47 protein-coding genes and 3 pseudogenes (1 of these 50 running past the window's edge) are annotated in these 57671 nt (G+C 62.4%); 19 read left to right on the top strand and 31 right to left on the bottom strand.

Annotated elements, in window-relative coordinates; genetic code table 11:
* From M1B35_RS20950 to M1B35_RS20940, 3 genes are all read right to left on the bottom strand, one after another.
* On the bottom strand, positions 1–775 hold the 5' portion of the coding sequence (locus M1B35_RS20950) for a phasin family protein (protein ID WP_268262942.1). It extends 92 nt beyond the left edge of the window; the window shows 775 of its 867 coding nt (coding positions 1–775); it begins with the start codon at positions 773–775; its stop codon lies beyond the left edge, outside the window.
* Positions 776–785: 10 nt separating this feature from the next.
* A complete protein-coding gene (locus tag M1B35_RS20945) occupies positions 786–1208 on the bottom strand; it encodes a phasin family protein (RefSeq protein WP_123329319.1) in 423 nt (140 codons plus the stop codon).
* Positions 1209–1375: 167 nt separating this feature from the next.
* A complete protein-coding gene (locus M1B35_RS20940) occupies positions 1376–1651 on the bottom strand; it encodes a polyhydroxyalkanoic acid system family protein (protein WP_123329318.1) in 276 nt (91 codons plus the stop codon).
* 155 nt (positions 1652–1806) lie between these two features.
* Between M1B35_RS20940 and ubiE the strand changes: the two genes are divergently transcribed.
* The 11 genes and pseudogenes from ubiE to M1B35_RS32325 all read left to right on the top strand — a co-directional run bounded on the left by ubiE (position 1807) and on the right by M1B35_RS32325 (position 9915).
* A complete protein-coding gene (gene ubiE / locus M1B35_RS20935; protein ID WP_123329316.1) occupies positions 1807–2577 on the top strand; it encodes a bifunctional demethylmenaquinone methyltransferase/2-methoxy-6-polyprenyl-1,4-benzoquinol methylase UbiE in 771 nt (256 codons plus the stop codon).
* Positions 2577–3200, top strand: coding sequence for a ubiquinone biosynthesis accessory factor UbiJ (locus M1B35_RS20930; protein ID WP_123329314.1), 624 nt, complete (start codon positions 2577–2579; stop codon positions 3198–3200). Before ubiE ends, M1B35_RS20930 begins: the two co-directional genes overlap by 1 nt.
* Complete coding sequence (gene ubiB / locus M1B35_RS20925) at positions 3197–4801, top strand: ubiquinone biosynthesis regulatory protein kinase UbiB (protein WP_268262941.1); 1605 nt, start codon at positions 3197–3199, stop codon at positions 4799–4801. Before M1B35_RS20930 ends, ubiB begins: the two co-directional genes overlap by 4 nt.
* Positions 4802–4887: 86 nt before the next feature.
* The gene (gene hisI, locus M1B35_RS20920) at positions 4888–5280 is read left to right on the top strand and encodes a phosphoribosyl-AMP cyclohydrolase (protein ID WP_123329310.1); all 393 of its coding nucleotides are present in this window, start codon (positions 4888–4890) and stop codon (positions 5278–5280) included.
* Between the two features lie 2 nt (positions 5281–5282).
* Positions 5283–5615: a phosphoribosyl-ATP diphosphatase gene (locus M1B35_RS20915; protein WP_123329308.1), complete on the top strand. Its 333-nt coding sequence runs from the start codon at positions 5283–5285 to the stop codon at positions 5613–5615.
* Positions 5616–5640: 25 nt separating this feature from the next.
* Complete coding sequence (locus M1B35_RS20910) at positions 5641–5922, top strand: twin-arginine translocase TatA/TatE family subunit (RefSeq protein WP_123329306.1); 282 nt, start codon at positions 5641–5643, stop codon at positions 5920–5922.
* A gap of 10 nt (positions 5923–5932) precedes the next feature.
* Entirely contained in the window at positions 5933–6373 is a 441-nt protein-coding gene (tatB, locus tag M1B35_RS20905; protein ID WP_268262940.1) for a Sec-independent protein translocase protein TatB, read from the top strand.
* Positions 6370–7164: a twin-arginine translocase subunit TatC gene (gene tatC, locus M1B35_RS20900; RefSeq protein WP_123329303.1), complete on the top strand. Its 795-nt coding sequence runs from the start codon at positions 6370–6372 to the stop codon at positions 7162–7164. Before tatB ends, tatC begins: the two co-directional genes overlap by 4 nt.
* Positions 7161–7868, top strand: coding sequence for a 16S rRNA (uracil(1498)-N(3))-methyltransferase (locus M1B35_RS20895; RefSeq protein WP_268262939.1), 708 nt, complete (start codon positions 7161–7163; stop codon positions 7866–7868). Before tatC ends, M1B35_RS20895 begins: the two co-directional genes overlap by 4 nt.
* A 130-nt stretch (positions 7869–7998) precedes the next feature.
* Positions 7999–9060, top strand: a pseudogene (locus M1B35_RS32330) (methyl-accepting chemotaxis protein); the annotation flags it as partial.
* A complete protein-coding gene (locus tag M1B35_RS32325) occupies positions 9043–9915 on the top strand; it encodes a methyl-accepting chemotaxis protein (RefSeq protein WP_425273435.1) in 873 nt (290 codons plus the stop codon). The pseudogene M1B35_RS32330 and the gene M1B35_RS32325, both read left to right, overlap by 18 nt.
* A gap of 61 nt (positions 9916–9976) precedes the next feature.
* Here M1B35_RS32325 and M1B35_RS20885 read toward each other — a convergent pair whose 3' ends face one another.
* From M1B35_RS20885 to hutC, 19 genes and pseudogenes are all read right to left on the bottom strand, one after another.
* Positions 9977–10711: an amino acid ABC transporter ATP-binding protein gene (locus tag M1B35_RS20885; protein WP_123329297.1), complete on the bottom strand. Its 735-nt coding sequence runs from the start codon at positions 10709–10711 to the stop codon at positions 9977–9979.
* Positions 10704–11663 (bottom strand): amino acid ABC transporter permease, encoded by a 960-nt coding sequence (locus tag M1B35_RS20880; protein ID WP_268262937.1) that lies wholly within the window; start codon positions 11661–11663, stop codon positions 10704–10706. Before M1B35_RS20880 ends, M1B35_RS20885 begins: the two co-directional genes overlap by 8 nt.
* Positions 11664–11772: 109 nt before the next feature.
* Positions 11773–12570, bottom strand: coding sequence for a transporter substrate-binding domain-containing protein (locus tag M1B35_RS20875; protein WP_123329293.1), 798 nt, complete (start codon positions 12568–12570; stop codon positions 11773–11775).
* A 231-nt stretch (positions 12571–12801) separates the two neighbouring features.
* Entirely contained in the window at positions 12802–15372 is a 2571-nt protein-coding gene (gene mdoH, locus M1B35_RS20870) for a glucans biosynthesis glucosyltransferase MdoH (RefSeq protein ID WP_123329291.1), read from the bottom strand.
* Positions 15365–17179 (bottom strand): glucan biosynthesis protein G, encoded by a 1815-nt coding sequence (locus tag M1B35_RS20865; RefSeq protein WP_123329903.1) that lies wholly within the window; start codon positions 17177–17179, stop codon positions 15365–15367. Before M1B35_RS20865 ends, mdoH begins: the two co-directional genes overlap by 8 nt.
* A gap of 276 nt (positions 17180–17455) precedes the next feature.
* Positions 17456–17893, bottom strand: a complete 438-nt coding sequence (gene dtd, locus M1B35_RS20860; RefSeq protein WP_268262936.1) for a D-aminoacyl-tRNA deacylase — start codon at positions 17891–17893, stop codon at positions 17456–17458.
* A complete protein-coding gene (pip, locus tag M1B35_RS20855; protein ID WP_268262935.1) occupies positions 17890–18861 on the bottom strand; it encodes a prolyl aminopeptidase in 972 nt (323 codons plus the stop codon). The genes dtd and pip overlap by 4 nt, the downstream gene beginning before the upstream one ends.
* 205 nt (positions 18862–19066) lie before the next feature.
* Entirely contained in the window at positions 19067–19867 is an 801-nt protein-coding gene (gene hutG, locus M1B35_RS20850) for an N-formylglutamate deformylase (protein WP_268262934.1), read from the bottom strand.
* A 10-nt stretch (positions 19868–19877) separates the two neighbouring features.
* The gene (hutI, locus tag M1B35_RS20845) at positions 19878–21083 is read right to left on the bottom strand and encodes an imidazolonepropionase (RefSeq protein ID WP_123329283.1); all 1206 of its coding nucleotides are present in this window, start codon (positions 21081–21083) and stop codon (positions 19878–19880) included.
* 15 nt (positions 21084–21098) lie between these two features.
* Complete coding sequence (locus M1B35_RS20840; RefSeq protein WP_268262933.1) at positions 21099–22508, bottom strand: amino acid permease; 1410 nt, start codon at positions 22506–22508, stop codon at positions 21099–21101.
* Positions 22509–22649: 141 nt separating this feature from the next.
* A complete protein-coding gene (gene hutH / locus M1B35_RS20835) occupies positions 22650–24188 on the bottom strand; it encodes a histidine ammonia-lyase (RefSeq protein ID WP_268262932.1) in 1539 nt (512 codons plus the stop codon).
* Between the two features lie 116 nt (positions 24189–24304).
* A pseudogene (locus M1B35_RS20830) lies at positions 24305–25826 on the bottom strand (HAL/PAL/TAL family ammonia-lyase).
* Between the two features lie 69 nt (positions 25827–25895).
* The gene (locus M1B35_RS20825; protein ID WP_268262931.1) at positions 25896–26726 is read right to left on the bottom strand and encodes a quaternary amine ABC transporter ATP-binding protein; all 831 of its coding nucleotides are present in this window, start codon (positions 26724–26726) and stop codon (positions 25896–25898) included.
* Positions 26723–27574, bottom strand: coding sequence for an ABC transporter permease (locus tag M1B35_RS20820; RefSeq protein WP_123329273.1), 852 nt, complete (start codon positions 27572–27574; stop codon positions 26723–26725). Before M1B35_RS20820 ends, M1B35_RS20825 begins: the two co-directional genes overlap by 4 nt.
* Positions 27575–27644: 70 nt before the next feature.
* Complete coding sequence (locus M1B35_RS20815; RefSeq protein ID WP_268262930.1) at positions 27645–28610, bottom strand: ABC transporter substrate-binding protein; 966 nt, start codon at positions 28608–28610, stop codon at positions 27645–27647.
* A 68-nt stretch (positions 28611–28678) separates the two neighbouring features.
* Entirely contained in the window at positions 28679–30151 is a 1473-nt protein-coding gene (locus M1B35_RS20810) for a purine-cytosine permease family protein (RefSeq protein WP_268262929.1), read from the bottom strand.
* 111 nt (positions 30152–30262) lie between these two features.
* Positions 30263–31942 carry a urocanate hydratase gene (hutU, locus tag M1B35_RS20805; protein ID WP_268262928.1) on the bottom strand — a complete coding sequence of 560 codons (1680 nt, stop codon included), beginning with the start codon at positions 31940–31942 and terminating at the stop codon, positions 30263–30265.
* Positions 31943–32439: 497 nt separating this feature from the next.
* Positions 32440–33012: a HutD/Ves family protein gene (locus tag M1B35_RS20800; RefSeq protein WP_123329265.1), complete on the bottom strand. Its 573-nt coding sequence runs from the start codon at positions 33010–33012 to the stop codon at positions 32440–32442.
* Complete coding sequence (hutC, locus tag M1B35_RS20795; protein ID WP_259740352.1) at positions 33009–33677, bottom strand: histidine utilization repressor; 669 nt, start codon at positions 33675–33677, stop codon at positions 33009–33011. The genes M1B35_RS20800 and hutC overlap by 4 nt, the downstream gene beginning before the upstream one ends.
* Positions 33678–33867: 190 nt before the next feature.
* Between hutC and M1B35_RS20790 the strand changes: the two genes are divergently transcribed.
* Positions 33868–35232, top strand: a complete 1365-nt coding sequence (locus tag M1B35_RS20790; RefSeq protein WP_268262927.1) for a formimidoylglutamate deiminase — start codon at positions 33868–33870, stop codon at positions 35230–35232.
* 46 nt (positions 35233–35278) lie between these two features.
* Here the strand turns inward: M1B35_RS20790 and M1B35_RS20785 are convergent, their stop codons facing one another.
* Positions 35279–35848 (bottom strand): lipocalin family protein, encoded by a 570-nt coding sequence (locus tag M1B35_RS20785; RefSeq protein WP_123329259.1) that lies wholly within the window; start codon positions 35846–35848, stop codon positions 35279–35281.
* A gap of 31 nt (positions 35849–35879) precedes the next feature.
* Positions 35880–36134: a hypothetical protein gene (locus M1B35_RS20780; RefSeq protein WP_011058771.1), complete on the bottom strand. Its 255-nt coding sequence runs from the start codon at positions 36132–36134 to the stop codon at positions 35880–35882.
* A 279-nt stretch (positions 36135–36413) separates the two neighbouring features.
* Between M1B35_RS20780 and M1B35_RS32320 the strand changes: the two are divergent.
* Positions 36414–37448, top strand: a pseudogene (locus M1B35_RS32320) (HAMP domain-containing protein); the annotation flags it as partial.
* 93 nt (positions 37449–37541) lie between these two features.
* Positions 37542–38306, top strand: a complete 765-nt coding sequence (locus M1B35_RS32315; RefSeq protein WP_425273434.1) for a methyl-accepting chemotaxis protein — start codon at positions 37542–37544, stop codon at positions 38304–38306.
* Between the two features lie 151 nt (positions 38307–38457).
* Here M1B35_RS32315 and M1B35_RS20770 read toward each other — a convergent pair whose 3' ends face one another.
* The 5 genes from M1B35_RS20770 to M1B35_RS20750 form a co-directional block, all read right to left on the bottom strand.
* Positions 38458–39060: a DUF924 family protein gene (locus M1B35_RS20770; RefSeq protein ID WP_268262926.1), complete on the bottom strand. Its 603-nt coding sequence runs from the start codon at positions 39058–39060 to the stop codon at positions 38458–38460.
* Between the two features lie 3 nt (positions 39061–39063).
* Positions 39064–40074 (bottom strand): class 1 fructose-bisphosphatase, encoded by a 1011-nt coding sequence (locus M1B35_RS20765; protein WP_268262925.1) that lies wholly within the window; start codon positions 40072–40074, stop codon positions 39064–39066.
* A 182-nt stretch (positions 40075–40256) separates the two neighbouring features.
* Positions 40257–41621, bottom strand: coding sequence for a DUF3999 domain-containing protein (locus M1B35_RS20760; protein ID WP_425273433.1), 1365 nt, complete (start codon positions 41619–41621; stop codon positions 40257–40259).
* Between the two features lie 5 nt (positions 41622–41626).
* Complete coding sequence (locus M1B35_RS20755; protein ID WP_268262923.1) at positions 41627–45331, bottom strand: DUF2339 domain-containing protein; 3705 nt, start codon at positions 45329–45331, stop codon at positions 41627–41629.
* Positions 45332–45562: 231 nt separating this feature from the next.
* Entirely contained in the window at positions 45563–48013 is a 2451-nt protein-coding gene (locus M1B35_RS20750) for a glycogen/starch/alpha-glucan phosphorylase (protein WP_268262922.1), read from the bottom strand.
* 267 nt (positions 48014–48280) lie between these two features.
* Here M1B35_RS20750 and M1B35_RS20745 point away from each other — a divergent pair, with 267 nt between their 5' ends.
* Entirely contained in the window at positions 48281–48739 is a 459-nt protein-coding gene (locus tag M1B35_RS20745) for a YkgJ family cysteine cluster protein (protein ID WP_425273432.1), read from the top strand.
* A gap of 92 nt (positions 48740–48831) precedes the next feature.
* Here the strand turns inward: M1B35_RS20745 and typA are convergent, their stop codons facing one another.
* Together typA and thiI are read right to left on the bottom strand one after the other, a co-directional pair.
* Entirely contained in the window at positions 48832–50652 is a 1821-nt protein-coding gene (gene typA / locus M1B35_RS20740) for a translational GTPase TypA (RefSeq protein WP_236485026.1), read from the bottom strand.
* A 139-nt stretch (positions 50653–50791) separates the two neighbouring features.
* On the bottom strand, positions 50792–52246 hold the full coding sequence (gene thiI, locus M1B35_RS20735) for a tRNA uracil 4-sulfurtransferase ThiI (protein ID WP_268262921.1): 1455 nt from the start codon (positions 52244–52246) through the stop codon (positions 50792–50794).
* 331 nt (positions 52247–52577) lie between these two features.
* Here thiI and glnA point away from each other — a divergent pair, with 331 nt between their 5' ends.
* The 4 genes from glnA (at position 52578) to ntrC (ending at position 57350) form a co-directional block, all read left to right on the top strand.
* The gene (glnA, locus tag M1B35_RS20730; protein ID WP_123329238.1) at positions 52578–53984 is read left to right on the top strand and encodes a glutamate--ammonia ligase; all 1407 of its coding nucleotides are present in this window, start codon (positions 52578–52580) and stop codon (positions 53982–53984) included.
* Between the two features lie 182 nt (positions 53985–54166).
* Positions 54167–54535 carry a hypothetical protein gene (locus tag M1B35_RS20725; RefSeq protein ID WP_268262920.1) on the top strand — a complete coding sequence of 123 codons (369 nt, stop codon included), beginning with the start codon at positions 54167–54169 and terminating at the stop codon, positions 54533–54535.
* A gap of 296 nt (positions 54536–54831) precedes the next feature.
* A complete protein-coding gene (gene glnL, locus M1B35_RS20720; RefSeq protein WP_123329234.1) occupies positions 54832–55917 on the top strand; it encodes a nitrogen regulation protein NR(II) in 1086 nt (361 codons plus the stop codon).
* On the top strand, positions 55914–57350 hold the full coding sequence (gene ntrC, locus M1B35_RS20715; protein ID WP_268262919.1) for a nitrogen regulation protein NR(I): 1437 nt from the start codon (positions 55914–55916) through the stop codon (positions 57348–57350). The genes glnL and ntrC overlap by 4 nt, the downstream gene beginning before the upstream one ends.
* Positions 57351–57671: the final 321 nt, after the last annotated feature.

Raw genomic sequence — 57671 nt, 5'->3', positions numbered from 1 at the left:
CTGCGGGTGATGCCGGCTTGGCCACAGCTGCAGGCTTGGCGGCGGCAGGCTTTTTCACTGCGGGCTTTTTAGCCGCTGCCGGTTTGGCGGCGGGTTTGGCTGCAGGTTTTGCCGCTGCGGCTTTCACTGCTGGCTTGGCTGCAGGTTTAGCCGCGGGTTTGGCTGCCACCGGCTTGGCGGCCGGTTTGGCCGCAGGCTTGGCTGCTGCGGTTTTAGCGGCCGGTTTGGCTGCGGCTTTGACAGGTGCCTTGGCGGCAGGTTTCGCAGCCGGCTTGGCCGCGGCTTTAACCAGCGGTTTGGCCGCAGGCTTGGTAGCAGCAGCGGGTTTGGCCGCTGCGGTTTTGGCCGCAACCGGGGCGACCTTGGCGCCGGTGAGTTTTTCGATTTGCTTGGTCAGGGTATCGACCTTGCTGTGCAGCGCCTTGACCTCATTGCGGCTAGGAACGCCCAAACGCGAGATAGCGCTGTTCAGGCGCTTGTCGAAAGCCCCTTCCAGCTCATCCCACTTGCCCAGGGCGCGGTCTTTGACATCGCTGATGCGCGATTTGGCCGTGGAGGCGGAGTCTTTGGCGGCGTCGACTTTTTTGCCAACTGCGCTTTTGGTGAGCTTTTCAGCTTTCTCGCCATCTTTGACCAGGGTCTCGAAGAGCTTGCTGCCGTCAGTGTCGATCTTCGAATACACACCCAAACCGGCGAGCCAAATTTTACGGGAGTATTCTTCGACTTTCCCGATCCACGAGCTGCCTTCTTTTTCAGTATTCTTTTTACCAGCCATCCCGTTCTCCTTAATGTTTGCGTGCGACACGTTCGAGCAATGCCGTCAGCTCATCGAGCTTAGCAGAGAGTGTCTCAACGTCATGTTTAGACGGAATGCCGATGCGATTCAAGGCACTGGCAACACGGCTGTCGAAGGCCTTTTCAACCTTGTCCAACTGCACTTCGACTTTACCCTTGAGACTACTGACGTCGCCCTTGACGCTATCAATCTGACTGTTGGCGGCTTCAAGTTGTTCAGTCACAACTTTTTTGCCTTTCTTTTCAACTGTTTGACCGGTCTTGATCAACTCTTGAAAGTACTCGCTGCCCTCGTGGCCGACCTTGGCGTAGGCACCCAGGCCTGCCAGCCAGATCTTGCGGGCATAGGATTTGACTTCGTTCAGAGCCGTCGATTGAATATCGACTTTTTTCTTCAGAATGACTTTGGCCATGGTGCACCTCACGCTTGGAAGGTTTGAGGAACCGCCCACGGAAGTGGGAGTGAGGCCAAAAGTAGTGAGAAAAATTAGAATCGGCACCCTAACGAATGCAATAAAACCCTGTGCGCTCCATGCAGGAGCGGCGGCAATTGCTGCCACGCCCGCCCCTGCATGCAGATTCAGGCCAGGGCTTTATCCAGGGCTTTTTCGATTTCGGATTTGATCATGCCGCTCATGGCCGACATCAACAGGCCCAGTTCAACATCGACCTTGATCGAGTCATCCCCCACCTGCACCGCGCCTTTGACCCCAGAGCGCTTGAGGTTCAGGGTGTCACCTGCCCACTTGGGCTCCAGGCCGTACTGGTCAGCCAGTTTTTGTGCCAACTGTTCCGCCTTGGCTCGGGCGGCTTCCTTACCCAGGCCATGGGCACGCTCAACACTGATATGGGCCATTAAAGGGCTCCTGTTCGATAGGGACTTGGCGGAAGCATCTTGACCTTGGCTGCGTCAAAACGTCCCGGCGGCTGACTATCTTACATTCAGCCTTGCCAAGACAAAGACCGCCACCGGCATTAGAATGTCCCGCATTCTCTTTTGGTGACAGCGATATGACTGATCAGCGCAAAGGCAGCGATGCCGAACCCACCACTCACTTCGGTTTCAAGAACGTTCCGGAAAGCCAGAAGGCGGAAAAAGTCGCTGAGGTGTTCCACTCTGTCGCCGCCAAGTACGACCTGATGAACGACCTGCTCTCCGGCGGCATGCACCGTTTGTGGAAACGCTTCACCATCGAACTGTCCGGCGTGCGTGCTGGCAACCGAGTGCTGGACATCGCTGGCGGCACCGGCGACCTGACCCGCAAGTTCTCCCACCTGGTTGGCCCGACTGGCCAAGTGGTCCTGGCCGATATCAACGCCTCCATGCTCAAGGTCGGTCGTGACCGCCTGCTGGACAAAGGCGTGGCCGGCAACATCGAGTTCGTCCAGGCCGACGCCGAAAAACTGCCCTTCCCGGACAACCATTTCGACTGCGTGACCATCGCTTTCGGCCTGCGCAACGTGACCCACAAGGAAGACGCCCTGCGCTCCATGCTGCGGGTGCTCAAGCCCGGCGGTCGCCTGTTGGTGCTCGAGTTCTCCAAGCCGACCAACACCCTGATGTCCAAGGCCTATGACGCCTACTCCTTCGCCTTCATGCCGCTGATGGGCAAGCTGATCACCAACGACTCGGAAAGCTACCGCTACCTGGCCGAATCGATCCGCATGCACCCGAACCAGGAAACCCTGAAGTCGATGATGGTCGAGGCCGGTTTCGACCGCGTGACCTACCACAACATGACCGCAGGCATCGTCGCCCTGCACCGCGGCATCAAGCCCTGATGTTGCTCAGCGGCTTGCTCGCCAGCGTCGAGACCGGCATCAACCGGGTGCTGCGTCTCGATAGCACGGCCCTGCCGCGCCTGCAGCACCTGAGCGGTAAAGTCATCGCCGTGGATTGCCGTAACCCAACCCTGCAGCTGTTTATCCTGCCCAGCGATGAAGGCCTGATGCTGGCCTCCCATTGGGCCGCCGACAGCGACTGCACCTTGCGCGCGCCGGCCTCAAGCCTGCTGCGCCTGGCGCTGAGCAAGGACAAGACCGCCATCCTCCACGGCCCCGAGGTGGAACTGGAAGGCGACAGCAGCGTGCTGCTGGAGCTGGCCGCCGTCCTCCAGGACCTGGAGCTGGACTGGGAATACGAACTCTCGCGCTGGCTCGGCCCGGTGGCCACGCAACTGTTCAGCGGCCATGTGCGCAGCCGCGCGCGCTGGTACCAGCAAGGGTTCGCCAGCCTCAACCAGAACCTCGCCGAATACCTGGCGGAAGAATCACGCACCCTGGTGGGCCAGCGCGAAGCCGAAGCCCGCTTTCGCGAACTGGACCAGGCCAAACTCGACCTGGAACGTCTCGAGGCGCGCTTCGAGCGCCTTGCCCGCTCCCTTGACCCAAGCGATAACGCATGAAGCTGCTTGCCGTCCGCCGTCTGTTGCGCATCCAGCGCGTCGTGATCCGCTACCGCCTCGATGACCTGCTGTTCGCCCTGCCCCTGCCCTGGTTCCTACTGGCCGTGCGCTTCGCCCTGCCGTGGCGCTGGTTCCCGCGCAAGACCCTGACGCTGACCCGTGGCGCTCGCTTGCGCCTGGCGTTGCAGGACCTGGGGCCGATCTTTATCAAGTTCGGGCAGATCCTCTCCACCCGCCGCGACCTGCTGCCGGAAGACATCGCCGACGAACTGATGCTGCTGCAAGACCGGGTGCCGCCCTTCGACTCGCAGAAGTCCATGGCCCTGATCGAGGAGCAACTGGGCCAGAAGATCAGCGAGGTTTTCAGCCGCTTCGACGTCGAGCCCCTGGCCTCGGCCTCGGTGGCTCAAGTGCATGCCGCGCAACTGAAAAGCGGCGAAGAAGTGGTGGTCAAAGTCATCCGCCCGGGCCTCAAGCCGATCATTGCCCAGGACCTGGCGTGGCTGTTCATCCTCGCCCGCGCCGCTGAAAAACTCTCGGCCGACGCCCGCCTGCTGCACCCGGTGGACGTGGTCAGCGACTACGAAAAAACCATCTACGACGAACTCGACCTGTTGCGTGAAGCGGCCAACGCCAGCCAGCTCAAGCGCAACTTCGAAGGTTCGCCGCTGCTCTACGTGCCGCAAGTCTATTGGGACTGGTGCCGGCCGAAAGTGCTGGTCATGGAGCGCATCTACGGCATCCAGGTCACCGACCTGGCGACCCTGGCCGACCAACGCACCGACATGAAGATGCTGGCCGAGCGTGGCGTGGAGATTTTCTTCACCCAGGTGTTCCGCGACAGCTTCTTCCACGCCGACATGCACCCGGGCAACATCTTCGTCAGCACCGTCAACCCGTGGAGCCCGCAGTACATCGCCATCGACTGCGGCATCGTCGGTAGCCTGACCCCGCAAGACCAGGACTACCTGGCACGCAACCTGTTCGCCTTCTTCAAACGCGACTACCGCCGTGTGGCGCAGTTGCACATTGATTCGGGCTGGGTCCCGGCGGAAACCAAACTCAACGAATTCGAAGCGGCGATTCGCACCGTGTGCGAACCGATCTTCGAAAAACCGTTAAAGGATATTTCCTTCGGCCAAGTGCTGATGCGCCTGTTCCAGACGGCCCGACGCTTCAATATGGAAGTCCAGCCGCAGTTGGTGCTGTTGCAGAAAACCCTGCTCAACATCGAAGGCCTGGGCCGCCAGCTGTACCCGGACCTGGACCTGTGGAACACCGCCCAACCCTTCCTGGAACGCTGGATGCGCGAGCGCGTCAGCCCGAAAACCCTGCTGGGCAACCTGCACAGCCAGGTCGAGCAACTGCCGCACCTGGCCAACATGACCCGCGACCTGCTGGAGCGCATGTCCCAGCCCCACGCGGCCGATCCGCCGGCGCCGTGGCGCCAGCGCAAGGACGACTGGTTCCTGCGTCTGCTGGGCTGTGCCCACCTGGGCGGCGGCGCGGTGCTGGCCGCCGGCGGGCCGCTGCAGGAGCTGAGCCATTGGCCGGCCGGGATCATGATTGCCGTGGGTTTGTATCTGGTCGTGCGCCGATAGCCACTGGCGCGGGCTGCTGGCAAACTGTTCAAGTTCACATCGCCGAGGCGCAACCAACGGGTTGGGCCTGGTAGTCGGAGTCGAAGATGAAAGATTGGCTGGACGAGATCAAATGGGACGCGGACGGCCTGGTGCCGGCCATTGCCCAGGATCACAAGACCGGGCGCGTACTCATGATGGCCTGGATGAACCGCGAGGCCCTGAGCCTGACCGCCGCCGAGCAGCGCGCCATTTATTGGTCACGCTCGCGTGGCAAGCTGTGGCGCAAGGGCGAAGAGTCCGGCCACGTGCAAAAGCTCCATGAAATGCGCCTGGACTGCGATGCCGATGTGATCATCCTGATGGTCGAACAGATCGGCGACATCGCCTGCCACACCGGCCGCCACAGCTGCTTCTACCGCGTCTTCGAAGAAGGCCAGTGGAAGACCGTCGAACCGGTCCTCAAAGACCCGCACGCGATTTACTCGGCAGGACACTGAACATGAACGACACCCTCAACCGTCTGGCCCAAGTGCTGGAAGAGCGCAAGGGCGCAGCCGCCGACAGCTCCTACGTGGCCAGCCTGTACCACAAGGGTTTGAACAAGATCCTGGAAAAAGTCGGCGAAGAGTCGGTAGAAACCATCCTCGCGGCCAAGGACGCCGCCGTCAGCGGTGACTGCAGCGATGTGATCTACGAAACCGCGGACCTGTGGTTCCACAGCATGGTCATGCTGGCCCAACTGGGGCAACATCCGCAGGCCGTTCTCGACGAACTCGACCGCCGCTTCGGTCTGTCCGGACACGCTGAGAAAGCCTCACGACCGTCCGCCTGAACAACTTTCTAAGAGGAAACGCAGCATGGGCATTTTTGACTGGAAACACTGGGTCGTCATTCTGGTTGTCGTGGTTCTGGTGTTTGGCACCAAGAAGCTGAAGAACCTGGGCACCGACGTCGGCGAATCGATCAAGGGTTTCCGCAAGGCCATGAACGACGACGAAAAACCCGCCGAGCCCGTGGTACCACCGACCGCACAACCTGTGCCACCGGTCCAGCCACACGCCACCGCTCAGGCCAACCCGCCGCACACCATCGACGTGCAGGCGCAGAAAGTCGAAGAGCCGATCCGCAAAGACTCGTGAGCACTGACTAATGTTTGGTATCAGCTTCTCTGAACTGCTGCTGGTGGGCCTGGTGGCCCTGCTGGTGCTCGGCCCCGAGCGCCTGCCCGGCGCTGCGCGTACCGCCGGCCTCTGGGTCGGTCGCCTGAAGCGCAGTTTCAACGCAATAAAACAGGAAGTTGAACGGGAAATCGGTGCCGATGAAATCCGTCGGCAGCTGCACAACGAGCACATTCTGTCGCTGGAGCAGGAAGCGCGAAAAATCCTCTCCCCGACCCAGCAACAGCCGACCCCGGTCGAACCTGTGGTCGAGCCGACGATTCACGCCCCTGGCATCGACACGCCGGCGCAGGCCGCGCCCTTGGCCAACGCTCCCGTTGAAACGACGCCCAGCGTGCCACCAGCGGCCAGCGAACCGGCGTCTGTCACACCGCCACCCCACGACCCTACATTGCCGCCGCGAGCCCCATGAGCGATATCCCAGAGAACGACCAACACATGCCGCTGGTGTCGCACCTCACCGAGTTGCGTACCCGCCTGCTACGCTGCGTCGCGGCGATCTTCATCATCTTCGCCGGGTTGTTTGCCTTCACCCAGCAGATCTACACCTTCGTCTCGACGCCGCTGCGCCAGTACCTGCCGGTAGGCGCGACGATGATCGCCACCGACGTGTCGTCGCCGTTCCTGACGCCGCTGAAGCTGACCATGATGGTCTCGCTGTTCCTGGCGATCCCGGTGATCCTGCATCAAATCTGGGGCTTTATCGCCCCCGGCCTGTACAAGCATGAAAAGCGCATCGCCGTACCGCTGTTGGTGTCGAGCATCCTGCTGTTCTACACCGGCATGGCCTTCGCCTACTTCCTGGTGTTCCCACTGATCTTCAAGTTCTTCGCCGCGGCCACACCCGCCGGCGTGGAGATGATGACCGACATCACCAGCTACCTCGATTTCGTGATGACCCTGTTCTTCGCCTTCGGCGTAGCCTTCGAAATCCCCGTGGCCGTGGTCCTGCTGGTATGGATCGGTGTGGTGAACGTCGTCTACCTGAAAAAAATCCGGCCTTACGTGATCATCGGCTGCTTCGTGGTCGGCATGATCCTGACCCCGCCGGACATTTTCTCGCAAACCCTGCTGGCCGTGCCCATGTGGCTGTTGTTCGAGATCGGCGTGCTGTTCGCCGGGCTGATCAGCAAACGTGGCGAGCACCCGGACGATGCGCCGGCTGACGATCACAACGACCAGCCGCCAGCGACCCAAGCGTGAACCTGCTGCTCCTCGAAGAGGCCGACTTCATTGCGGCCGACCGGGTCATCCTGAGCGATCGCCGGCTGACCCACATGCAGGACGTGCATCGCGTCGCCGTGGGTGACAGCCTGCGGGTCGGACGCATCGGCGGCCTGATGGGTTCGGCCGAGGTGCTGCGCCTGGAAGCCCGTGAAGCCGAGTTGCAGGTCAGCCTCGACCAGCCGCCACCCGGCAAACTGCCGCTGACCCTGGTCCTGGCCCTGCCGCGCCCGAAGATGCTGCGCCGGGTGTTGCAGACCGTCTCCGCCATGGGCGTGCCAAGGCTGGTGCTGGTCAACAGCTACCGGGTCGAGAAAAGCTTCTGGCAGACGCCCTTCCTGGAACCCGAGGCCGTGCGCGAACAGCTGATCCTGGGCCTGGAACAGGCAAGGGACACGGTGCTGCCTGAGGTGCTGATCGAAAAACGCTTCAAGCCGTTTGTCGAAGACCGCCTGCCGGCCCTCGCCGATGGCACCCTGGGCCTGGTGGGGCATCCCGGCCAGTACCCGCCCTGCCCACGGGGCCTGGATGAACCCGTGACCCTGGCCATCGGCCCGGAAGGCGGCTGGATCCCCTACGAGATCGACCTGCTGGGCAAGGCCGGCCTTGCGCCTGTGCAATTGGGCGAGCGCATCCTGCGAGTTGAAACCGCCGTCACCGCCTTGCTCTCCCGCCTGTTCTAAGCCCCTCCCTCGAAATGACTGGTTTGCCCGCGACCCGCCAGCGCGGGCGCCGACAAACCGACGCTACAGGAACGCCCGCGCCCGCCGATAAACCTTGGATAAACCCAATCGGCAAGAAGGGAGTTCACCCATGTACCGCTGGCTCGCCCAAACCCTGGGGAATATAAGCGTCAATCGAAAACTGGGGACCGGCTTCGGCCTGGTGCTGCTGCTCACGGTATTGATCACCGCCACCGGCTGGACGGGCCTGGGCAGCGTGATCGAGCGCGGCGACAAGCTGGGGTACATCTCCAGCCTCAACGAACTGACCAAAGACCTGCGGATCGCCCGCCTGAACTACGAAATGACCCGTGGCGAAAAGGGCCCCGCCGAGGTGTCCGGCTTGCTCAAACAGCTCGACGAGGGCTTGCAGAAAGCCCGCACCCAGCTGGAGCAACCTGAAAGCATCAGCATGATCGACCAGCAACTGGCCGCCGTCGCCGAGTACAAGGCCGCCTTCACCGACATGACCCGCGCCACCGACAGCCGTGAAGCGGCCCGGAGCAAACTGGGCGCCACCGCCGATAACGCCGTAGCACGTGTGGCCGAAGTAGAAAAATCGCTGTTGCAGGGCGACAGCGTGGCCCAGTTCAACAGCGTGATCGACCTCTCCAAACTGATCCAGCAAGCGCGCTTCCAAGTCCGCGGCTACACCTACAGCGGCAAGGTCGAAGCGGAACGCCCTGCCCTGGACGCCATCGACAATGCCCTGAACAACCTGGTTAGCCTGCCGGCCAAGCTGCCAGAGCAACACATCGCCAACCTGCAACAGGCCACCGACTCCCTCAAGGGCTACCGCGCCGCCGTCAGCGAATTCCGTGACTCCCAAGTAGCCAGTGCCGTCGCCCTCAAGCGCATGGCGGACCAGGGCTCGCGCCTGATGGAGCTGAGCACGCAACTCACCAGCGCACAAACCGACAAGCGTGACAGCGACGCGGCACAAGCCAAAAGCACCCTGGCAATTGTCACCCTGCTGGCCCTGGTGTTTGGTGTGATCGCCGCCTGGAGCATCACCCGACAGATAGTCGTGCCCCTGCAGCAAACCCTGAAAGTGGTGGAGCGCGTGGCCTCGGGAGACCTCAGCGAGAACCTCGACGTGCAGCGCCGTGACGAGCTGGGGCAACTGCAAAGTGCCATGCAGCGCATGACCCTGAACCTGCGGGAACTGATCGGTGGCATCAGCGATGGGGTCACCCAGATCGCCAGCGCCGCCGAGGAGCTGTCGGCCGTCACCGAGCAGACCAGCGCCGGGGTCAACAACCAGAAAGTCGAGACCGACCAGGTCGCCACCGCCATGAATGAAATGGCCGCCACCGTGCAAGAAGTGGCGCGCAACGCTGAGGAGGCCTCGGAAGCCGCTGTGGCTGCCGATCAGCAAGCCCGTGAGGGTGATCGAGTAGTGAACGAAGCCATCGCCCAGATCGAGCGCCTGGCCAGCGAGGTGGGCAATTCCACCGACGCCATGAGCCACCTGAAGCAGGAAAGCGACAAGATCGGCAGCGTCCTCGACGTGATCAAGTCAGTGGCACAACAAACCAACCTGTTGGCACTCAACGCCGCCATCGAAGCCGCCCGGGCCGGTGAAGCCGGTCGCGGGTTCGCCGTGGTCGCCGATGAAGTGCGCAGCCTGGCCCAGCGCACCCAGAAGTCCACCGAGGAAATCGAAGAGCTGATCGTCGGCCTGCAAAGCGGCACCCAACAAGTGGCCAGCATCATGGACAACAGCCGTAGCCTGACCGACAGCAGCGTCGAACTGACCCGCCGTGCCGGGAGTTCCCTGGAGAACATCACCCGCACCGTGTCAGCGATCCAGGCCATGAACCAGCAGATCGCCGCAGCGGCCGAACAGCAGAGCGCCGTGGCGGAAGAGATCAACCGCAGCGTGCTGAATGTACGGGACGTGTCCGAGCAGACCTCGGCAGCCAGTGAAGAGACCGCGGCCTCCAGCGTCGAGCTGGCGCGGTTGGGGACTCATCTGCAGACCTTGGTGGGGCGCTTCAGGGTCTGATTTGAAGGGCTTCGCCGGCAAGCCGGCTCCTACAGGGGATGTGGGAGCCGGCTTGGAGCGGTCACAGCACCTGGCGCAAAAAGGCCTGGGCGCGAGGGTCTTTCGGCGCGGCGAAGAACACCTCCGGCGCGGCATCTTCCAGCAGTTTGCCGTGATCGAAAAACAGCACCCGATCCGCCACTTCCCGGGCAAAGCCCATTTCGTGGGTTACACAGACCATGGTCATGCCTTCCACGGCCAGGGTCTTCATCACGTCCAGCACTTCGCCGACCATTTCCGGGTCCAGGGCCGAGGTCGGCTCATCGAACAGCATGACCTTGGGCTCCATGGCCAATGCCCGGGCGATCGCCACCCGTTGCTGCTGGCCACCGGACAGGCGCGACGGAAACTCATTGGCCTTCTGCGCAATGCCGACCTTTTCCAGCAACGCCAGGGCCTTGGCCTCGCGCTCCTTCTTGCCGCGCTTGCGCACCACCTTCTGCGCCAGGCAGAGGTTCTCCAGCACGGTCATGTGGGGGAACAGGTTGAAATGCTGGAACACCATGCCGACTTCCCGGCGATAGGCGTTCACATCGGTCTTGGGGTCAGCCAGTTGCAGGCCGTCGATGCTCACCGAGCCGGAATCGAACTCTTCCAGGCCATTGAGGCAACGCAGGAAGGTGGACTTGCCGGAACCGGACGGACCGATCACCACCAGCACTTCACCCTTGGCCACCTGAGTGGTGACGTTATCCACGGCCCGGACCACTTGGCCACGGGTGTCGAAGACTTTTACCAGATCGCGGACTTCAATCACTTTGCGCGAGCCTCCGCTCAAGCCGGCTGGCCATCTTCGACAGCGGCAGGTTGATCAACAGGTACAGGCCCGCCACGCAGAACAGAATCTCGAACGGCGAGAACGAGGTGGTGATGACTTCCCGGCCGCTCTTGAGCAGCTCAGTGATGGCGATCACCGACACCAGGGAAGTGTCCTTGACTAGGCTGATAAATTGCCCGGCCAGGGGCGGCAGCACGCGCTTGAAGGCCTGCGGCAGCACCACGTGACGCATGGACTGGCCGGCACTGAGCCCCAGGGAGCGCGCAGCCTCATTCTGGCCACGGGCGATAGACTGCACCCCGGCGCGGATGATTTCCGCCACATAGGCACCCGTGAACAGCGACAGCGCGGCAATCCCGGCAAACTCCCGGGACAGGTTGAGCACCGTGCCGATAAAGAAATAGAAGATAAAGATCTGCACCAGCAGCGGCGTGCCGCGCACCAGCTCGACATAAATGGCCGAGAGGTCGCGCAGGGTCGGGTTGCTCGACAGGCGGCACAGCCCAGTGCCCAGGCCAATCAGCAGGCCCAGCACCCCGGACACCAGCGACAACCACACCGTGGTCCACAAGCCCCACAGCAGCGGTCCTGCGGCCCAATGCCGGGTCACACCGATCACATCGCCTTCCGCCACGTCGTCGCCACGGGCCACTTGCAGGCTGTTGTCATCGACGCTCAGGCGCTGCTCTTCACCAGCCTCGTTGCGCAAGGTGACTTCAGCCTTGCCGCCCTGGCGCACCAGTTCGGTGACGGTGGAGATCTCCGCCGCCCGCTGGGACTCCTCGGCCTGATAGGCAAAGTACTGCGGCACACGGTTCCAACGCCATTCGTAGGACATCAGCGAGGTGGCGTAATACAGGGCGCCGGCCAGGCCGATCAACACCAGCACCGTCAGCAGGTGCCAGGGCAATTGGGCTTTGTTCTGTTTCATTGCTGTGCAGGTTCCGGGGTGGGTGTCGCCAATTCAGACGCTTTCGCCGACCCGCCGGCTCCCACACATCACTCTGCAGGAGCCGGCTGGCCGGCGAAGGAATGCCGCGTTATTCCATGTCCTTGAGCCACTCGGTGCTCTTGAACCACTTGTCATGGATGCGATCGTAGGTGCCGTCTTCGTGAATCTGGTGCAGGAAGTTGTTGATGAAGTTCAGGCTGTCGTGGTCGCCTTTCTTCAGGCCGAAGGCCAGGGGCTCATAGGTGAACGGCTTGTCGAGGAACACCAGCTTGCCGTTGCCGACCTTGCTCAGCGCCACCACGTTGTACGGGGCGTCGTAGATGAAGGCGTCAGCCTTGCCGTTGACCACGTCGAGCACGGCTTCCTGCTCGTTGTCATAGCCGTGGTACTTGGCTTTGGCGATCAGCTTCTTGGCCACCATCTCGCCGGTGGTCCCCAGCTTGGAGGTGATGCGGTAGTCGGCGCTGTTCAGGTCTTTGTAGGACTTGATGGTGCCTTCCAGCTCCTTGCGGATCAGCAAGGTCTGGCCAACCACAATGAAGGGGTCGCTGAAGTTCAGGCGCAGGTTACGTTCCTGAGTCAGGGTCATGCCGCTGCCGATCATGTCGAATTTGTCGGTCAGCAGGGCCGGGATGATGCCATCGTAACCGGTGGAGACCATTTCCAGTTTGACCCCCATGGACTTGGCCATGGCCTTGAGCAGGTCGACTTCGAAACCGATGATCTCGCCGCGCTTGTTGGTCATTTCGAACGGCATGTAGGTCGGGTCCATGCCGACTTTCAGCGTGCCGCGCTTAACGGCGTCATCGATGGCGCCTGCCTGGGCCGCATTGACCGCAACCAGCGCCGAGACGCCGAGCAGCAGCATCGAAAGGTACTTTTTCATCGTTATGTCCCCTGAACCCATTTTATTGTGTGCCGGGCGCGCGCCGGGTTTTCCTTGGAAAACCAACAGATACGGACAGTTTGTTGTCCATGCGCTCCAATTCGGGGAGCGATGCTAACGCACTCGCTCATTTGCACAAGGGTTTAGGCAGGATTTGTTTGTGACAAAAACGTCGCAGGGCGACCGCCGGTCCAGGCAAAAAAAAGCCCCGCTCTAAAGCGGGGCTTTGACTCAGGCCGGAACAGCCTGGGCGGTGAGCGGCTGCAACGGTAGCAGCGGCGCATGAGGGTCGGCATCCACCGACTGGCGCCAGGCACTCAGCCAGTCTGCATGACCTTCGCTCCACACCTGCTCGTGCAGGCGCGCCAGGGCTACCGGGTCGCTCAACAGCGCCAGGCGCTCGCTGTTGTTCAAGCCCGCCGGGCCGACTTTCAAGGCGTGGCGCACCCGTTCGGTACGCAGCCATTCGATCGGCTCGGCCAGACCGTGGCGCGAGGTCGCCAAGGCGCAGGCCAGGGCGTTCTGCTGCGGATCGACCACGGCCCGGATAAAGCCGTCGTTGAGCGCGTGCCAGCGGTTTTCATGGGTGTACTGATCAGTCGCCAGCAAGGCCTGTGGCGGCGCGTATTCCTCAGGGATCAGGAACAGGCTTTCGTCACGGGACTTCAGGCCCAGGCCGACACGACTGGAGATCACCGACACCGGGATCGACAGCATCAGCGAACCGACGATGGGCACCAGCCACCAGAGGAAGCTCGGGTTCAGCCAGATCACCAGCAGGGCCCAGCAGAAGCCCAGCAGGGTCTGTGGACCGTGGCGACGCACGGCTTCGCTCCAGGGCGTGGAGTCGTCGTCACGCTGCGGCGAATTCCAGGTCGCGGCCCAACCGAGGAACGCGGCCAGCACGAACCGGGTGTGGAAGATCATCCGCACCGGCGCCAGCAGCATGGAGAACAGCATCTCCAGGAGCATGGACAGGGTGACCTTGAACTTGCCGCCGAACTCTTTCGCGCCCTTGGCCCAGATCAGGATGATGCTCAGCAACTTCGGCAGGAACAGCAGCACGATGGTCGTGGAGAACAGCGCGATGGCCTTGTCTGGGTGCCACTGCGGCCACAGCGGATACAACTGCCGGGGCTCGAGGAAGTACTGCGGCTCCATCAGGGTGTTGACCGCCAGCAAGGCCGTGGACAGCACCAGGAAGAAGAACCACAACGGCGCCGACAGGTAGGACATCACACCGGTAAGGAACACCGCACGGTGCACCGGGTGCATGCCTTTGACCAGGAACAGGCGGAAGTTCATCAGGTTGCCGTGGCACCAGCGACGGTCACGCTTGAGTTCATCCAGCAGGTTCGGCGGCAGCTCTTCGTAGCTGCCCGGCAGGTCGTAGGCAATCCACACACCCCAGCCGGCACGGCGCATCAGCGCCGCTTCGACGAAGTCGTGGGACAGGATCGCACCGGCGAAGGCGCCTTTGCCGGGCAACGGCGCCAGGGCGCAGTGCTCGATAAACGGCTTCATGCGGATGATCGCGTTGTGGCCCCAGTAGTGGGATTCGCCCAACTGCCAGAAGTGCAGGCCGGCGGTGAACAGCGGGCCGTAGACCCGGGTGGCGAACTGCTGCATGCGCGCATACAGGGTGTCCATGCCCGACGCCCGTGGCGCGGTCTGGATGATGCCCGCGTCCGGCGTGGCCTCCATCAGGCGCACCAGGCTGGTCAGGCATTCGCCGCTCATCACGCTGTCGGCGTCGAGCACCACCATATACTTGTAATCGCCACCCCAGCGACGGCAGAAGTCGTCGAGGTTGCCGCTCTTGCGCTTTACCCGACGGCGACGGCGACGGTAGAAAATCTTACCGAAGCCCTTGGCTTCCCGGCAGACGTCCAGCCAGGCCTGCTGTTCGGCCACGCAGATATCGGAATCGTTACTGTCGCTGAGAACAAAGAAGTCGAAGCGATCCAGGTCGCCGGTGGCAGCCACCGACTCGAAGGTCGCACGCAGGCCGGCAAACACCCGGGGCACGTCTTCGTTGCAGATCGGCATCACCAACGCGGTGCGCGCATCCTTGGCGATCGGCTCGTTACCGGCGCTGGCACCCGAGATGCGGTACTTGTCGTGGCCGGTGAGCAGTTCGAGGAAACCCATCAACGCGGTCCAGAAACCCGCCGATACCCAGCAGAAGAGAATCCCGAAGAGAATCAGGATGCTGGTTTGCAGGGCATAGGGCAGCACTTGGGTCGCGGTCTGCATCAACGGCTGGTGCAGGACCTCTTCCAGGTCGACAAAGGACCAGCCCTGGTACGGCATGATGCCTTTCATGTACCAGCCGGCGACGATGGTCTGGCCGAGCATCAACACCAACAAGATGTAGCGACGGATCGAACCCACGGTGCGCCAGCGCGCAGCCGGCAGCACACGTTCATCCTTCGGCGGTGCCGGCGGGTTGGTGCGCCCGGTCAGACGGCGCCAGCCACGCACCAGGATATTGGTGCGCCACGGCTCCGGAACCACCTTGGTCCGACGGATCGGCGGCGTGGCCTTGAGGCAGACCCGACCGCTGGCGTCGACGGCCAGCATCTCGGCCTCTTCCAGTTCCTGGGCGGTGCTCAGGGTCAGGCGGCGACCCACCGAAGCCTGGGCGGCATCGGCAGGAGCGTCGAAGGTCGAGGACGAGAGTCGCTCGTGGAGTTCGCTGAAGGACGTGCAGCCCGCGAGTTCCGCGCGCTGCTCATCGCTCATCGGCAGGTGCGCCAGGTACTCGAGCAGAGACTCTGGCTGGGCTTGAGAGTTACTCATCGGCAGGCAACTGGTAGCTCCAGGTCTCGGTCAAGACTTGTTCAGTTTTAACCGGTTCCGGTGTGGCTGGGGCCGCGTCCGCAGCAGCAGGCTGCTTGGCGTCTTTGCTGTCCTTATCCTTGGCATCTTTCGCCGGCTTGGCATCGGCCTGTTTGGCTTCAGCCTGCTTGGCTTCCTTGTCTTTCTTCTCCTGCTGCTTGGCCGCGACCTTGTCCGCCTTGGCTACAGCCGAGCTGGAGGCCGGCACTGTCGCCTTGACCGGTTCGGACTCGACCACGTCACGCACCAGTGCAGCACGCATCTCGGTGGACTTGCTCGGGTCTTTGATCTTCAAGCGCAGGGTCAAGCGCCAGCCCTGGGTTTCCGGGTTGTAGCGCACGCTGTTTTCCACCAGCTCGGCGTTGTCGCCGACGCTGACTTGGCTGCGAACCTGGGCATCCTGGGCCAGGGCCTTGAGGGATGGGCCCTCGAAGTCCACCAGGTACGCCACGCTGCCGTCCGGCTGACGAATCAGGTTGGACTGCTTCACATCACCCGTAGAACGCAGAGTCTGCTCGACCCAAGCGCTGTCCGGGGAATGCAGGGACGCTTCGTCGATGGTCCAGTGCAGGCGGTAGGCGAAGTCCATCGGCTGGCCTGGCTCAGGCTGCTTTTCCGGATTCCAGAAGGCCACGATGTTGTCGTTGGTTTCGTCGGCGGTCGGAATCTCGACCAGGTCGACGGTGCCTTTGCCCCAATCGCCCTTCGGCTCGATCCAGGCGCTTGGGCGCTTGTCGTAGCGGTCGTCGAGGTCTTCGTAGTGGCTGAAGTCGCGACCGCGTTGCAGCAGGCCAAAACCACGTGGGTTCTCGACCGAGAAGTTGCTCACGGCGAGGTGTTTCGGGTTGTTCAGTGGGCGCCAGATCCACTCGCCATTGCCGGCATGGATCGACAGGCCGCTGGAGTCGTGCAGCTCGCGACGGTAGTTGAGGACTTTCGACGGCTGGTTGGCGCCGAACAGGAACATGCTGGTCAGCGGAGCGATGCCCAGCTTGCCGACTTTGTCCCGCAGGAAGACACGAGCCTTGACGTCAACGATGGTGTCGCTGCCCGGACGCAGGGTCAGGCGATAGGCGCCGGAAGCCCGTGGCGAGTCCAGCAAGGCGAAGATCACCAGGTGCTTGTCGGTCGGCTTGGGCTGCTGAATCCAGAATTCGGTGAAGCGCGGGAACTCTTCCCCGGACGGCAAGGCGGTATCGATCGCCAGGCCACGGGCAGACAAACCGTAGGTATGGCCTTTGCCAACGACGCGGAAGTAGCTCGCGCCGAGCATGGTCATGATCTCGTCTTGCTTGTCAGCCTTGTTGATCGGGTAGAGCACGCGGAAGCCGGCATAGCCGAGCTTTTCGGTGGCCTTGGGATCGAACTTGAGGTCGCCGAAATCGAAGCGATTCGGGTCGTACTTGATCTCTTCAACGGTGTTGGCGGTGATTTCGTTGATTTTCACCGGCGTATCGAAGTGCATGCCCTGGTGATAGAACGACAGCTTGAACGGGGTCTTTTGATTGGCCCATTCGGCTTTTTCAGTGAGGAAACGGATTTTTTGGTAATCCGCGAACTTCATCTCACGAAATTCGTTCGGCAGGTTACTGCGCGGGGCTTCGTACTTCTGCCCGGCCAGCTCTTTAGCCTTGGCCGATACATCATCCAGATTGAAAGCCATCAGTGGGCCGGCGCCCAACAGGCAAAGCAGTGCAGAGCCTGTCAGCAACGCGTTTCGTAACCCTTTGGCCGACAATTTTGGTGCATTACAGGGACTAACAATCACGAGCAACCCTCGCCGAAAACAGATCAAAAAACCAACGGCCAGCTATCTATATGCCAGGTTGGCGAGCATTGTTCCGACTCCGATGGGGCTAAATGATTCCCCAAACGGTCGCGGACAAGTCTCTACCTAAATCAAAATGGACCAACGAACGCTGATCCCCGTAGCGCGCGATTATCTAGTAGGCCGCGTTACAACGCATCAGGGGTAACAAAGTATTTATCGCGAAAAACAGCTGTTTGCGGCCCAAATCGGCGGAAAAAGATGTTTCAGGCGCTTTCAGACCTGTAACAGGAAGGTTACCGGGCCATCATTGACCAGATGCACCTGCATATCGGCGCCAAAACGCCCCGCAGCCACTTTGCCATGCAACTGTTGCGCCTTGCCCAACAGGTAGTCGAAAAGCTCCTCGGCCAAGGCGGGTGCAGCGGCCGTGGAAAAGCTCGGGCGCAACCCGCTTTTGGTGTCCGCGGCCAGGGTGAATTGCGACACCAGCAACAAACCGCCTGCCACATCGGCCAAGGACAGATTCATCTTGCCCTCGGCGTCACTGAACACCCGATAGTTAAGCAGCTTATGCAGCAATTTGTCGGCGCTGGCCCGGGTGTCCCCGGGTTCCACTGCCACCAGCACCATTAAGCCCTGATCGATCGCGCCGACGATTTCGCCGGCGACTTCCACCCGCGCGTTGCCAACGCGCTGCAACAGCCCCCTCATGCTTCTTCGAGAGGCAGGTCGAGCAGGCGCCGGGCCATCTGGTCGGCGGCGCGCACCAAGGCATCGGTGATGCCCGGTTCGGAAGCGGCGTGGCCCGCGTCGCGAATCACCTGCAGTTCGCTGTTGGGCCAGGCCTGGTGCAGTTCCCAGGCATTGTCCAGCGGGCAGATCACGTCGTAGCGGCCGTGCACGATCACCCCGGGCAAATGGGCAATCTTGCCCATGTCGCGAATCAACTGGTTGGGCTCAAGGAAGGCGTTATTGGTGAAGTAGTGGCATTCGATGCGGGCGATGGACAGCGCACGCTGTGGCTCGGTGAAACGATCCACCACCTGCGGGTTGGGGCGCAGGGTGGCGGTGCGACCCTCCCAGGTGGACCAGGCCTTGGCCGCGTGCATCTGGGCGATCTGGTCGGTGCCGGTCAGACGCTTGTGGAAAGCGCTGAGCAGGTCATGCCGCTCATCCTGGGGGATCGGCGCCACATAGTCCTGCCAATAGTCGGGGAACAGGCGGTTGGCGCCGGCCTGGTAGAACCATTCGATTTCCTGGGGGCGGGCAAGAAAGATGCCCCGCACGATCAGACCGTGCACCCGCTCAGGGTGGGTTTGGGCGTAAGCCAGGGCCAGGGTCGACCCCCAAGAGCCGCCGAACAGCACCCATTTGTCGATGCCCAGGTGCAGGCGAATGCGCTCCAGGTCGGCCACCAGGTCCCAGGTGGTGTTGTTTTCCAGGCTGGCGTAGGGCGTGGAACGACCGCAACCGCGCTGGTCGAAGGTGACGATGCGGTACAGGTTCGGATCAAAGTAGCAACGGCTCGCGGCATCGCAGCCGGAGCCCGGGCCACCGTGGATGAACACCACCGGCAAACCTTCCGGAGAACCGCTTTCGTCGACATACAGCACATGAGTCTCGTCGACGGCCAGATCGTGCCGGGCGTAGGGTTTGATCTGCGGGTACAAAGTCTGCATCACGCGCTCCGTAAGGGGTCGGGTTCATCCCTGGGGGGACTTCAATTATTTTGCCGTTCGGCATCATAAACCCGAATCGCGTAATCAGCATGCCCTTGAAGAATTTGTGGCTTCGTTGCCCCAACCGCCGGCCAGCCCGCAGTGACCGGGCTGGCAAAAGGTGCAGCCGACAGGCGCCGGCCTGCCGCCAATCGAGCGCGCCCATTCAGGCGTAACGCTGCTGCCCCCAGTTCAAAAACGTTTGCAGCAAGGCCTTGAGCACCACCTGGGTCGGGGCCGCCAGGTCTGCCCGATAACGGAACGGTTCGAACTCTTCCATATACGTTGCCTGGGACAGCTCCAGCTGGACCGCGTGGATATCTTCGGCCGGGTTGCCGTAGTGGCGGGTGATATGGCCGCCCTTGAAGCGCCCGTTGAGCACGTGGGTGTAGTCGCTGTGGCCCGCGCAAACCGCTTCCAGCTGGCTGGCCAGTTGGCCATCGCAGCTGTGCCCGTTGAAGGTGCCCAGGTTGAAGTCCGGCAGCCGGCCCTCGAACAGATGGGGGATCAGCGAACGGATCGAATGGGCGTCGAACAGCAAGGCATAACCGAATTCGGCCTTAAGCCGCGCCAGCTCCTGCTGCAGGGTGGTGTGATACGGCATCCATACCTGCTGCAGATAGTCCGCCCGCTCAGCCTTCGACGGCTCCAGCCCCTCACGGAACAACGGCACGCCGTCGAATAGGGTGGCCGGGTACAGGCCAGTGGTGGCACCGACGTATAAAGGTGCATCGTCGGACGGCCGATTCAGGTCGATGACAAACCGCGAATACTCGGCCGCCAGGGTACTGGCTCCCAATGCCTCGGCGAACTCGTACAGCAGCGGGATATGCCAATCGGTGTCCGGCAGGCTTTGCGCCTCGGGCACCAGCCCGGCGGCCACCGTGGGCGTCAGGCGCACGCCGGCATGGGGCATGCTGATCAGCAGCGGCACCCGGCCTTGTTTGAAGCTCAGAACCTTATCCACAAGCCTTCTCCTACACAGTCACTTCAGCGCCGTGGCGCACGACACGTTTTTCCAGATCACCGCCCAGCCAATAAGCCAGGTCGGCGGGACGATCGATTTGCCAGGCGACAAAATCCGCCACCTTGCCCACCTCCAGTGAGCCGTGGCTATGGCCCATGCCCAGGGCGCTGGCGGCGTGCAGCGTGGCGCCGGCCAGGGCTTCTTCCGGGGTCATGCGAAACAGGGTGCAGGCCATGTTCAGCATCAGGCGCACCGACAGCGCGGGGGAGGTACCGGGGTTGAGGTCGCTGGCGATGGCGATCTTCACCCCGTGCTTGCGCAGGGCGTCCATCGGTGGCAACTGGGTTTCTCGCAGGAAGTAGAAGGCCCCGGGCAACAACACGGCGACGGTGCCGGATGCGGCCATGGCGATGGCATCGTCTTCGGTCATGAACTCCAGGTGGTCCGCCGACAACGCCTGGTAACGCGCAGCCAGGCTGGAGCCGTGCAACGACGACAGTTGCTCGGCGTGCAGCTTCACGGGCAGGCCGAGTTGACGGGCGACTTTAAACACCCGCTCCACCTGTTCGGGGGAAAACGCCAGGTATTCGCAAAAGGCGTCTACGGCGTCCACCAGCCCTTCAGCCGCCAGGGCCGGCAGCATCTCACTGCAGATGTGGTCGATGTAGTCATCCGCGCGGTCCTTGTACTCCGGCGGCAACGCGTGGGCCGCCAGGCAGGTGGCGCGCACGCTGACCGGCAGCGCTTCGCCGAGACGACGAATCACCCGCAGCAATTTGCGCTCGCTGGCCAGGTCCAGGCCATAGCCGGACTTGATCTCCACCGTGGTCACGCCATCGCGCAACAGGCTGCGCAAGCGTTTGTGAGCGCTGGCGAACAACTCATCCTCGGTGGCGGCACGCGTGGCGCGCACGGTGCTGGCAATGCCACCGCCGGCCGCGGCAATCTCGGCGTAACTCACGCCTTGCAGCCGTTGCTCGAATTCCCCGCTGCGATTGCCACCGAACACCGTGTGGGTGTGGCAGTCGATCAGCCCGGGGGTGACCCACGCCCCTTGCAGGTCATGCACCTGGGCGTAGTCCGCCGCCGGCACCTGGCTACGCGGGCCGATCCACTCGATCAGCGCACCCGCCGTGACCAGGGCGGCATCCTCGATGATCGAGTACGTGCCCTGGGCCATGGTTGCGACGTGGCAGTGTTGCCAAAGCGTTTTCATCAACGCCTCCATAAGTTAACGGTGAGACAAAGCCGGGTCGCGGTGAACCTTGGCGGCTTGCCCGGCTGCAGGCTTGACCCACAGCAGATAGGCAATCACCAGCAGCACGATCCACACGGCGCCGACAATCAGGGCGGCCTGGGTGTCGGGGAAATAACCCAGCACGCCAAATACAAACAGCATGAACACGATGGCCGCCGCTGGCGCATAGGGCCAGAACGGTACCGGGAATTTCAGCTCGGCGACTTGCTCCTTGCTCATCGAGCGACGCATGGCCACCTGAGTGAACAGAATCATCAGCCACACCCAGACCGTGGCGAAGGTGGCAATCGAGGCAATCAGCAGGAACACGTTTTCCGGAATCAGGTAGTTGAGCAGCACGCCACCCAACAAAGCCGCGCCCATCACCACCACGGTCATCCACGGCACGCCCTGTTTCGACAACTGGGCAAACCCTTTGGGCGCCTGCCCTTGCTGGGCCAGGCCGTACATCATGCGGCCGGCACCGAAGATGTCGCTGTTGATGGCCGAGACCGCCGCCGAGATCACCACGATATTGAGGATGGTCGCCGCCGAGCCGATGCCCAGGTTGTTGAATATCTGCACGAACGGGCTGCCCTGGCTGCCGATCTGCGGCCACGGGTAGATGGCCATCAGCACAAACAGCGTCAGCACGTAGAACAACAGGATGCGCAGCGGCACGGCGTTGATCGCCTTGGGGATGACCCGCTGTGGGTCCTTGGCTTCACCGGCGGTGATGCCGATGATTTCGATGCCGCCAAAGGCGAACATCACCACCGCCAGGGAGGCAATCAGACCGCCGATGCCGTTGGGCATGAAGCCGCCGTGGGCCCACAGGTTGCTCAGGCCGCCAGCCTGAGTCTCGCCCGCCGAATGAATGCCGAACAGCATGATGCCGAAGCCGCCGAGGATCATCGCGACGATGGCGCCGACCTTGAGCAACGACAGCCAGAACTCCATTTCGCCAAAGACTTTGACGTTGCACAGGTTCAGGCCGCCGATCAGAAAGACAATGCCCAGCACCCAGACCCAGCGGGCCACCTCGGGAAACCAGAAGCCCATATAGATGCCGAAGGCGGTGACGTCGGCCAGGCAGACGATGATCATTTCAAAGGCGTAGGTCCAGCCGAGGATAAAGCCGGCCATGGGCCCCAGGTAGGTGCTGGCGTACTGACCGAACGAGCCGGACACCGGGTTGTGCACGGCCATTTCGCCAAGGGCGCGCATCACCATGAACACCGCGGCGCCACCGATCAGGTAGGCCAGGAGCACCGCCGGGCCGGCCATCTGGATGGCCGAGGCAGAACCATAGAACAGCCCGGTGCCGATCGCCGACCCCAGTGCCATAAAGCGAATATGTCGGGCAGACAGCCCGCGTTTCAAACCCTTCTCTTGCTGGTGCATTTCTCTTCCCTATTTATTGTTATCCCGAGAAACGTGTAGGAGCCGACTGGACACCCAGCTCTTGCCGGCGATGGCGGTGTGGCGGGCACACCGCGTTGTGCGGATCGCCGGCACGCCGGCTCCTACAGGAGGGTGGTGCAGTTACAGGCTTGGCAGCAGCTTGGCCGGGACCAATTCATTCAGGCAGCGGCTGGCCAGCAGTTCGCTCGCGGCGTTGATGTCCGGTGCGAAGAAACGGTCCTTCTCATAGAACGCCACCTGCTCGCGCAGGATGCTGCGGGCCTGTTCCAGCTTGGTGGAGGTCTTCAGGCCTTCACGCAGGTCCAGGCCCTGGCACGCCGCCAGCCATTCCACCGCCAGTACGCCGCGGGTGTTTTCGGCCATGTCCCACAGGCGTTTGCCGGCAGCCGGGGCCATGGACACGTGGTCTTCCTGGTTGGCGGAGGTCGGGATGCTGTCCACCGAATGGGGATGGGACAGGGCCTTGTTCTCGCTGGCCAGGGCCGCCGCAGTGACCTGGGCAATCATGAAGCCCGAGTTCACCCCGCCATTGCCCACCAGGAACGGCGGCAACTGGGACATGTGCTTGTCCATCATCAGGGAGATGCGGCGCTCGCTCAGGGAACCGATCTCGGCAATGGCCAGGGCCATGTTGTCCGCCGCCATGGCCACCGGTTCGGCGTGGAAGTTGCCACCGGAAATCACATCGCCTTCGGCCGCGAACACCAGCGGGTTATCCGACACGGCGTTGGCTTCGACCACCAGCACTTCAGCGGCCTGGCGGAATTGGGTCAGGCAGGCACCCATCACTTGCGGCTGGCAACGCAGGGAGTACGGGTCTTGGACCTTGTCGCAGTTCTGGTGCGACTGGGACACCTGGCTGCTGTCGCCGAGCAGGTCGCGATAGGCCGCAGCCGAATCGATCTGCCCGCGCTGGCCACGAGCGGCATGGATCCGCGCGTCGAACGGCGAGCGCGAGCCCAGCACCGCTTCCACGGTCAGGCCGCCGCACACCAAGGCGCCGGCGAACAGGTCTTCACCTTCGAACAGGCCGCGCAGGGCGAACGCCGTGGACACTTGGGTGCCGTTGAGCAGCGCCAGGCCTTCCTTGGCCGCCAGGGTCAGCGGCTTCAGGCCGGCCACTTCCAGCGCGGCGGTGGCGTCCAGCCACTCACCTTTGTAGCGGGCCTTGCCCTCCCCCAGCAGCACCAGGGACATATGGGCCAGCGGCGCCAGGTCGCCGGAAGCCCCCACCGAACCCTTGAGCGGGATGTGCGGGTAAACCTCGGCGTTGATCAGCGCCAGCAAGGCGTCGATCACCACGCGGCGGATCCCGGAGAAACCACGGCTCAGGCTGTTGACCTTGAGCACCATGATCAAGCGCACCAAGTCGTCGCTGAGGGGTTGTCCGACACCGGCGGCGTGGGACAGCACCAGGGAGCGCTGGAGGTTTTCCAGATCGGCGCTGGCAATCCGGGTCGAAGCCAGCAGGCCGAAACCGGTGTTGATGCCATAGGCGGTGCGATTCTCGGCGAGGATCTGCTCGACGCAGGCGACGCTGGCATCGATCTGCGCCGAGGCGCTGTCGTCCAGGGTCAGGCGGGTCGGCTGCTGGTAGATGGCACGCAGCTGGGCCAGGGTCAGTTGGCCGGGAATCAGGTTAAGCGCAGTCACATTCATGCTCCTTTTGAGAGTTTTGTAATAACTGCCAGTCGCTCCGGAAGCTTCCGTTATCCGTCGCCACAGGCTTTTTTGAGCTGTGGCGCCTTGGCACGCTGGCGATGGTCGGGATCTATTCAGTGCACATGGGGTAATGCCCGCTGCAGCGCAGCCGGGTCTTTGAGCAAGGCGGCAGCACAGGCGATGTCCGGCGCCAGCCAGCGGTCCTGGTCATAGGGCGGCACCTGCTCGCGCAACAGCCGCCACGCGATATCGGTACCCGCGCCAAAACGCTGGGTCTTGAGAAACTCGAATGCCTGGGCCGCCAGCAGGTACTCGATGGCGAGAATCTGCGTGCAGTTCTCCAGGGCCCGCAACAGCTTCAAGGCGGCGTTGGTGCCCAGGCTCAAATGGTCTTCCTGCAACCCGGAGGTGACGTAATTGTCGAGCACTGCCGGCTGTGCCAGTTGGCGGTTTTCCGCGCACAACGAGGCGGCCACGTACTGCACGATCATCATTCCGGAATTGACCCCGGGGTTGCTCACCAAAAACGCCGGCAAGCCGCTGACGTGAGGGTTGATCAGGCGATCCAGGCGGCGCTCGGCAATCGAGCCGATCTCGGCCATGGCAATCGCCAGCAAGTCTGCCGCCAGGGCCACCGACTGCCATGGGGTTGGCCTGGGACATGACCCGGTAACGCTCCGGCGTACCCAGCAGCAACGGGTTGTCCGTGGCGGCATTGAGCTCGGTTTCAATCTGCGCCGTGGCATGGGCCAATTGGTCCCGGGCGGCGCCGTGCACCTGGGGAATGGAACGGATGCTCAGAGCATCCTGGGTACGAATCCCCAGGCTGGCGGCGATGACTTCGCTGCCCGCCAGCAACGCCCGTACGTTGTCGCCCACGCGCTGCATGCCCGGGTGCGGCTTGAGGGCGATGATCTCCGCGTCAAACGCCGCGATCTGCCCGCGCTGGGCCTCGAAACTCATGGCGCCGATCACGTCGGCCCATTGCAGCAGGCGGTGGGCGTCGGCTAGGGCCAGGCAACTGAGGCCGGTCATGCACGGCGTGCCATTGACCAGGCACAGGCCGTCCTTGGCCCCCAGTTGCACAGGCTCCAGCCCCTCTTCGGCCAGGGCCTGGGCGGCGCTGACCACTTGCCCGCGGTAACTCACCTGCCCCACCCCCAGCAAGCAGATGCTGATGTGGGCCATGTGAGTCAGGTAACCCACCGAGCCCTGGGACGGCACTTGCGGGGTGATGCCGCGATTGAGCAAGGCCAGCAGGGCCGCGACCACCTGCCGATGGATGCCGGACTTGCCGTGGCTGTAATTGAGGATGGCGGCGCAGAGGATCGCCCGGGTCTGCTCGTCGGCCAGGGGCGCGCCCACACCACAGGCATGGCTGAGCAGGGTATTGCGCGACAGCTGGCTGAGTTGCTCGCCCTGCAGGGACACATTGCACAGCGCTCCCAGGCCGGTGTTCACACCATAGGCACGCTCGCCGCTGGCGACAATGCGCTGGACGATCGCCTGGGCGTTGTCGATCCGCGCCCAGGCCGCGGCCGACAGCTCGAGCTGTGCGCCGTGACGGGCAACGGCGACCACCTCCTGCCACCCCAGAGGGGCGTCGGCGATGACGATTTTTTCAGCCTGGGACATCGTGGACCTCTTCATGCAAACCTTGGGTTCTGTACCGCTTTGCCGGACCTTTCGCCGGCAAGCCGGCTCCTACACGGTGGCAGCGCGCCGCTGGACGAAACGGTCGACGTATTCATCCGCCGGCGAATGCAGGATCTCTTTCGGCGTGCCGACCTGGATCAGCCGGCCATCCTTGAGGATCGCGATGCGGTTGCCGATGCGCACGGCCTCGTCCAGATCGTGAGTGATAAACACGATGGTCTTGTGCAGGGTCTTCTGCAGCTCCAGCAACTGGTCCTGCATTTCGGCGCGGATCAGCGGGTCCAGGGCACTAAAGGCCTCGTCCATCAGAATGATGTCAGTGTCCGCCGCCAGGGCACGGGCCAGGCCGACCCGCTGGCGCATGCCGCCAGACAGCTGGTGCGGGTACTTCTTCTCGTAGCCCTTGAGGCCCACGGTGTTGATCCAGTGCAGCGCCCGCTCGGCGCAGACTTCTTTGCTCTCGCCACGCACCTTGAGGCCGTACGCCACATTGTCCTGGACGTTGCGATGGGGCAGCAGGCCGAAGCTCTGGAACACCATGCTGATCTTGTGCCGGCGGAATTGGCGCAGGGCCTCCATGTCGTATTGCAGGATGTCCTCGCCGTCCACCAGGATCGCGCCGCTGGTGGGGTCGATCAGGCGGTTGAAGTGGCGCACCAGGGTCGACTTGCCGGAACCGGAGAGGCCCATGATGACGAAAATCTCGCCGGTGCCGATACTCAGGGACAGGTCGTTGACCCCGACCACGCAGCCGGTTTCAGCCAGCACCTGGTCCTTGCTCTTGCCCTGGCCAATCATCGCCAGCGCCTCGGCGGAACGGTTGCCGAAAATCTTGAATACGTTTTTGACTTCGATCTTGCTGATGGCTGGATTGCTCATTTGTTCACCTCATGGCGTGGCCGACCGTAGGCCTGGGTAATGCGGTCGATCACCACCGCCAGAATCACGATCGCCAGCCCGGCTTCCAGGCCGCGCCCGACGTTGAGGGTCTGAATCCCCACCAGTACATCCTCGCCCAGACCACGGGCACCGATCATCGAGGCGATCACCACCATCGACAGGGCCATCATGGTGGTCTGGTTGATCCCGGCCATGATGCTCGGCAGGGCCAAGGGCAGTTGCACACCGAACAGCTGCTGCCAGCGGTTGGCGCCAAAGGCGTTGATGGCTTCCATGACTTCACCGTCCACCTGGCGAATGCCCAGGTCGGTGAGGCGGATCAGCGGCGGCGCAGCGTAGATCACCGTGGCAAAAATCGCCGGCACCTTGCCCAGGCCGAACAGCATCAGCACCGGGATCAGGTACACGAAGCTGGGCATGGTCTGCATGATGTCCAGCAACGGCATCAACACCGAACGCAGGCGGTTGCTGCGGGCCGAGAGGATTCCCAGGGGAATGCCGATCAACACCGAAATCAGCGTGGCCACCAGCATCAGCGCCAGGGTTTGCATCAGCTTGTCCCAGAGCCCCACCGCGCCCACCAGGAACAGCAAGCCGACAATCACCGCCGTGGTCACCAGCTTGCGGGTCGAGTGCCAGGCCACCACACCGACGATCGCCAGCATCAGCCACCAGGGCGCTGCGCGCAGCATCCCTTCGAGGTTGACGATGGCCCACAACAAGGTGTCGGAGATGTGCCGGAACACGTCGCCGTAATTGGTCACCAGGGAGTCGACCCAGCCGTTGACCCAGTCGGCGATGGAAAAGGTGAAGCTTTCAGGAAACATAGGAGGCTCTCGATCAAAGGGGTGTGGCGCCGCATCCGACGGCCCTTGCGGACCGCCGGAAAAATCCGGCCTACAAGGCTGCGTCGATTTTCTTGGCGGCCTCTTCACTCACCCAGGGGTGCCAGACTTCAGGGTGTTCCTTGAGGAAGATTTTCGCCAGTTTCGGCGACTCGATGCGTTCCTTGGTCATGCGCGCCAGGTTCTGGTTGAGCAGGTCGATCGGCAGGTTGGCCTTCTCCAGCACGGCCACCAGTTCCGGGGCCTGTTCGTGGAAGGTCTTGGACAGGCCGACCTTGATGCTCACGCTCTTGTCCACGCCGGGTTTTTCATCGAGCTTGACCAGGTCCACCTGGCCCATCAGCGGGGTTGGCGACCAGTAGTAGAAAAGGATCGGCTCGCCACGCTTGTAGCTCGACAGCACCGCCGCATCCAAGGCCGGGCCGGTGCCCGGACGGAAGTTGGTGTAGCTGCTTTCCAGGCCGTAGCTCTTGAGCATCTCGCTGTTGTCCAGCTCGCAGGTCCAGCCGGCCGGGCAGTTGTAGAAGCGCCCCTTGCTCGGCTCTTCCGGGTCTTTGAACACCGCAGAATACTGGCCTAGGTCAGCAATGTTCTTCAGCCCCGGGGCCTTGGCTTCCAGCTTGCGCTTGGCATCGCCCTCGATCACATAGCGCGGCACGTACCAGCCTTCGATGGCCCCCACCACCGGCGCGCCGACGCCCACCACCTTGCCGGCCTTCTCGGCCTTGTTCCAGACCTCGCTGCGGCCCACCCACTCCTCGGCGAAAATCTGGATGTCATTGCTGCTCAGGGCGTTCTCCATGGTGATGGAGTTGCCCGGCAGGCTGTCGGTCTTGCAGTCGTAGCCCTTCTCCAGGACGAACTGCAGGACATCCGTCAGCAACATGCCGCTTTCCCAATTCAAACCGGCGAATTTCACCGGCTTGCCCGACTCGCACCAACCCGCAGCCTGGGCACCGGATGCGGCCACCAGGCCTAGGGACAGCAACGTGGTCAGCAGGGTCTTTTGCATTCTCATTGTGTGACGCTCCTAATCATGAATGGGCTTACGGCAGTCAAGAGGCATCCAGCCCTGTCCACGTCCAATCAGGCCTGCGCCGCAGCGCGACCGGCACCGCGGGTTTCAGGCTGAACATCACTGTCCTGCTCGACCGGCAGAATCAGGTGATCGGGCACGGAACCGTGCCATTTTTTTGCACACACGTAATACAGGGCGGCGGGAATCACCAGACCGATGATCCAGGAGATATCCACCCCCCCCAGGGTCTCTACCAGCGGGCCGGTATAGAACTTGGTGGAGATAAACGGCAGCTGCACCAGCACCCCGAAGACATAGACGCTGATACCCAAGACGTTCCAACGGCCATAGCGACCGTTCGGATCGGCCAGCGCCGGTACGTCGTAACGCTCACGGGTGATGCAGTAGTAATCCACCAGGTTGACTGCGCTCCAGGGCGTGAAGAACGCCAGCAGGAACAGGATGAAAGACTTGAACGCACCGAGGAACGAGTGCTGGCCGAGCAACGCAATCAGCGTCGCAGTGCCGACGATCAGCAGCACGAATATCAGGCGCTGCAAGCGCGACACCTGCAGGTGACCACGGAACCCGCTGATGACGGTCGCAATGCACATGAAGCTGCCGTACGAGTTCAGCGTGGAAATGGTGACCTTGCCGAACGCGATGCTGAAGTACAGCAACGCAGCGGTAGCACCGGTCCCCCCCAGGCCCACGATGTAGGCCACTTCGTGACCGGCAAATTGCCCGTTGGCCGTCGCGGCGGCGAACACCCCGAGGATCATCGCCACCTGGGCGCCGATCACCGAACCCGCGCCGGCAGCGAGAAAGGTTTTCACCGAAGAAATATTGCTCGGCAGGTAGCGTGAATAGTCCGCCACGTACGGACCGAAAGCGATCTGCCAGGAGGCCGCCAGTGACACCGCGAGCAAGAAGCTGCTCCAACTGAAGTGGCGAATGTTCAGCAATGCACCGATATCTGCCTGGCCCATCAAGCGGCTGAACAGGTAAACGAAGGCAATCACCCCAATGACGCTGGCGACCCGGCCGATGAAGTGAATCACCCGATACCCGAGCACCGTGACCAGCACGATGACGCTGGCGAAGATCAGGATGCCGACGCTGTCGCTGACGCCAAACAACTGGCCCAGGGCCTGGCCGGAAAGTACGGTTCCGGTGGCGGTGAAACCGAGGTACATCAAGCACACCAGCACGATCGGGATGGCCGCACCATAAACACCGAACTGCACGCGGCTGGAAATCATCTGCGGCAGGCCAAGCTTGGGCCCTTGCGCCGCATGCAACGCCATCACCCCGCCGCCGAGCAGTTGCCCGATCAGCAAGCCGATCAACGACCAGAACACATCACCGCCCAGCACCACGGCCAGGGCCCCGGTGACAATCGCGGTGATTTGCAGGTTGGCACCCAGCCACAGGGTGAACTGACTCAATAGACGACCGTGTCTTTCCGCTTCCGGGATGTAGTCGATCGAACGCCTTTCGATCAACGGCTTGTTGCTTGCACGTGCGTCATTTGCAGCCATTTATGTTCAACCTCTGATGGATTGTTTTGCACACAAACCCAGTAGGAGCCGACTGGCCGACGATGGCGCCCTCAAGCACACCACCCTGGCGAAAGCCGGCCCCTAGCGGTATCAGCCGGTGATCATCGGCAGGTTCAGGCCCTTTTCCTTGGCGCAGTCGATAGCGATCTGGTAACCGGCATCGGCGTGACGCATCACCCCGGTGGCCGGGTCGTTGTGCAGTACCCGGGCAATACGCTCAGCCGCTTCATCAGTACCGTCGCAGACGATGACCATCCCCGAATGCTGGGAGAAGCCCATGCCGACGCCACCACCGTGGTGCAGGGACACCCAGGTCGCGCCGCTGGCGGTGTTGAGCAAGGCGTTGAGCAATGGCCAGTCGGAAACGGCATCGGAACCGTCCTGCATCGACTCGGTTTCACGGTTCGGGCTGGCCACGGAGCCGGAGTCCAGGTGGTCGCGACCGATAACGATCGGCGCCGACAGCTCGCCGCTGCGCACCATTTCGTTGAAGGCCAGGCCCAGCTTGGCGCGCAAGCCCAGGCCAACCCAGCAGATCCGCGCCGGCAGGCCCTGGAAGCTGATGCGTTCACGGGCCATGTCCAGCCAGTTGTGCAGGTGGGCGTCGTCCGGGATCAGTTCCTTGACCTTGGCGTCGGTCTTGAAGATGTCTTGCGGATCACCGGAAAGCGCCGCCCAGCGGAACGGGCCGATGCCGCGGCAGAACAGTGGACGGATATAGGCCGGTACGAACCCCGGGAAATCGAAGGCATTCTCGACGCCCTCTTCCTGAGCCATCTGGCGAATGTTGTTGCCGTAGTCGAAGGTCGGAATACCCATTTTCTGGAAGGCCAGCATCGCTTTGACGTGGACGGCCATGGATTGCTTGGCGGCCTTGACCACGGCAGCGGGCTCGGTCTTGGCGCGGGCGCGGTATTCGTCCCAGGTCCAGCCAGCCGGCAGGTAACCGTTGAGCGGGTCGTGGGCGCTGGTCTGGTCGGTGACCATGTCCGGGCGCACACCGCGCTTGACCAGTTCCGGGAGGATTTCCGCTGCGTTGCCCAGCAGTGCGATGGAGATCGCCTTGCCTTCCTGGGTGTATTTGGCGATGCGCGCCAGGGCGTCGTCGAGGTCGGTGGCTTGCTCATCGACATAACGGCTGTTGAGGCGGAAATCGATGCTGACCTGCTGGCATTCGATGTTCAGCGAGCAGGCACCGGCCAAGGTGGCGGCCAGCGGTTGCGCGCCGCCCATGCCGCCCAGGCCGGCGGTCAGGACCCAACGGCCTTTGAGGTTGGAATCGTAGTGCTGGCGACCGGCTTCGACGAAGGTTTCGTAGGTGCCCTGGACGATGCCCTGGCTGCCGATGTAGATCCAGCTGCCGGCCGTCATCTGGCCGTACATGGCCAGGCCCTTGGCATCCAGTTCGTTGAAGTGCTCCCAACTGGCCCAGTGCGGCACCAGGTTGGAGTTGGCGATCAGTACGCGTGGCGCGTTGCTGTGGGTCTTGAACACGCCGACCGGCTTGCCGGATTGCACCAGCAGGGTCTCGTCGTCGTTCAGATTAGTCAGGCTTTCGACGATTTTGTCGTAGCACTCCCAGTTGCGCGCCGCGCGACCGATACCGCCATACACCACCAGCTCTTTAGGGTTTTCCGCGACTTCCGGGTCGAGGTTGTTCATCAACATGCGCAGCGGTGCTTCGGTCAGCCAGCTCTTGGCCGTGAGCTGGTTGCCACGGGCGGCGCGGATCTCAACGTTGCGGTACTTGGTGTTGGTGTTCTCGGTCACGAAAGAAACTCCTCAGCGATCAGTCCGGACCCACCCAGGCAGTGGGTGGGGAAGCTTGCGCGCAGCCTGTGCGCGACAAACAAATCAGGCACGGTGCGAAGAGGATTGCGTCGACTCTTACGCACACATATTTACTTGTACATACAAGCATATGCAATCAAGCGGCCAACTCGCCAAATCGACGCTGAAGAAACCTGGGGAAATGGCTAGAAGCCGCCTAAATAAAGGCTTTGGCTGAAGGGATTTTTTTAACGAGGTTTTTTTGCACAGGGCAACGATCGTTACCTGCCGCGAGTTTTGCGCCAGCCTGGGGCATTCGGTAACAAATTGGTGCGCCCAGGAAACAGCCACCAGCGCCATTTAAAAACCCAATGCGGGGTGTCGACGCGCGACGCCTCAAAGGTCAGGCCCGGAAGGGTTTTCAAGAAAGGCGGGGGAATACAGGCAAGGGCCGCGGACGGGCAGCGGCCCCGGATCAGGCGAGGGCCAGGCGTGGTTCAGGCGTGGCTCAGTTCAATCACGCAGCACAGGCCACTGACGGCGATTTCCAGCACGCCGGCGTTACCTTCGAGCTTCAAGCAATCGTGCTGCCCCAGTTCCTGGGTAGCAGCGTTGTCCAGTTCCACCAGCACCTGAGGCGCCGCGCTGAAGATCAGCACGGTGGTGGCCTGGGTAAAGAAGCGTTGCTCGCGCTCGAACCACTGCAAACGGGCGCGGTAACGGTCGGGGGCGTAAATCAGGTTGAAGTCGCGAATCGGCCCGTCGAGCAAGGTGCAACTGACGTGGCTGGCGCCACTGAAGGCGAAGGGGTCCAGCGGCAGCAAGGGCCGCGCATCCTGGCCGTCGATGTTCAAAGTCATGCCCACGCCTTGCAGCACGGTGATGATCCGCTCATATCCGGCAAAGCTCGAAAACCCGCCGGACTCGCCAATATCGGCAATCGACAGGCGCCAGCCAAAACCGTCCAGGCCCTGGCCCGCGTCGCGGGTGATTTCTTCGGTGCTGCCGCCGCCGTTCTTCCACGGCATGCGCGGGTAATCGGCCGCGCGTAAAAGGTGCAACTGGCTCATTTATGAAAACGCCCTTCCAGACGATGACGGGAACCGGGGTGAATCAGGCGCGCGGCGGTCACTGGCTGGCGCCCGGACCAGGTGCGGCGGCGAATCAGCAGGCACGGCTCGCCGCGCTCGATCTGCAACAGCCGGCATTCTTCCGGCTCGGCGAGAATAGCCTCGACCACGTGCTCGCCTTCGGTCAGCGGCGCGACCTGGTTGAGGTAGGCATAGGGGGTTTGCAGGGTGAAGTCCTGCTTGAGGTACTCCGGCGCCACCAGCGCGTTGACGAAGCGGTCTTCGATCTGCACCGGGATGTCGTTTTCGAAATGCACGATCAACGAATGGAACACCCGCTGCCCTTCACGCATGTCCAGGGCCAGGGCGCGCTCGGAGCCGGCAGCCTCTTCGCCCAGGGTGATGACCTTGCATGTGTGGCGATGACCGCGGGAAGCGATCTCGTCGGCAATGTTGTGCACTTCGAACAGCGCCGACTGGCTCTTGGGTTCGGCGACGAAGGTGCCCACGCCCTGCATGCGCACCAGCATGCCTTCGGCAGTCATCTCGCGCAGCGCGCGGTTGATGGTCATGCGGCTGAAACCCAGTTGGTTGACCAGCTCGCTTTCCGACGGCACGCGGTAATGGGGCGGCCAGTTTCCGCTCTCGATCTGCTGCGTGATCATTTGTTTGACGCGGGCGTACAAGGGCGCCGGACTATCGCCCAGGTGGGCGGCCAGCGGTGAGTTGGCAGTCGGAGTCGGCACAGGGAATCCTTGTTCGAAAGTGGAAGGTGGCTAGCTTGCCGGAGTTTACCGGGCAGGCAAACGTCTGTATATGTATATACAAATAAACACACGATGGGGTAATTGAACCATGTCCGCCTTCTTTGCCGAACGCGCGCTGCTGCCTAGTGGATGGGCCAATGATGTACGTCTTGAGGTCGGCGCCGATGGCCAACTGACCCACATCCAGGCCAACGCCAGCGCGCAAGGCGCGGAACGGCTCAAGGGCCCGCTGTTGCCGGGCATGCCCAACCTGCACTCCCACGCCTTTCAGCGGGCCATGGCCGGGCTGGCGGAAGTGGCCGGCAACCCCAACGACAGCTTCTGGACCTGGCGCGACCTGATGTACCGGCTGGTGGGCAAGATCAGCCCCGAGCAGTTGGAAATCATCGCCCGCCAGTTGTACATCGAGATGCTCAAGGCCGGTTACACCTCGGTGGCGGAATTCCACTACGTGCACCATGACCACAACGGCAGCCCCTACAGCGACCCAGCCGAACTTTCCCTACGCATCAGCCAGGCGGCCAGCGCGGCCGGCATCGGCCTGACCCTGTTGCCAGTGCTCTATAGCCATTCGGGGTTTGGCGGCCAGGCACCCAACGACGGCCAGCGGCGTTTCATCAACAGCACCGAGCATTACCTGGCCCTGCACGCCCGGCTGCAGCCACTGCTGGCGCAACAACCGGCGCAACGCCTGGGCCTGTGCTTCCACTCGCTGCGCGCGGTGACGCCGGAGCAGATCCGCGACGTCCTGGCCGCCAGCGACAGTCAGTGCCCGGTGCATATCCACATTGCCGAACAGCAAAAGGAAGTCGACGACTGCCTCAACTGGAGTGGCCGCCGCCCGCTGCAATGGCTGTATGAAAACACCGAGGTCGATCAGCGCTGGTGCCTGGTCCACGCCACCCACGCCAACCCGGAAGAAGTCAGCCTTATGGCCAAGAGCCGGGCCATTGCCGGCTTGTGCCTGACCACTGAAGCCAACCTCGGTGACGGGATCTTCCCGGCCGTGGACTTCCTGGCCCAGGGCGGACGCCTGGGGATCGGCTCCGACAGCCATGTGTCCTTGAGTGTGGTGGAGGAGCTGCGTTGGCTGGAATACGGCCAGCGCCTGCGTGATCAGCGGCGTAACCGCCTGTACCGCAGCGATCAGCCGATGGTGGGGCGAACCCTGTACGACGCGGCCCTGGACGGCGGCGCCCAGGCCCTGGGGCAGCCAATCGGCGCCCTTGAAGTGGGCAAGCGGGCCGACTGGCTGGTGCTCGATGGCAACGATCCGTACCTGGCCACCGCCGACGGCGATGGCATTCTCAACCGCTGGCTGTTCGCTGGTGGTGATCGCCAGGTACGCGATGTGATGGTGGCTGGGCAATGGGTGGTGCGTGAGGGCCGCCATGCCCAAGAAGAGGACAGCAGCCGAGCCTTCACCCAGGTGCTGCGCGACCTCCTCAACTGAACCTCTGCCCGTAGGAGCCGGCTTGCCGGCGGCTACGGGTAACGATTTACTTCGAGGTCTTGGCCATGGCCGAATCCGACACCCGCCAGATCAGCCGCGTGGTGTCATAGCCCTGCTGACGCGCCTTGCTCAGCAAATCCTCGCGTACCGTCTCACTGACCTCCGGCGAACGCGACAGCAGCCACAGGTAGCGCCGGTTCGGGTTGCCGACAATGGCCGTCTTGTAGTCATCGCTGACGTACAGCACCCAGTAATCGCCCTTGGCCACGCCCGGCAGCAATCGGGAGAACCAGTTATCAAACTCGACCCAGAGTTTGTCGGTCTTGCCCGGCACCTGGGGCTTGGCCGTGCCCCGAGCCTCTTCCCATTGCCACTCCGGCGTCAGGCAGCGGTTGAGCACCGCGATATTGCCCTCGGGCAGCAAGGTGTAGCGGGCTTCGGATTGCGCACAGTTGCGCTGGAAGTACATCGGCAACCGCGCCAACTCGTACCAAGTCCCTTGGTAACGCTTGAGGTCGACGTGGTTGACGGTCTTGGGCGCCAGCGAATCGTCCCGGGACGTGGCGCATCCGGCCAAGATCAGGCCGACCAGAAGAGTGAATACAAAACGCATCATTATTTTTCTCCCGTGGGCACGCAGCCCCGGTTTACTTCAGGCCTTGCCCGGAAAACATCAGCACTTTGTCACCGGCGTACTGCACGCTGATAAAGCTGTTTTTGTCACCCCAGGTGCAGCTGGACATGCCCAGCGCGCCGGAACAGTCAGTCGGTTTGCCCAGCAGTTGCTCAACTTCGGCCTTGGGCATGCCTGCCGAAAGCTTGGAATAATTTTCCTGATTGACCTTGCTGCATGCAGCCAACAGCACGCAAAACGACAACAGAGCGAGAGAACGCAGCGACATGGTGAACTCCTGGGCGGACGGGGGAAGGCATGGCAGCCAACCAGAAGCTTAGAAGAGAAAAGCCCCTTCTGGTTCCCCAGTGAAGCGGGTATTTATTGCGGACCAATTCGCAGATTTGCTCCATAAATCAGGCACTTTTGCCGGGTAAAAAGCATTTCGTCGGCTTTCCCCGAAACTGACTAATCTTTGGCGCTGGCAAGTCGACATAAATGCAGCGTAAAACCTTGTCATATGGCAAATTGCCAATATTCGTTGACCCCCTCGCGGTAGTTTTCCCCCATGACCAGAAACATGAAATTCAGCCACAAGATCCTGCTTGCCGCCGCCCTTGTGGTCGCCGTGGCATTTGCCTGTTTCATCCTGTTCAACGACTACCGCCAGCGCCAGGCATTGCGCAGCAGCACCGAATCCTCGATGCAGGAACTGGGCAGCCTGACCACCAGCAACATCCAGACCTGGCTGGAAAGCCGCATGCAGCTGTTGCAGTCCCTGGCCCAGCAGATCGCCGTGGACGGCAATGGCGCCGACAGCCTGAAACGCAGCGTCGGCCTGCCCGCCTACACCGGTAATTTCCAGCTCAGTTATTTCGGCGGCCAGGACGGGGTGATGTTCTCGGTACCCGCCGGCAACCGCCCGGCGGATTACGACCCGCGCGCCCGCGGCTGGTTCAAGGCGGCTACCGGCGCCGGCCAGACCGTTGTCACCGAACCCTACATCGCCGCCTCGTCGGGCAAGCTGGTGATCACCGTGGCCACACCGGTGCAGCACCAGAACCAGTTCATCGGCGTCGCCGGAGCCGACATCGACCTGTCCAGCGTCAGCGCCATCATCAACTCGCTGAACTTCGGCGGCCACGGCCATGCCTTTATCGTCAGCGCCGACGGCAAGATCCTGATCCACCCCGACAGCAAGCTGATCCTCAAGAGCCTCAGCGAGGCCTATCCCGATGGCGCCCCGCAGGTCAGCCCGGGGATGAAGGAAGTCACGGTCAACGGCAAGACCCAGTTCATCTCCTTCACCCAGGTCAAAGGCGTGCCCTCGGCGAATTGGTACGTGGCCCTGGTGCTCGAACAGGACACCGCCTTCGCCATGCTCAGCGAGTTTCGCACTTCGGCGATCATCGCCATGGCCATTGCCGTGGTGATCATCATCAGCCTGCTGGGGATGCTGATCCGCATGCTGATGCAGCCGCTGCACGTGATGGGCCGCGCCATGCATGACATCGCCGAAGGCGAAGGCGACCTGACCAAGCGCCTGACCATCCATGGCAACGATGAATTCGGCGCCCTGGGCCAGTCCTTCAACCGTTTCGTCGAACGCATCCACGGCTCGATCCGCGAAGTGTCCTCGGCCACCGGCCAGGTCAACGAAGTGGCGCTGCGGGTGGTGGCGGCCTCCAACTCGTCGATGTTCAATTCCGACCAGCAAGCCTCGCGCACCAACAGCGTGGCCGCAGCCATCAACCAACTCGGCGCCGCTGCCCAGGAAATCGCCCAGAACGCGGCCCTGGCATCGCAGCACTCCAGCGACGCCCGCAGCCTGGCGGAAGAAGGCCAGCAAGTGGTGGATAAAACCATCTCGGCCATGCATCAACTGTCGGCGAAGATCAGCGACTCCTGCGGCAACATCGAGACCCTCAACAGCAACACCGTGAACATCGGACAGATTCTCGAAGTCATCACCAGCATCTCCCAGCAAACCAACCTGCTGGCCCTCAACGCCGCCATCGAAGCCGCCCGGGCCGGTGAAGCCGGACGCGGGTTTGCGGTGGTGGCCGATGAAGTGCGCAACCTCGCCCACCGCACCCAGGACTCGGCGCAGCAAGTGCAGAAGATGATCGAGGAGCTGCAAGTGGGGGCACGCGAGGCGGTCAACACCATGACCGAGAGCCAGCGCGAGAGCGAGAGCAGCGTCGGCATCGCCAACCAGGCCGGCGAGCGCCTGCTCAGCGTGACCCAGCGCATCGGCGAGATCGACGGCATGAACCAGTCCGTGGCCACCGCCACCGAAGAACAGACCGCCGTGGTGGAGTCGATCAACGTCGACATCAGCGAGATCAACACCCTCAACCAGGAAGGCGTGGAAAACCTCCAGGCCACCCTGCGCGCCTGCTCCGACCTGGAGCAGCAAGCGTCCCGCCTCAAGCAACTGGTGGGCAGCTTCCGCATCTAAGGCACCCCATCGCCAGCAAGCCGGCTCCTACAAGGGTAGGAGCGGTTTGTCGACTTAAGCGACTGTTGGGATTTCAAGCAAGGGGTGAATGGTTAGCATCACCGACAACGGCGATCTAGGAGCCGGCTTGCCGGCGATGTCGATGTCACGATCAGAAGTGCGAGCCCGGCTCGCGCAGGAAGGCCCGTTCTTCGGCGGTGGATTCGCGGCCGAGGATGGCGTTGCGATGGGGGAAGCGCCCGAAGCGGGCAATGACTTTCTGGTGCCGTTCGGCGTAATCCAGGTGGTCGGCGAACACGGCGCGGTCTTCCAGCGGTTGCTCATCGTGCAACGCGGCAAAACGCGAAACCCCTTCGTTCTGCACCGCCAGATGCTCGCAATGCTCGAACACCAAGTAGATGAAGCTGCGCTGCATGGCCGGCAATTGCCGGTCAAAATCCGCGGCGATGCCCTGGGCCACCAGCGCTTGAGCACGCGGGTCACCAGAGAAGGCTTGGGCGGTGTCGCGAAAGATCATTCGTGGGAGTTGATCGAGCAACAGCACCAGGGCCAGCCAACCTTGGGGACGTTGCGTCCACTCGGTCAATCCGCCGGCCAGTGCCTGTTCCACCAGGGCCCCGAAGCGCTCACGCGCCTCAAGGTCCTGACTGTCACGCTTGCCGAACCACAGCCGGCCCTTGTCCGCCACGATGTCCGCTGGTTTGTCGGCTGAACCGAACCACCAATCGAGCAAGGGCTGCCAGGGCGCGGCCATGTTTTATTCCTTGTGGTACGCGGTGACGCGAGCCACTTCTTCCTTGGAGCCAAGGAACACCGCTACACGCTGGTGCAGGCCTTCAGGCTGAATGTCGAGAATGCGCTTGTGACCATCGGTGGATGCGCCGCCGGCCTGTTCCACCAGGAACGACATCGGGTTGGCTTCGTACATCAGGCGCAGCTTGCCCGGTTTCTCCGGCTCGCGGCTGTCACGTGGGTACATGAACAGGCCGCCACGGGTCAGGATACGGTGCACGTCAGCCACCATGGCTGCGACCCAGCGCATGTTGTAGTTCTTTTTCAGTGGACCGGTGTCGCCGGCCAGCAGCTCATCAACGTAGCGCTTGACCGGGGCTTCCCAGTGACGCTCGTTGGACATGTTGATGGCGAATTCCTGGGTGGATTCCGGGATCTTGATGTCTTCGTGAGTCAGCACGAAGCTGCCCATTTCACGGTCCAGGGTGAAGCCTTTGACGCCGTCGCCCAGGGTCAGCACCAGCATGGTCTGTGGGCCGTAGATGGCGTAACCGGCAGCGACCTGCTCGGTGCCTGGCTGCAGGAAGGCCTTTTCGTTCAGGGCTTCGTTCTGGCTCAGGTATTCGTTAGGGCAGCGCAGTACCGAGAAGATGGTGCCAACCGGTGCGTTGATGTCGATGTTGGACGAACCGTCCAGTGGGTCGAACACCAGCAGGTAGGCGCCTTTCGGGTATTTGCCCGGGATCTGGTAGGCATTGTCCATTTCTTCGGACGCCATGCCGGCCAGGTGACCGCCCCATTCGTTGGCTTCGAGCAGGATCTCGTTGGAGATCACGTCGAGCTTCTTCTGCACTTCGCCTTGCACGTTCTCAGTGCCCATGCTGCCCAGAACACCACCCAGGGCGCCTTTGGACACGGCGTGGCTGATCTCCTTGCAAGCACGCGCCACCACTTCGATCAGGAAGCGCAGATCGGCAGGAGTGTTGTTGCTGCGGGTCTGCTCAATCAAATAGCGACTCAGGGTAACGCGGGACATGGACGGCTCCGGAGGAATGGGGGGTAAAAACCCGCGCAGTTTAGCGCGAGTCGTGGCGCATTTCCTCCTCTCAGACAGGGAAGTGCCTGATTGAGTTCATGCACCCGCTTGAGGCTAGCCAGAAACCGTGAAAACGCCCCCTCCCCGGAGCGCCTTGCCGACGATCAGCGGCGACGTCATTCCTAGGGCTTGGCAACCGGCTTGCGCAACAGGCTGAAGGCCATGCCCGCCAGCGCCAGCACGCCCAGCAACAACACCGTCCACAGGCCGATCTTCTTCCAATCGGTCGTCGGCGCCACCGGCACTGCCGCAATGACGGGTGCAACCTGTTGCGGAGCGCCCTCGACCCGGGCCTGGCCCAGGCCTGCCAGGCGCTGCGGGCTGTAGTCAGGAATCAGGGTGGCCAAAGGCAGATTCGCCGGCCCCGCAGCCGGATTGCCCAGGGCCAAGCGATAAGGCCCCGCGCCCCGCGCCAGGAACACCAACTGCACACCACGCACGGCAAAGCGCAAAGCCGGCGCCTGGGCACCCAGGCCACCGCCGCGCTCATCCACTTCCAGCTTCAACTGGCGCCACTTCTGCCCCGCCAACTGCAATTCGTTCTGTTGCACGTCCTGGCCATTCTGAGTCAGGCGATACAGCAGGCCGCTGGTCAGCACCTGCCAGGGCTGGCTGCTGTTCTGTCGGCCATAGAGGGTTACCGGAGCCAGGCTATTGGCCTGATCCAGCGCCACTTGCAGACGCTCCAGGGGCAAGTCCGCGGGCAGTTCCCAGGTGTATTCACCGGCCTTGGCCGTCTGCCCCGCCAACGGCTGGGACCACTGCAGCGGCGAGGGCACGCTGCTGGTACTGGTGCTTTCCAGTTGCACCGAGGTCAACACCGGTGCCTGCTGGGGGCTGTTCCAGAGCAGCCGCAGGTAACGCGCAGTTTGCCCGGGCAGGCCGACTTCATGCTGCTCGATGCGCTCATCAGCAAACGATAGGCGGGCCACCTGGCCTTCACCCCAGGCTTGCCAATGCTGCAGGTCGTCACTGGCTTCGATGCTGAAGTTCTGGAAGCCATCACGCTCGCTGGTCCAGTCCAGCACCAGTTGCTGCAATGGTGCATGGATACCACTGGCGTCCAGCAGCCAGCCACGCAGCACTTCCTCGCCGGCTTCCAATTGGGTGGAGGGTTGCACTTCCACCAGGGTGCCGTTGGCGTTGGACTGCACGCGCACGCTCGGCGTGGCATCGCTGGCCTCGGCCGAGTTGTACAGCGGGAACCACTTCACCTCGTGCAGGCTGCGCTGTTCGGTGGTCTGCGCCTGCTGACGGGCCAGGGCGTACGCCTGGGGCTCACCGGCAGCGTTGAACACCCGGATGTCCCGCAAATCGCTGTGGCTGGCATGCAGTTGCAGCGCCAACGGCACGTCGAGGCGGTACCAGGGCCCCTCCCCGCTCAGGGCCAACGGCGCTTGGGACTTAAAATCCCCCGGTGTTTCCTGGGCCGTGGCCGACAGCGCCACACACAACCCGACAGCCCCCAACCAGCCCAGGCTCGACATCCGACTCAAGACGACACTCCTTCATTTGCATTGACCGGCGCGGCTTGATCCGGCTCGGCTTCGGCGCGCTTGGGCGGCAGCGGGGCAAAGTAACCCACCACCAACAGCAAACCGCCCACGCCGATAAACGACACGATCCGCGCCAGCCCGCCGCGGTTGCTCAATTCCACCAGGAACAGCTTGGCCACCACCACCGCGATCAACGCGGCGCCCACCAGCCAGACCTCGCGCCGGTGGCGCAGATGCCCACCGATCATCAGGCCCAGGGCAATCAGGGTCCAGACGATGGACAAGCCCGCCTGCACCAGCATCGACTCCAGCAGTGCATCCGCCTGGAACGGTACACCGCCCCAATGGTGGGCGGTGCGCATCACCAGCAGGGTAAAGAAGGCGAACAACGACAACGCCGCCACCCCCTGGCTGATACGTTCGACCCGCTCGGCCGGGATCGCCAGCACCTGCGCCGCGCTGCGCGACCAGACAAACACACCGAACACAGCAAACAGCAGCCCCAGTTCCAGCGGATTGAGCAGCGGCAGGTAAGGCAACGGCTCGGCACTGCCATCGCTGAACAGATTGGCCAGCCAGAACCAGCCCAGCATCAGCAGCGCCAAAGGCAGCGCAGCGTACACCCGGTATTCACGGGCGTAGGCGGCCACCGGCCAAGGCAGGCTGCGCGGCGTCGCCATCAGCACCAGGTACAGGCTCGGCAGCAGCGCCCAGCCCAGCCAGCGCCAGGCGTTGTAGTGCTCGGACAACAGCAACAAGCCGTAGCGCAGCTCCAGGGCCAGGACCCCGAGCAGCATCCAGCAGCCCAGCACATGGGCGGCGCTCAGCACCTGGGCCGGCAGCATTGTCGCCAGGCGCCGCAGGCTGAAGAAATGCACAGCGAACAGCAGCGGCCAGACCAGCCAACCGACATCCGCCGCCGGGTGATAGCGGCCCTGCCAGGCACTCAGCAGCACCAGCAACGCAGCCGGCATCAACAGTCCGCTGAGCAGCCCGAGGGACGGCCACTTCAAACGCGCTGCCAGCAGTGTGCAGAGCGCCACGCTGACAGCGGCGACCAGCAACAACAAGGTCCCTTGCAGGTGCGGCGGGGCGAACACCAGCACTTCCCTGACCAAGGCCAGGACCCACCAGCTGGCGCCCCAGGCCAGCAACAGATCGGACAGGCGCCCCAGGGGCAAGGTGGCGAACGCCGAACCCTGGTCGCCGCGTTGCAAGCGCCAGGCACCCACCAGTGCCGCCAAGGCCAGCACCAGCGGCGTGCCGAAGTTCATATTGGCCAGGGGTCGCAACCCCTCGCCCGGCAACGGGCCGAACCAATCGGCACTGGCCAACAGGAAAGCCACGCCGCCGATCACCTGCAACAGCAGGCCAAACACAAAGCTCGCGCGTTGTTGCAGGTACAGGCTCAGCCAGATGATCAGCACACCACTGGCGGCCCAGACACCGCTGGCCGTGCGCCAAGGCAGGACGAACAGCACCGCCAGGTTGATCATCAATAAACCGGCCAGCAGCACCACCGACAACCCGCGCAGCAGCCGCGGGTCGTTGCGCACCATGTCGTCACGGGCCGCCAGAAGCATGCCGCCGATCAGCGCCAGACCAATCAGCGAGGCGCTCAGCAGCCCGCTCCAACCGGCACTGAACACCGCCGCCGAGTCGCCGTCGGCACCTTGCAGGCGCAACAGGAACAAGGCCCCGCCCAGCAGTTGCACGGCAAAAGCACTGAACAGGAAAGTCCTCGATTGCAGGCGCAGGCCGGCCACCAGGGTCACCAAGCCCGCCAGGGCCCAACTAATGGCCGTGCCATGGACCTGCAGGAACAGCGGTGCCAGCAGGTAGACAAAGCTCAAGCCAGCGACAGCGAGCATCGGCGCCACTGCCAGTTCCCAGCTCGCCACGTGTTCAGGCTGGGCCTTGCGCAGTTGCAGGAAGCTGAACAGCAGGGCCACCCCCAGCAGCAAGGCCCCCAGAGGCGCGCCGTCGAGCAGGCTGCCCTCACCCGGGCGCAATTCACTGAGAAACGCCAGGGCCGCACCGACCTGCAGCAGCAAAGCGAAGACACGGGCCAAGGGCCGTTGCTGACGCAGGCCGAGCCAGAAGATGCCCGCACCCTCCACTGCCCAGGCCGCGCTGGTCCAGCGGGCATCCAACCCCAGGGGAATGGCCAGGCTGGCAAAGATCACCCCCAGGGCCAGGCAGGTTTCCCCCAGCAGCAAGGCACGGCCGCCGGACAACCAACGGGCCAGCCCCATGTAGATCAGGCCCAGCGCCAGAGCGCTGAAGGCGGTGGCGAACTCCAAGTGCTGGACCAGCGCCCATTGCAAGCCAAAGCCCACCAGCGGCGGGCCGAACAGCATGCTGCCATCGACGTAGTCACCCTTGCGGGCCGACCAGTGCAGCAGCGCCTGGCGACTGTCGTCCGCGGGGGCATCGCTGAGTTCCAGCAGCTTGCGCCGGGCGAACAGCAGGCCGATCAGCAGGTACATGACAAAGAACAGAATCAGGAACGGCTCGGTGCTCCACAACAACTCAGGGGTGTAGGACCTCAAGCCCCAGGCGAAGCCGATGCCGAAGGTGCCGACAAAACCGATCAGGTTGAGCAGGCGCCAGGCCTTGAACCAGGCAATGGCGAGGATCCCGGCATTGAGCAGAGCGAAATAACTGAACAGCGCCACATGGCTGCCCGCGCCGGTGGACGTGAGGATGGGGGCAGCGAACCCGCCCAGGGCCGCCGCCGCAGCCAGGCCCAAGGCGTCCTGAGTCACCGCCAGGATGGCCGAGAACAGCGTGACCGCCACCAACAGACCGAGGGCCGCGCCCGGGTCCAACAGCGGATGCAGGCGCATGGCGGCGAACACCGTCAGGTACAGCACCGCGATCCCCGTGCCTTGCAGCATCAAGGCGTAATAGCTGTTGCGCAGTCGCAGCCACCAACCCAGCCCCAACAAGCCCAAAGCGCAAGCGGCGACCCCGGCGTAACGCACTTCGATCGGCACCACCATGCCTTCAGTGGCGTAGCGCAAGAGGAAGGCCAGGCCAAGGAACAACAGCAGCACCCCCACCCGCAACACGGTGTTGCCGCCAAACAGCCAGTTGCGCGCCCCTTCGATGGCGCGCTCGATCAGGTTCGGTTCGAGGACGATGGCCGGAGCCGCACGCGGGGGCCCTTCAAGAGGCTCTTCACGCTGCATGGACGCGGCTGGACGAAGGGGCGGTGGCGGCGTTTCACGGGGTGTGGGCGACGCATCCTGGGCCGCTGGCTGCGGGGTCCAGATGTTAGCCGGCAACGGCTGACTGGCCTCTGCAGGCGCGCGGGTCTGGGGTTCGAGTTCTGCCGGCAGTACCCACACCAGGCCGGAACTGGCGGGTTGCGGGTCGACCGCTGGCGGTGCCTGGACAATGGGCGAGCGTGGCTCAGGCACAGGCTCGGCGGCCGCGCTGACGCTGGGCGCCGTAGATGCAGCGTCAGCCGGTGAAGTGGCCGCCTCCAGGGCGCCCAGGCGTTGGCCCAGGTTCAGCACCGCTTGCCGCGCCTGGTCCAGCTCCTCTTGCTGCTTTGCCGCCTGGGCACTCAAGGCCGTCAGACGCAGGGCTTGGCCAAGGCCCAGCCCCAGCAAAGCGCCGATCAGCACACCGCTGAAGGACTCACCGAGCACTCCGCCCAGCACCAGCCCCGTCAGTATGAAAATCCATTGCATGGTCGATATCCCTAAGCGGCCCGCCGCAAGAGGCGTCGGCGTTTGAAGACCTGCGGGCAGCACTGGCGCCCTCACCGACCAGCCGGCGCCTGCCGATCAGGCAGGTACGGTGGGGGACGATGGTGACAAGAGGCACTGCTGCGGCAGGTCAAAACTGGCGCTCAGTATATCGACAAGGCCCAACTGTCGTTGGGCCTTGCGCACACTTACCAGCAAAAATCCGCGCCCGGGTTACTCCAGGGCTTTCCAGATTTCCGTGGCGTACTCGCGAATGGTCCGGTCCGAGGAGAACCAGCCCATGCGCGCGCTGTTGAGCACTGCCGAGCGCCACCACTCCTTGGAGTCGTGCCAGCGCTCCTCGACCCGGGCCTGGGCACTCCAGTAGGAATCGAAGTCGGCACAGACCAGAAAGCGGTCGTACTGGATCAGCGAATCAATCAAGCCGGTGTAGCGCGACGGGTCATCCGGCGAGAACACCCCGCCGCGGATCGCCTGCAACACGTCGTTGAGGCGATGGGACGCGGCGATGTCCGGGGCCGCACTGAACTCGCCATTGCGCTTGCGTGCCTCCACCTGCTGGGCGCTGAGGCCGAAGATAAACATATGCTCGGCCCCCACCTGCTCGCACATTTCCACGTTGGCGCCGTCCAGGGTGCCGATGGTCAGGGCGCCATTGAGGCCGAACTTCATATTGCTGGTGCCCGAGGCCTCGAAGCCGGCGGTGGAAATCTGCTCCGACAGGTCCGCCGCTGGAATGATGCTTTCCGCCAGGCTGACGTTGTAGTTGGGCAGGAACACCACCTTGAGCAGGCCGCGCACGGTGGGGTCGTTGTTGACGGTACGGGCAATGTCGTTGGTCAGCTTGATGATCAGCTTGGCCTGGTGATAGCTGGCCGCCGCCTTGCCGGCGAAGATCTTCACCCGTGGCACCCAGTCGATTTCCGGCTCGGCACGAATGGCCTGGTACAGCGCCACGGTGTGCAGCAGGTTGAGCAACTGGCGCTTGTACTCGTGGATGCGCTTGACCTGCACGTCGAACATTGCCGCCGGGTTGACCGCAATCCCCAGGCGCTCATGGATGATCGCCGCCAGCGCCCGCTTGCTGTGCAACCGCTGCTCGGCAAACTGCTTGCGAAAGCCGGCCTTCTCGGCAAAGGGTTCCAGCCCGATCAACAACGCCTCGGGGTTATCCAGCAGCTCAGGGCCCAGGGCATCGACCATCATCGAGGTCAGTTCGGCATTGGCCTGGTACAGCCAGCGGCGGAAGGTGATGCCGTTGGTCTTGTTGTTGATTCGATCGGGATAGAGTTTATGCAGCTCGGAAAACACCGTGCTGCGCATCAGCTGGGTGTGCAGCCCGGACACACCGTTGACGCTGTGGGACCCGAGGAACGCCAGGTTGCCCATGCGCACTCGGCGGCCGTTGTCTTCTTCGATCAGCGACACCGCGCGCAACACGTCAAAGTCGTGGATGCCCTTGGCCCGCAGCGAATCGATGTGCTGGGCGTTGATCAGGTAGATGATCTGCATGTGCCGCGGCAGCATGCGCTCCATCAGGCCCACCGGCCAGGTTTCCAGGGCTTCGGGCAGCAGGGTGTGGTTGGTGTAGGACAGGGTTTCGACGGTGACTTGCCACGCCGCTTCCCAGGCAATGCCGTGCAAGTCCACCAGTTGGCGCATCAGTTCGGCCACAGCGATCGACGGGTGCGTGTCGTTGAGCTGGATGGCCGCGTGCTCGCCGAGGCTGAGCACCGAGTCGTGCATGTTTTTGTGCCGGCGCAGCAGGTCTTGCAGGGACGCCGAGACAAAGAAGTATTCCTGGCGCAGGCGCAGTTCCTGCCCCGCTTCGGTGCTGTCAGCCGGGTACAGCACCCGGGAGATGCTTTCGGCCCGAGCCACTTCCGCCACCGCGCCCAAGTGGTCGCCGGCGTTGAAACGCTCCAGGTGCAAATCTTCCATGGCCCGCGCTCGCCACAGGCGCAAGGTGTTGACACTGGCCCCGCGCCAGCCCACCACGGGCGTGTCATAGGCCACGGCGCGCACGGTTTCCCCCGGCGTCCAGACTTGCTTGGTGTGGCCGGCCTCGTCGGTCACGGTTTCCACGCCGCCGCCAAAGCCGATGGGGTAGATCACCTCCGGGCGTTCGAACTCCCAGGGGTTGCCGAAATCCAGCCAGTGCTCGGTCTGTTCCTGCTGCCAGCCATCGACGATGGCCTGGCGGAACAACCCGTGCTCGTAACGAATGCCGTAGCCGTGGCCGGCAATGCCCAGGGTCGACATGCTTTCCATAAAGCACGCCGCCAGGCGCCCGAGGCCGCCGTTGCCTAGGGCCGCGTCGGGCTCCAGCAAGCGAATGCGCTCCAGGTCCACACCCAGTTCGGTGAGGGCTTCGCGGGCCACGTCCAGCAACCCGAGGTTGCTCAGGCTGTCGTAGAGCAGACGGCCGATGAGGAATTCCAGGGAGAGGTAATACACACGCTTCTGGCCTTTGCGGTAGATCTGCCGCGTGTGGTCCATCCAGTGTTCGACCATGTGATCACGGGCCGCGAGAGCGATGGCTTCAAACCAGTCATGGTCAAAGGCGTGATCCGGGTCCTTGCCCACCGCGTAAGTGAGTTTGGTCAAGACGGCTTCGCGGAATGCGGCCACCTCTGCGTCGCGAACTAGTGGTTCCTGAGTCATCGATACGACCTCGAGCGAGATAGACAGTGAGCATGGAATGGTCTGAGCCTAGTCGGTCTGACAGGAGGCAAAGGCTCTGGTTCGGCGCTTTTTTGCCAAGGCCCGGTCAGTGACCCGATCTCCCTGTCGGCGACGGCTAAAAAGATGCAGATGCCGTGCCGAGAGGAAATGTCCTTGGCACCGATCAGAAATATCCGTCAAAAGGCTGTTTAAAATTTCACCAGTCCCGGTATGATCGCGCGCCCTGAAACACGCTGGAAACGCCCCATGATGAAGCCCAACCTGATCGCCGCCGCGGAAATCGACCGACTCGATACCTGGGCCAAATTCACCGCGCCCATGTGCGGTTCCTGCGTTTCCAGCTGCTGCACGCTGCCGGTGGAAGTGAAGATCAAAGACCTGGTGCGCATCGGCATCGTCGATGAGTTCGAGCTTGGCGATCCGCCGAAGAACATCGCCAAGCGCCTGCAGAAAGAAGGCATTGTCGAGCGCTACAACCAGAAGTCCGAGATCTTCACCCTGCAGCGCATGAGCAACAACGACTGCCTGTATCTGGATCGTAAGAGCCGCCTGTGCACCATTTATGACAAGCGCCCGGATACCTGCCGCAACCACCCGCGCATCGGCCCACGCCCAGGTTACTGCGCCTACAAGCCCAAGGCAGTGGAACGCGAGACGGGCGCCGGACCCTGGAACGCTTCTAACCCAAAGCCGGCGCGCCGTTGATTGGCGCCCGCCTCGGCCGGTGTTTTCGCCAGACAAACAAAAACGCCCCCGACCTTGCGGTCGGGGGGCGTTTTTTTAGCCGGGGCTAAAGCTTATGCCTTGGCTTTCTTGGCAGCGCGGGTGCGCTCGCTTTCGTCCAGGATCTTCTTGCGAAGACGGATGGACTTAGGAGTCACTTCACACAGCTCGTCGTCCTGGATGAATTCCAGAGCCTGTTCCAGGGTGAAGCGAACAGGTGGAACCAGAGCGATGGTTTCGTCTTTACCCGAAGCACGCATGTTGTCGAGCTTCTTGCCCTTGGTAGGGTTGACGCCCAGGTCGTTGTCGCGGCTGTTCAGGCCAACGATTTGACCGTTGTAGATCTCTTGGCCGTGTTCAACGAACAGCTTGCCACGAGCCTGCAGGGTTTCCAGGGAGTAGGTCAGCGCCTTGCCGGTTTCAACCGAAACCAGAACGCCGTTCTGACGGCCGGACATGTCGCCGGACTTCATCACGTCGTAACGGTCGAAGATCGAGGTCAGGATGCCAGCACCGTTGGTCAGGGTCAGGAACTGGTTACGGAAACCGATCAGACCGCGAGCAGGGATGTTGTATTCCAGACGAACACGGCCTTTGCCATCCGGCACCATGTTGGTCAGGTCGCCCTTACGCAGGCCCATCTCTTCCATGACCTTGCCTTGGGATTCTTCCGGCAGGTCGATGGTGACGTTTTCGAACGGTTCGTGCTTCACGCCGTCAACCAGACGGATGATCACTTCTGGACGGCCTACAGCCATTTCGAAGCCTTCGCGACGCATGGTTTCGATCAGTACCGAGAGGTGCAGCTCACCACGGCCGGAAACCTTGAACTTGTCAGCCGAGTCGCCTTCTTCAACGCGCAGTGCAACGTTGTACAGCAGCTCTTTGTCCAGACGTTCCTTGATGTTACGGGACGTCACGAACTTGCCTTCTTTACCGCAGAATGGCGAGTCGTTGACCTGGAAGGTCATGGAAACGGTTGGCTCGTCAACGGTCAGAGGCTTCATCGCCTCGACGGTATCCGGGTGGCACAGGGTGTCGGAGATGAACAGCGAGTCCATACCGCTGATGCACACGATGTCGCCTGCAGCTGCTTCTTCAACGTCCACACGGTGCAGACCGTGGTGACCCATCAGCTTCAGGATACGACCGTTGCGCTTCTTGCCGTCGGCACCGATAGCCACGACCGGAGTGTTCGGCTTGACGGTACCGCGAGCGATACGGCCAACACCGATAACACCCAGGAAGCTGTTGTAGTCCAGAGCGGAGATTTGCATCTGGAACGGACCATCACGGTCAACAGACGGCGCGGGTACGTTGTCGACGATCGACTGGTACAGCGGGGTCATGTCTTCAGCCATGTCGTTGTGGTCCAGACCGGCAATACCGTTCAGGGCCGAGGCGTAGACGACTTTGAAGTCCAGCTGTTCTTCGGTGGCACCCAGGTTGTCGAACAGGTCGAAGATCTGGTCCAGAACCCAGTCCGGACGCGCGCCTGGACGGTCAACCTTGTTGATGCACACGATCGGACGCAGGCCGGCTTCGAACGCCTTCTTGGTCACGAAACGGGTTTGCGGCATAGGGCCGTCTTGGGCGTCGACCAGCAGCAGCACGGAGTCAACCATCGACATTACGCGCTCAACTTCACCGCCGAAGTCGGCGTGGCCCGGGGTGTCCACGATGTTGATGTGGTAGCCGTTCCAGTTGATGGCGGTGTTTTTCGCCAGAATGGTAATACCGCGCTCTTTTTCCTGGTCGTTGGAGTCCATCACGCGCTCGTCGTTGAGCTCGTTGCGCTCCAGGGTGCCGGATTGACGCAGGAGTTTGTCTACCAGGGTGGTTTTACCATGGTCAACGTGAGCAATGATGGCGATGTTGCGTAGATTTTCGATCACTTGTGTATCTCGATCAGAGGATTCGGTGTGCTGACAACAGATGGCAGCGATTAACAATAGAGTCAGGCCTTGCCGTTACAGCTTGGCGGCGGCGTCGGGGGGCCGGTGACGCAGGCCACAGGCAAACATCCCCGGGCACTTAGCTCGGTCTATAAACGCGCACATTGGCATGCCCCTCACTGAGCAAATGGTGAGCATGCAGGCGACTCATCACGCCTTTGTCGCAATACAGCAGGTACTGGCGAGTAGGGTCCAGTTCCTTGAAGCGCGCGTTCAGTGCATAGAACGGCATCGCTTGTACTTCGACGCCAGCCAGTTGCAGCGGGTCATCTTCCTCGGCATCCGGGTGACGGATGTCGATGACGATCTGACCGGCCAACGCCTCGCTGACTTCTTCAATCTGCAAATCCTGGCCCAACTCGTCGATCACCCGATCGATCGGTACCAGTTTGGCGTTCTCGAGCGCACGCTCCAGAATCGCCATGTCGAATTCTTTCTCTTCATGCTCCACACGCGGACGCTTGGCGTGGGTCTTGGGGTTCACCGAGATGACCCCGCAATACTCGGGCATGTGCTTGGCGAAGTCGGCGGTGCCGATTTCCTGCGCTAGGTCGATGATGTCCTGCTTGTGGCTGGCGATCAGCGGGCGCAATACCAGCTTCTCGGTCACACAGTCGATCACCGACAGGTTGGGCAGCGTCTGGCTCGACACCTGGGAAATCGCCTCGCCGGTCACCAGCGCGTCGATCTCCAGGCGATCGGCGATTCGGGACGCCGCGCGCAACATCATACGCTTCAAAATGACGCCCATATGACTGTTGTCGACTTTACCGAGGATTTCCCCCAGGACTTCCTCGAACGGCACGCTGACAAACAGCACGCGCTGGGAGCTGCCGTACTTCTTCCATATATAGTGCGCGACTTCCATCACGCCCAATTCGTGGGCACGCCCGCCCAGGTTGAAGAAGCAGAAGTGGCTCATCAGGCCGCGGCGCATGATCTGGTAGGCCGCCACCGTGGAATCGAAACCGCCGGACATCAACACCAGGGTCTGTTCCAGGGCACCCAGCGGGTAGCCGCCCAGGCCGTTGTGCTGGCTATGGATCACGAACAACCGTTGGTCGCGAATTTCCATACGCACTTCGATTTCCGGGTCTTTCAAGGAAATCCCGGCGGCGCCGCACTGACGACGCAGCTGGCTGCCGACGTATTTTTCCACGTCCATGGAGCTGAATTCGTGCTTGCCGGCGCGCTTGCAACGCACGGAAAAAATCTTCCCGGGCAAGGCATCGCCGAAGTGCTGCTTGCACTTGGCAACGACGTCGTCGAAGTCGCCCAGCAGGTACTCGTCGACCTGCAGGAAATGCGCGATACCCGGCATGCACGTCAGGCGCTCAGTCAGCTCCTTCAAGGCTTTGGGGTCACTGAGGGCGGTTTCCAATTCAAGGTTGTCCCACACACCATTGACCACCACAGCCGGGTCCAGATCGCGGAGCACGGCACGGATGTTTTTGGCCAACTGGCGGATGAAACGCATCCGTACCGGGCGGCTCTTAATGGTGATTTCCGGGAAAACTTTAACTATTAGTTTCATGAAAACAGCGCGCGCAGGGCCAGCCGAAAAAGGGGGGCGCGGATTATAGCGGAAATTGCTCAAGGTTTAACCAGTTAATGTGCAGTTGGTTTTAGTCGCACCAAAACAGGTCATTTTCAGAATCCAGCGCCACATTGCGGTGCGCTAAAAATCCAAATCCAGGCCAATTAGCCTTTATATGCGTGGATTTGGGGCAAAAAACCCAACTCGGGGCACTGGCATGCAATTTGCTCCCTTGTGAGGCAGGTTGCCTTGGCAGAGTATTCGCGCCGGCATCACCCACATTCTAAGGGCACTCCACTACTTAGCCCGAAGCCACCCCGGAGGACATATGTCGAAGTCGGTTCAACTCATCAAAGATCATGACGTCAAGTGGATTGATCTGCGCTTCACGGATACCAAAGGCACTCAGCACCACGTGACCATGCCGGCTCGCGACGCGCTGGATGACGCCTTCTTCGAAGAAGGCAAAATGTTCGACGGTTCCTCCATCGCTGGCTGGAAAGGCATCGAAGCCTCCGACATGATCCTGATGCCGGACGACAGCACTGCCGTGCTGGACCCGTTCACCGAAGAGCCGACCCTGATCCTGGTTTGCGACGTGATCGAGCCTTCGACCATGCAAGGCTACGACCGCGACCCACGTGCGATCGCCAAGCGTGCCGAGGAATACCTGAAGTCCACCGGTATCGGTGACACCGTATTTGTAGGTCCAGAGCCTGAGTTCTTCATCTTCGACGAAGTGAAGTTCAAGTCCGACATCTCTGGCTCCATGTTCAAAATCTTCTCCGAGCAAGGCTCGTGGATGTCCGACCAGGACGTGGAAGGCGGCAACAAAGGCCACCGTCCAGGCGTCAAAGGCGGCTACTTCCCAGTTCCGCCGTTCGACCACGACCACGAAATCCGTACCTCCATGTGCAACGCCATGGAAGAAATGGGCCTGGTCATCGAAGTTCACCACCACGAAGTGGCGACTGCCGGCCAGAACGAAATCGGCGTGAAGTTCAACACCCTGGTAGCCAAGGCTGACGAAGTTCAGACCCTGAAGTACTGCGTACACAACGTGGCTGACGCTTACGGCCGCACCGCAACCTTCATGCCTAAGCCTCTGTACGGCGATAACGGCTCGGGTATGCACGTTCACCTGTCCATCGCCAAAGATGGCAAGAACACCTTCGCTGGCGAAGGCTATGCCGGCCTGTCCGACACCGCCCTGTACTTCATCGGCGGCATCATCAAGCACGGTAAGGCCCTGAACGGCTTCACCAACCCGTCGACCAACTCCTACAAGCGTCTGGTCCCAGGTTTCGAAGCTCCAGTGATGCTGGCCTACTCGGCCCGTAACCGTTCCGCCTCGATCCGTATTCCTTACGTGTCCAGCCCACGCGCTCGCCGTATCGAAGCTCGCTTCCCGGATCCAGCAGCCAACCCGTACCTGGGCTTCGCTGCACTGCTGATGGCTGGCCTGGACGGCATCCAGAACAAGATCCACCCTGGCGACGCTGCTGACAAAAACCTGTATGACCTGCCGCCTGAAGAGGCCAAAGAGATTCCACAAGTTTGCGGCAGCCTGAAAGAAGCCCTGGAAGAGCTGGACAAAGGTCGTGCGTTCCTGACCAAAGGCGGCGTTTTCAGCGACGACTTCATCGATGCTTACATCGAACTGAAAAGCGAAGAAGAAATCAAAGTACGCACCTTCGTACACCCACTGGAATACGAGCTGTACTACAGCTGCTAATCCAGTCGCGCTCGCGCAAGCGGCGTAACGAGAGGCCTCCTTCGGGAGGCCTTTTTTATGGGCGATTTTCACCCATTGTGTGAGCAAAGGTTAAGGCTGCCGCCCCGAGCCTTGTCGCTACTCTATGGTCAATCCGCACCCAAACAAGAGATGACGGCTGCACAGCCAGAGACCGACCTTCCATGCGCATTTATCTTTTTTGCCTGATGCTGGCCAGCTTGCCGGCCAGCGCCGAGAGCCACCGCCACGTAGACGCCGCCGACCCTGTGTATTCCGTACTGGAGATACGCAACCTGCCCACGACCCTGCGCGCCAACAACGGCCGCGTCAGCGTCGATATCAAACTGCACCCCGCACTGCGCCCCGAGCACCGCCTGCGCCTGCTGCTCGATGGCCGGCCTTACACCCGCCCCAGCCAGCAGACCCACCTGTCGTTGGTGGATGTCGACCGCGGCCGGCATAGCCTGGAGGTGCAGGTACTGGAGGGTGAGCAGGTCGTGCAACAGAGCGAGCCCGAGGTATTCCATCTGCAGCGGGCCCGTCGCCGATAAAGCCGGGCAAGCACAGGAACCGGAGCCTTTTTCAACGCCGTTCAGCTAACGGCACTATATTGGTGCAATCCATTGCACCCCGTGGCACCCGACTGCCCATTTTGGGTCGAAAAACCGCTGAAAAGCCGGACGGACGCCACGCAATCGAGCCTCAAACGCCTGTTTCAGGCTTTTAACGCTTCTTTTCGGAGCCTTGGTTTGGTTTTTGCATTTTCCCCACATCAGCGCTTTATCCGCGCGCGCGATCCGGGACCGGCCCCGGATCGTCTTGCTTCAAAAGAGGTCAACCAGTACCCATGACCATCAGCGACCAACTGCACAGGCTGCTCCTCGACAACCTGACCACCGCCACCATCCTGCTCAATGCCGACCTGCGCCTTGAGTACATGAACCCGGCGGCGGAAATGCTCCTGGCCATCAGCGGCCAGCGCAGCCATGGGCAATTCATCAGCGAACTGTTCACCGAATCGGCCGAAGCCCTGAGCTCCCTGCGCCAGGCTGTCGAGCAGGCCCACCCCTTTACCAAGCGCGAAGCGATGCTCACCGCCCTGACCGGCCAGACCCTGACCGTGGACTACGCGGTGACGCCGATCCTCAGTAACGGCGAAACCCTGCTGCTGCTGGAAGTCCACCCCCGTGATCGCCTGTTGCGTATCACCAAGGAAGAGGCCCAGCTGTCCAAGCAGGAAACCAGCAAGATGCTGGTGCGCGGCCTGGCCCACGAGATCAAGAACCCCCTGGGCGGGATTCGCGGCGCGGCCCAATTGCTGGCCCGGGAACTGCCGGAAGAAAGCCTCAAGGACTACACCAACGTCATCATCGAAGAGGCCGACCGCCTGCGAAACCTGGTGGACCGCATGCTGGGCTCCAACAAGCTGCCGTCCCTGGCCATGACCAACATCCATGAAGTACTGGAGCGGGTCAGCAGCCTGGTGGAAGCCGAAAGCCAGGGTTGCATCACTTTGGTGCGCGACTACGACCCAAGCATTCCCGATGTATTGATCGACCGCGAACAGATGATCCAGGCGGTGCTCAACATCGTGCGCAACGCCATGCAGGCCATCAGCAGCCAGAACGAGTTGCGCCTGGGCCGCATCAGCCTGCGCACCCGGACCATGCGCCAGTTCACCATCGGCCATGTGCGCCATCGCCTGGTGACCAAGATCGAAATCATCGACAACGGCCCGGGGATCCCGCCCGAGCTGCAAGACACCCTCTTCTTCCCCATGGTCAGCGGCCGCCCGGACGGTACCGGGCTGGGCCTGGCCATCACTCAGAACATCATCAGCCAGCACCAGGGCCTGATCGAATGTGACAGCCATCCCGGCCACACCACGTTCTCGATCTTTCTGCCACTGGAACAAGGAGCCCCATCGACATGAGCCGTAGTGAAACCGTGTGGATCGTCGATGACGACCGTTCTATCCGCTGGGTCCTGGAAAAAGCCTTGCAACAGGAAGGCATGACCACCCAAAGCTTCGACAGCGCCGACGGGGTGATGAGTCGCCTGGCGCGCCAGCAGCCGGACGTGATCATCTCCGACATCCGTATGCCCGGTGCCAGCGGCCTTGATCTGTTGGCGCGGATTCGCGAGCTGCACCCGCGTCTGCCGGTGATCATCATGACCGCCCACTCTGACCTGGACAGCGCTGTCGCGTCCTATCAGGGCGGCGCCTTCGAGTACCTGCCCAAGCCGTTCGACGTCGACGAAGCCGTTTCCCTGGTCAAGCGCGCCAACCAGCACGCCCAGGAACAGCAAGGCCTGGAAGTGGCTCCGACCCTGGCCCGCACCCCGGAAATCATCGGTGAAGCACCGGCGATGCAGGAAGTGTTTCGTGCCATCGGGCGCCTGAGCCACTCCAATATCACCGTGCTGATCAACGGCGAATCCGGTACCGGTAAAGAACTGGTGGCCCACGCCCTGCACCGCCACAGCCCGCGGGCGGCCTCGCCGTTCATTGCACTGAACATGGCGGCGATCCCCAAGGACCTGATGGAGTCCGAGCTGTTCGGCCACGAAAAAGGTGCCTTCACCGGCGCGGCCAATCTGCGGCGCGGACGCTTTGAGCAAGCCGACGGCGGCACCCTGTTCCTCGATGAAATCGGCGACATGCCGGCCGAAACCCAAACCCGTTTGCTGCGGGTACTGGCCGATGGCGAGTTCTACCGGGTCGGCGGGCACACCCCGGTCAAGGTCGACGTGCGCATCATCGCGGCGACCCACCAGAACCTGGAAACCCTGGTGCATGCAGGCAAATTCCGTGAGGACTTGTTCCACCGCCTCAACGTGATCCGCATCCACATTCCACGCCTGTCGGACCGTCGTGAAGACATTCCGACCCTGGCCAAGCACTTCCTCAGCCGCGCCGCCCAGGAGCTGGCGGTGGAGCCCAAGCTGCTGAAGAGCGAAACCGAGGAATACCTGAAGAACCTGCCGTGGCCGGGCAACGTGCGTCAGCTGGAGAACACCTGCCGCTGGATCACGGTGATGGCTTCGGGACGCGAAGTGCACATCAGCGACCTGCCGCCGGAGCTGCTGAGCCTGCCTCAGGATTCGGCGCCAGTGACCAACTGGGAACAGGCCCTGCGCCAATGGGCCGACCAGGCCCTGGCACGCGGCCAATCGAGCCTGCTGGACAGCGCCGTGCCGAGCTTCGAGCGGATCATGATCGAGACCGCCCTCAAGCACACCGCCGGCCGCCGTCGCGACGCCGCCGTGCTGCTGGGCTGGGGCCGTAACACCCTGACTCGCAAGATCAAAGAGCTGGGAATGAAGGTCGATGGCGGTGATGACGACGAGGGCGATGAAGCCTAAGCCGTACTGACCGGCCACATCGCCATCGCGGCAAGCCCACTCCTACGGGAGCCGGGGTTGCCCGCGATTTTTTTTGTGCACCGCAATGGGCTGCCTGCACTGCCTGAAGGCGCCGTGAACCTCGATCGGGCACGCCGACAGCGGCGGCGCAGTGGATCTTCATATCCGAAAGCCTTGCCTTCGAAAACGCAAAAGCCCCGTATTCCGGGGCTTTGCGGCACTCAGGCGAAGAATAAACGCGCCCGCGGAGAAAACTGGCACGCCCTCTGCAATAACCTCATCACTACCCAGTTTCGGGGACCTTGGTACAGGCAGGCCGGG

The sequence above is a fragment of the Pseudomonas morbosilactucae genome, assembly GCF_023241665.1.
Lineage (GTDB): Bacteria > Pseudomonadota > Gammaproteobacteria > Pseudomonadales > Pseudomonadaceae > Aquipseudomonas > Aquipseudomonas morbosilactucae.
This window is presented reverse-complemented; position numbering and strand designations above follow the sequence as displayed.

Coding starts and splice junctions, on each gene's coding strand:
- M1B35_RS20945 (WP_123329319.1), bottom strand. CDS start 1,208: ATGGCCAAAGTCATTCTGAAGAAAAAAGTCGATATTCAATCGACGGCT.
- M1B35_RS20940 (WP_123329318.1), bottom strand. CDS start 1,651: ATGGCCCATATCAGTGTTGAGCGTGCCCATGGCCTGGGTAAGGAAGCC.
- ubiE (WP_123329316.1), top strand. CDS start 1,807: ATGACTGATCAGCGCAAAGGCAGCGATGCCGAACCCACCACTCACTTC.
- M1B35_RS20930 (WP_123329314.1), top strand. CDS start 2,577: ATGTTGCTCAGCGGCTTGCTCGCCAGCGTCGAGACCGGCATCAACCGG.
- ubiB (WP_268262941.1), top strand. CDS start 3,197: ATGAAGCTGCTTGCCGTCCGCCGTCTGTTGCGCATCCAGCGCGTCGTG.
- hisI (WP_123329310.1), top strand. CDS start 4,888: ATGAAAGATTGGCTGGACGAGATCAAATGGGACGCGGACGGCCTGGTG.
- M1B35_RS20915 (WP_123329308.1), top strand. CDS start 5,283: ATGAACGACACCCTCAACCGTCTGGCCCAAGTGCTGGAAGAGCGCAAG.
- M1B35_RS20910 (WP_123329306.1), top strand. CDS start 5,641: ATGGGCATTTTTGACTGGAAACACTGGGTCGTCATTCTGGTTGTCGTG.
- tatB (WP_268262940.1), top strand. CDS start 5,933: ATGTTTGGTATCAGCTTCTCTGAACTGCTGCTGGTGGGCCTGGTGGCC.
- tatC (WP_123329303.1), top strand. CDS start 6,370: ATGAGCGATATCCCAGAGAACGACCAACACATGCCGCTGGTGTCGCAC.
- M1B35_RS32325 (WP_425273435.1), top strand. CDS start 9,043: ATGCAGCGCATGACCCTGAACCTGCGGGAACTGATCGGTGGCATCAGC.
- M1B35_RS20880 (WP_268262937.1), bottom strand. CDS start 11,663: ATGAAACAGAACAAAGCCCAATTGCCCTGGCACCTGCTGACGGTGCTG.
- M1B35_RS20875 (WP_123329293.1), bottom strand. CDS start 12,570: ATGAAAAAGTACCTTTCGATGCTGCTGCTCGGCGTCTCGGCGCTGGTT.
- mdoH (WP_123329291.1), bottom strand. CDS start 15,372: ATGAGTAACTCTCAAGCCCAGCCAGAGTCTCTGCTCGAGTACCTGGCG.
- dtd (WP_268262936.1), bottom strand. CDS start 17,893: ATGAGGGGGCTGTTGCAGCGCGTTGGCAACGCGCGGGTGGAAGTCGCC.
- pip (WP_268262935.1), bottom strand. CDS start 18,861: ATGCAGACTTTGTACCCGCAGATCAAACCCTACGCCCGGCACGATCTG.
- hutI (WP_123329283.1), bottom strand. CDS start 21,083: ATGAAAACGCTTTGGCAACACTGCCACGTCGCAACCATGGCCCAGGGC.
- M1B35_RS20840 (WP_268262933.1), bottom strand. CDS start 22,508: ATGCACCAGCAAGAGAAGGGTTTGAAACGCGGGCTGTCTGCCCGACAT.
- hutH (WP_268262932.1), bottom strand. CDS start 24,188: ATGAATGTGACTGCGCTTAACCTGATTCCCGGCCAACTGACCCTGGCC.
- M1B35_RS20825 (WP_268262931.1), bottom strand. CDS start 26,726: ATGAGCAATCCAGCCATCAGCAAGATCGAAGTCAAAAACGTATTCAAG.
- M1B35_RS20820 (WP_123329273.1), bottom strand. CDS start 27,574: ATGTTTCCTGAAAGCTTCACCTTTTCCATCGCCGACTGGGTCAACGGC.
- M1B35_RS20815 (WP_268262930.1), bottom strand. CDS start 28,610: ATGAGAATGCAAAAGACCCTGCTGACCACGTTGCTGTCCCTAGGCCTG.
- M1B35_RS20810 (WP_268262929.1), bottom strand. CDS start 30,151: ATGGCTGCAAATGACGCACGTGCAAGCAACAAGCCGTTGATCGAAAGG.
- M1B35_RS20800 (WP_123329265.1), bottom strand. CDS start 33,012: ATGAGCCAGTTGCACCTTTTACGCGCGGCCGATTACCCGCGCATGCCG.
- hutC (WP_259740352.1), bottom strand. CDS start 33,677: ATGATCACGCAGCAGATCGAGAGCGGAAACTGGCCGCCCCATTACCGC.
- M1B35_RS20790 (WP_268262927.1), top strand. CDS start 33,868: ATGTCCGCCTTCTTTGCCGAACGCGCGCTGCTGCCTAGTGGATGGGCC.
- M1B35_RS20785 (WP_123329259.1), bottom strand. CDS start 35,848: ATGATGCGTTTTGTATTCACTCTTCTGGTCGGCCTGATCTTGGCCGGA.
- M1B35_RS20780 (WP_011058771.1), bottom strand. CDS start 36,134: ATGTCGCTGCGTTCTCTCGCTCTGTTGTCGTTTTGCGTGCTGTTGGCT.
- M1B35_RS32315 (WP_425273434.1), top strand. CDS start 37,542: ATGTTCAATTCCGACCAGCAAGCCTCGCGCACCAACAGCGTGGCCGCA.
- M1B35_RS20770 (WP_268262926.1), bottom strand. CDS start 39,060: ATGGCCGCGCCCTGGCAGCCCTTGCTCGATTGGTGGTTCGGTTCAGCC.
- M1B35_RS20765 (WP_268262925.1), bottom strand. CDS start 40,074: ATGTCCCGCGTTACCCTGAGTCGCTATTTGATTGAGCAGACCCGCAGC.
- M1B35_RS20760 (WP_425273433.1), bottom strand. CDS start 41,621: ATGTCGAGCCTGGGCTGGTTGGGGGCTGTCGGGTTGTGTGTGGCGCTG.
- M1B35_RS20755 (WP_268262923.1), bottom strand. CDS start 45,331: ATGCAATGGATTTTCATACTGACGGGGCTGGTGCTGGGCGGAGTGCTC.
- M1B35_RS20750 (WP_268262922.1), bottom strand. CDS start 48,013: ATGACTCAGGAACCACTAGTTCGCGACGCAGAGGTGGCCGCATTCCGC.
- M1B35_RS20745 (WP_425273432.1), top strand. CDS start 48,281: ATGATGAAGCCCAACCTGATCGCCGCCGCGGAAATCGACCGACTCGAT.
- thiI (WP_268262921.1), bottom strand. CDS start 52,246: ATGAAACTAATAGTTAAAGTTTTCCCGGAAATCACCATTAAGAGCCGC.
- glnA (WP_123329238.1), top strand. CDS start 52,578: ATGTCGAAGTCGGTTCAACTCATCAAAGATCATGACGTCAAGTGGATT.
- M1B35_RS20725 (WP_268262920.1), top strand. CDS start 54,167: ATGCGCATTTATCTTTTTTGCCTGATGCTGGCCAGCTTGCCGGCCAGC.
- glnL (WP_123329234.1), top strand. CDS start 54,832: ATGACCATCAGCGACCAACTGCACAGGCTGCTCCTCGACAACCTGACC.
- ntrC (WP_268262919.1), top strand. CDS start 55,914: ATGAGCCGTAGTGAAACCGTGTGGATCGTCGATGACGACCGTTCTATC.